The organism is Micromonospora vulcania (assembly GCF_042658605.1).
Taxonomy (GTDB): domain Bacteria; phylum Actinomycetota; class Actinomycetes; order Mycobacteriales; family Micromonosporaceae; genus Micromonospora; species Micromonospora vulcania.
Genome location: NZ_JBHSQS010000006.1, coordinates 67,671 through 124,709, shown reverse-complemented (window position 1 = coordinate 124,709; position 57,039 = coordinate 67,671). Strand labels below are relative to the sequence as shown.

The 57,039-nt window shown below is 71.4% G+C and carries 49 protein-coding genes (1 of these 49 cut by a window edge); 40 read left to right on the top strand and 9 right to left on the bottom strand.

What is annotated here, in order from left to right; translation table 11 throughout:
• From rhaS to ACFQGL_RS11755, 8 genes are all read left to right on the top strand, one after another.
• Positions 1 to 280, top strand: partial view of a rhamnose ABC transporter substrate-binding protein gene (gene rhaS, locus ACFQGL_RS11790; RefSeq protein ID WP_377509893.1) — the final stretch only. Its footprint begins 806 nt before the window's first position; only the last 280 of its 1,086 coding nucleotides appear in the window; its start codon lies beyond the left edge, outside the window; its stop codon occupies positions 278 to 280.
• Positions 281 to 344: 64 nt separating this feature from the next.
• Positions 345 to 698, top strand: a complete 354-nt coding sequence (locus ACFQGL_RS11785) for an L-rhamnose mutarotase (protein WP_377509890.1) — start codon at positions 345 to 347, stop codon at positions 696 to 698.
• The gene (rhaI, locus tag ACFQGL_RS11780) at positions 695 to 1,876 is read left to right on the top strand and encodes an L-rhamnose isomerase (protein WP_377509888.1); all 1,182 of its coding nucleotides are present in this window, start codon (positions 695 to 697) and stop codon (positions 1,874 to 1,876) included. Before ACFQGL_RS11785 ends, rhaI begins: the two co-directional genes overlap by 4 nt.
• Positions 1,877 to 1,914: 38 nt before the next feature.
• Positions 1,915 to 3,948, top strand: coding sequence for a bifunctional aldolase/short-chain dehydrogenase (locus ACFQGL_RS11775; RefSeq protein WP_377510648.1), 2,034 nt, complete (start codon positions 1,915 to 1,917; stop codon positions 3,946 to 3,948).
• A gap of 30 nt (positions 3,949 to 3,978) precedes the next feature.
• Complete coding sequence (locus ACFQGL_RS11770) at positions 3,979 to 5,418, top strand: rhamnulokinase (RefSeq protein ID WP_377509885.1); 1,440 nt, start codon at positions 3,979 to 3,981, stop codon at positions 5,416 to 5,418.
• A 2-nt stretch (positions 5,419 to 5,420) separates the two neighbouring features.
• A complete protein-coding gene (locus ACFQGL_RS11765; RefSeq protein ID WP_377509882.1) occupies positions 5,421 to 6,203 on the top strand; it encodes a (Fe-S)-binding protein in 783 nt (260 codons plus the stop codon).
• A complete protein-coding gene (locus ACFQGL_RS11760) occupies positions 6,200 to 7,654 on the top strand; it encodes a LutB/LldF family L-lactate oxidation iron-sulfur protein (RefSeq protein ID WP_377509879.1) in 1,455 nt (484 codons plus the stop codon). The genes ACFQGL_RS11765 and ACFQGL_RS11760 overlap by 4 nt, the downstream gene beginning before the upstream one ends.
• Positions 7,651 to 8,253 carry a LutC/YkgG family protein gene (locus ACFQGL_RS11755; RefSeq protein ID WP_377509877.1) on the top strand — a complete coding sequence of 201 codons (603 nt, stop codon included), beginning with the start codon at positions 7,651 to 7,653 and terminating at the stop codon, positions 8,251 to 8,253. Before ACFQGL_RS11760 ends, ACFQGL_RS11755 begins: the two co-directional genes overlap by 4 nt.
• Before the next feature lie 53 nt (positions 8,254 to 8,306).
• On the opposite strand, the gene ACFQGL_RS11750 is transcribed toward ACFQGL_RS11755, so the two are convergent.
• Together ACFQGL_RS11750 and ACFQGL_RS11745 are read right to left on the bottom strand one after the other, a co-directional pair.
• On the bottom strand, positions 8,307 to 10,823 hold the full coding sequence (locus tag ACFQGL_RS11750; protein ID WP_377509875.1) for a pectate lyase family protein: 2,517 nt from the start codon (positions 10,821 to 10,823) through the stop codon (positions 8,307 to 8,309).
• A gap of 22 nt (positions 10,824 to 10,845) precedes the next feature.
• The gene (locus ACFQGL_RS11745; RefSeq protein WP_377509872.1) at positions 10,846 to 12,462 is read right to left on the bottom strand and encodes a pectate lyase family protein; all 1,617 of its coding nucleotides are present in this window, start codon (positions 12,460 to 12,462) and stop codon (positions 10,846 to 10,848) included.
• Positions 12,463 to 13,500: 1,038 nt separating this feature from the next.
• Between ACFQGL_RS11745 and ACFQGL_RS11740 the strand changes: the two genes are divergently transcribed.
• Positions 13,501 to 14,523, top strand: a complete 1,023-nt coding sequence (locus ACFQGL_RS11740; protein ID WP_377509869.1) for a pectate lyase family protein — start codon at positions 13,501 to 13,503, stop codon at positions 14,521 to 14,523.
• A gap of 132 nt (positions 14,524 to 14,655) precedes the next feature.
• Complete coding sequence (locus ACFQGL_RS11735) at positions 14,656 to 15,417, top strand: ABC transporter permease (protein ID WP_377509866.1); 762 nt, start codon at positions 14,656 to 14,658, stop codon at positions 15,415 to 15,417.
• Positions 15,418 to 15,877: 460 nt separating this feature from the next.
• Here ACFQGL_RS11735 and ACFQGL_RS11730 read toward each other — a convergent pair whose 3' ends face one another.
• Positions 15,878 to 16,477, bottom strand: coding sequence for a DUF4291 domain-containing protein (locus ACFQGL_RS11730; protein WP_377509863.1), 600 nt, complete (start codon positions 16,475 to 16,477; stop codon positions 15,878 to 15,880).
• Between the two features lie 512 nt (positions 16,478 to 16,989).
• Here ACFQGL_RS11730 and ACFQGL_RS11725 point away from each other — a divergent pair.
• The 4 genes from ACFQGL_RS11725 (at position 16,990) to ACFQGL_RS11710 (ending at position 20,338) form a co-directional block, all read left to right on the top strand.
• Positions 16,990 to 17,397 carry a VOC family protein gene (locus ACFQGL_RS11725; RefSeq protein WP_377509860.1) on the top strand — a complete coding sequence of 136 codons (408 nt, stop codon included), beginning with the start codon at positions 16,990 to 16,992 and terminating at the stop codon, positions 17,395 to 17,397.
• A gap of 94 nt (positions 17,398 to 17,491) precedes the next feature.
• Positions 17,492 to 18,025, top strand: a complete 534-nt coding sequence (locus tag ACFQGL_RS11720) for a DUF302 domain-containing protein (protein ID WP_377509857.1) — start codon at positions 17,492 to 17,494, stop codon at positions 18,023 to 18,025.
• A gap of 51 nt (positions 18,026 to 18,076) precedes the next feature.
• A complete protein-coding gene (locus tag ACFQGL_RS11715; protein WP_377509854.1) occupies positions 18,077 to 19,276 on the top strand; it encodes a low temperature requirement protein A in 1,200 nt (399 codons plus the stop codon).
• A 159-nt stretch (positions 19,277 to 19,435) separates the two neighbouring features.
• A complete protein-coding gene (locus ACFQGL_RS11710) occupies positions 19,436 to 20,338 on the top strand; it encodes an acetyltransferase (RefSeq protein WP_377509851.1) in 903 nt (300 codons plus the stop codon).
• Between the two features lie 140 nt (positions 20,339 to 20,478).
• Here ACFQGL_RS11710 and ACFQGL_RS11705 read toward each other — a convergent pair whose 3' ends face one another.
• Positions 20,479 to 21,582 carry an aldo/keto reductase gene (locus ACFQGL_RS11705; protein ID WP_377509848.1) on the bottom strand — a complete coding sequence of 368 codons (1,104 nt, stop codon included), beginning with the start codon at positions 21,580 to 21,582 and terminating at the stop codon, positions 20,479 to 20,481.
• Positions 21,583 to 21,752: 170 nt separating this feature from the next.
• On the opposite strand from ACFQGL_RS11705, the gene ACFQGL_RS11700 reads away from it, so the two are divergent.
• The 14 genes from ACFQGL_RS11700 to ACFQGL_RS11635 all read left to right on the top strand — a co-directional run bounded on the left by ACFQGL_RS11700 (position 21,753) and on the right by ACFQGL_RS11635 (position 36,887).
• The gene (locus tag ACFQGL_RS11700; RefSeq protein WP_377509845.1) at positions 21,753 to 22,373 is read left to right on the top strand and encodes a TetR/AcrR family transcriptional regulator; all 621 of its coding nucleotides are present in this window, start codon (positions 21,753 to 21,755) and stop codon (positions 22,371 to 22,373) included.
• A gap of 91 nt (positions 22,374 to 22,464) precedes the next feature.
• Positions 22,465 to 23,205, top strand: coding sequence for an alpha/beta fold hydrolase (locus ACFQGL_RS11695; protein ID WP_377509842.1), 741 nt, complete (start codon positions 22,465 to 22,467; stop codon positions 23,203 to 23,205).
• Between the two features lie 54 nt (positions 23,206 to 23,259).
• On the top strand, positions 23,260 to 23,496 hold the full coding sequence (locus ACFQGL_RS11690; protein WP_377509839.1) for an ATP-binding cassette domain-containing protein: 237 nt from the start codon (positions 23,260 to 23,262) through the stop codon (positions 23,494 to 23,496).
• Between the two features lie 77 nt (positions 23,497 to 23,573).
• Positions 23,574 to 24,662 carry a LacI family DNA-binding transcriptional regulator gene (locus ACFQGL_RS11685; protein WP_377509836.1) on the top strand — a complete coding sequence of 363 codons (1,089 nt, stop codon included), beginning with the start codon at positions 23,574 to 23,576 and terminating at the stop codon, positions 24,660 to 24,662.
• The gene (locus tag ACFQGL_RS11680) at positions 24,659 to 25,594 is read left to right on the top strand and encodes a carbohydrate ABC transporter permease (protein WP_377509833.1); all 936 of its coding nucleotides are present in this window, start codon (positions 24,659 to 24,661) and stop codon (positions 25,592 to 25,594) included. Before ACFQGL_RS11685 ends, ACFQGL_RS11680 begins: the two co-directional genes overlap by 4 nt.
• 1 nt (position 25,595) lies before the next feature.
• On the top strand, positions 25,596 to 26,435 hold the full coding sequence (locus tag ACFQGL_RS11675) for a carbohydrate ABC transporter permease (protein WP_377509830.1): 840 nt from the start codon (positions 25,596 to 25,598) through the stop codon (positions 26,433 to 26,435).
• Positions 26,436 to 26,472: 37 nt separating this feature from the next.
• A complete protein-coding gene (locus tag ACFQGL_RS11670) occupies positions 26,473 to 27,765 on the top strand; it encodes an ABC transporter substrate-binding protein (protein ID WP_377509827.1) in 1,293 nt (430 codons plus the stop codon).
• 3 nt (positions 27,766 to 27,768) lie between these two features.
• Entirely contained in the window at positions 27,769 to 28,917 is a 1,149-nt protein-coding gene (locus ACFQGL_RS11665) for an ADP-ribosylglycohydrolase family protein (RefSeq protein WP_377509824.1), read from the top strand.
• Positions 28,914 to 30,266, top strand: coding sequence for an ADP-ribosylglycohydrolase family protein (locus ACFQGL_RS11660; protein ID WP_377509821.1), 1,353 nt, complete (start codon positions 28,914 to 28,916; stop codon positions 30,264 to 30,266). Before ACFQGL_RS11665 ends, ACFQGL_RS11660 begins: the two co-directional genes overlap by 4 nt.
• A 31-nt stretch (positions 30,267 to 30,297) precedes the next feature.
• Positions 30,298 to 31,236: a ribokinase gene (locus ACFQGL_RS11655; RefSeq protein WP_377509818.1), complete on the top strand. Its 939-nt coding sequence runs from the start codon at positions 30,298 to 30,300 to the stop codon at positions 31,234 to 31,236.
• Positions 31,233 to 33,191, top strand: coding sequence for an SUMF1/EgtB/PvdO family nonheme iron enzyme (locus ACFQGL_RS11650; protein WP_377509815.1), 1,959 nt, complete (start codon positions 31,233 to 31,235; stop codon positions 33,189 to 33,191). The genes ACFQGL_RS11655 and ACFQGL_RS11650 overlap by 4 nt, the downstream gene beginning before the upstream one ends.
• Positions 33,188 to 34,375 carry a CaiB/BaiF CoA transferase family protein gene (locus ACFQGL_RS11645; protein ID WP_377509812.1) on the top strand — a complete coding sequence of 396 codons (1,188 nt, stop codon included), beginning with the start codon at positions 33,188 to 33,190 and terminating at the stop codon, positions 34,373 to 34,375. The genes ACFQGL_RS11650 and ACFQGL_RS11645 overlap by 4 nt, the downstream gene beginning before the upstream one ends.
• On the top strand, positions 34,375 to 35,196 hold the full coding sequence (locus ACFQGL_RS11640; protein ID WP_377509810.1) for an HpcH/HpaI aldolase/citrate lyase family protein: 822 nt from the start codon (positions 34,375 to 34,377) through the stop codon (positions 35,194 to 35,196). The genes ACFQGL_RS11645 and ACFQGL_RS11640 overlap by 1 nt, the downstream gene beginning before the upstream one ends.
• A gap of 143 nt (positions 35,197 to 35,339) precedes the next feature.
• Positions 35,340 to 36,887, top strand: coding sequence for a cell wall anchor protein (locus tag ACFQGL_RS11635; RefSeq protein ID WP_377509807.1), 1,548 nt, complete (start codon positions 35,340 to 35,342; stop codon positions 36,885 to 36,887).
• A gap of 10 nt (positions 36,888 to 36,897) precedes the next feature.
• On the opposite strand, the gene ACFQGL_RS11630 is transcribed toward ACFQGL_RS11635, so the two are convergent.
• The 4 genes from ACFQGL_RS11630 to ACFQGL_RS11615 form a co-directional block, all read right to left on the bottom strand.
• On the bottom strand, positions 36,898 to 37,545 hold the full coding sequence (locus ACFQGL_RS11630; protein ID WP_377509804.1) for a DUF305 domain-containing protein: 648 nt from the start codon (positions 37,543 to 37,545) through the stop codon (positions 36,898 to 36,900).
• Positions 37,546 to 37,616: 71 nt separating this feature from the next.
• The gene (locus ACFQGL_RS11625) at positions 37,617 to 38,510 is read right to left on the bottom strand and encodes a DUF1996 domain-containing protein (protein ID WP_377509800.1); all 894 of its coding nucleotides are present in this window, start codon (positions 38,508 to 38,510) and stop codon (positions 37,617 to 37,619) included.
• 262 nt (positions 38,511 to 38,772) lie between these two features.
• The gene (locus ACFQGL_RS11620; protein WP_377509797.1) at positions 38,773 to 40,656 is read right to left on the bottom strand and encodes a Xaa-Pro dipeptidyl-peptidase; all 1,884 of its coding nucleotides are present in this window, start codon (positions 40,654 to 40,656) and stop codon (positions 38,773 to 38,775) included.
• A 154-nt stretch (positions 40,657 to 40,810) separates the two neighbouring features.
• On the bottom strand, positions 40,811 to 41,347 hold the full coding sequence (locus ACFQGL_RS11615) for a cupin domain-containing protein (protein WP_377509794.1): 537 nt from the start codon (positions 41,345 to 41,347) through the stop codon (positions 40,811 to 40,813).
• Positions 41,348 to 41,537: 190 nt separating this feature from the next.
• Here ACFQGL_RS11615 and ACFQGL_RS11610 point away from each other — a divergent pair, with 190 nt between their 5' ends.
• The 12 genes from ACFQGL_RS11610 (at position 41,538) to ACFQGL_RS11555 (ending at position 56,158) form a co-directional block, all read left to right on the top strand.
• A complete protein-coding gene (locus tag ACFQGL_RS11610; protein ID WP_377509791.1) occupies positions 41,538 to 43,142 on the top strand; it encodes an ABC transporter substrate-binding protein in 1,605 nt (534 codons plus the stop codon).
• Positions 43,143 to 43,152: 10 nt separating this feature from the next.
• Positions 43,153 to 44,238 (top strand): ABC transporter permease, encoded by a 1,086-nt coding sequence (locus ACFQGL_RS11605; RefSeq protein ID WP_377509787.1) that lies wholly within the window; start codon positions 43,153 to 43,155, stop codon positions 44,236 to 44,238.
• Positions 44,235 to 45,152, top strand: coding sequence for an ABC transporter permease (locus tag ACFQGL_RS11600; protein WP_377509784.1), 918 nt, complete (start codon positions 44,235 to 44,237; stop codon positions 45,150 to 45,152). The genes ACFQGL_RS11605 and ACFQGL_RS11600 overlap by 4 nt, the downstream gene beginning before the upstream one ends.
• Before the next feature lies 1 nt (position 45,153).
• Positions 45,154 to 46,131 (top strand): ABC transporter ATP-binding protein, encoded by a 978-nt coding sequence (locus tag ACFQGL_RS11595; RefSeq protein WP_377509781.1) that lies wholly within the window; start codon positions 45,154 to 45,156, stop codon positions 46,129 to 46,131.
• On the top strand, positions 46,128 to 47,108 hold the full coding sequence (locus ACFQGL_RS11590) for an ABC transporter ATP-binding protein (RefSeq protein WP_377509778.1): 981 nt from the start codon (positions 46,128 to 46,130) through the stop codon (positions 47,106 to 47,108). Before ACFQGL_RS11595 ends, ACFQGL_RS11590 begins: the two co-directional genes overlap by 4 nt.
• 10 nt (positions 47,109 to 47,118) lie before the next feature.
• Positions 47,119 to 48,357, top strand: coding sequence for an amidohydrolase family protein (locus ACFQGL_RS11585; RefSeq protein ID WP_377509775.1), 1,239 nt, complete (start codon positions 47,119 to 47,121; stop codon positions 48,355 to 48,357).
• Positions 48,354 to 50,000: a DUF885 domain-containing protein gene (locus ACFQGL_RS11580; RefSeq protein WP_377509772.1), complete on the top strand. Its 1,647-nt coding sequence runs from the start codon at positions 48,354 to 48,356 to the stop codon at positions 49,998 to 50,000. Before ACFQGL_RS11585 ends, ACFQGL_RS11580 begins: the two co-directional genes overlap by 4 nt.
• A 31-nt stretch (positions 50,001 to 50,031) precedes the next feature.
• Positions 50,032 to 50,406 carry a nuclear transport factor 2 family protein gene (locus ACFQGL_RS11575; protein ID WP_377509769.1) on the top strand — a complete coding sequence of 125 codons (375 nt, stop codon included), beginning with the start codon at positions 50,032 to 50,034 and terminating at the stop codon, positions 50,404 to 50,406.
• On the top strand, positions 50,403 to 50,729 hold the full coding sequence (locus ACFQGL_RS11570) for a TIGR04076 family protein (RefSeq protein ID WP_377509766.1): 327 nt from the start codon (positions 50,403 to 50,405) through the stop codon (positions 50,727 to 50,729). The genes ACFQGL_RS11575 and ACFQGL_RS11570 overlap by 4 nt, the downstream gene beginning before the upstream one ends.
• Entirely contained in the window at positions 50,726 to 51,733 is a 1,008-nt protein-coding gene (locus ACFQGL_RS11565; RefSeq protein ID WP_377509763.1) for an LLM class flavin-dependent oxidoreductase, read from the top strand. Before ACFQGL_RS11570 ends, ACFQGL_RS11565 begins: the two co-directional genes overlap by 4 nt.
• A 255-nt stretch (positions 51,734 to 51,988) precedes the next feature.
• Positions 51,989 to 55,354 carry a S8 family peptidase gene (locus ACFQGL_RS11560; RefSeq protein WP_377509760.1) on the top strand — a complete coding sequence of 1,122 codons (3,366 nt, stop codon included), beginning with the start codon at positions 51,989 to 51,991 and terminating at the stop codon, positions 55,352 to 55,354.
• A 135-nt stretch (positions 55,355 to 55,489) separates the two neighbouring features.
• The gene (locus tag ACFQGL_RS11555) at positions 55,490 to 56,158 is read left to right on the top strand and encodes a DUF998 domain-containing protein (protein WP_377509757.1); all 669 of its coding nucleotides are present in this window, start codon (positions 55,490 to 55,492) and stop codon (positions 56,156 to 56,158) included.
• A gap of 70 nt (positions 56,159 to 56,228) precedes the next feature.
• On the opposite strand, the gene ACFQGL_RS11550 is transcribed toward ACFQGL_RS11555, so the two are convergent.
• Positions 56,229 to 56,774, bottom strand: coding sequence for a DUF2231 domain-containing protein (locus ACFQGL_RS11550; protein ID WP_377509754.1), 546 nt, complete (start codon positions 56,772 to 56,774; stop codon positions 56,229 to 56,231).
• Positions 56,775 to 57,039: the final 265 nt, after the last annotated feature.

The window sequence follows — 57,039 nt, the reverse complement described above, 5'->3', positions numbered from 1 at the left end:
GGGCAAGGTCAAGCTGACCGGTCTGGGCACCCCCAACCAGATGCGCCAGTACGTCAAGGACGGCACCGTCGACGCGTTCGCCCTGTGGAGCCCCGCCGACCTCGGCTACCTCGCCGCGTACGCCGGTGCGGCACTGGCGTCCGGCCAGATCACCGGCGCCGAGGGTGACAAGTTCAAGGCCGGCAAGCTCGGCGAGTTCACCGTCGGCAAGGACGGGGTGGTCGTCCTCGGCCCGCCCACCGTCTTCGACAAGAACAACATCGACCAGTTCCAGTTCTGACCGCCTCCCCGGTCGGTGCGGCGCACGCCGCGCCGCACCGATCGGGGGAGCCGACGGGAGATCCATGCCCCGCGTCTGCTTCACCCTCCAGGTCGATCCCGAGCGCCTGGACGAGTACCGGGCCCGCCACGCCAAGGTCTGGCCGGAGATGCTCGCCGCCCTGGCCGAGAGCGGCTGGCACGACTACTCGCTCTTCCTGCGCGAGGACGGCCTGCTCGTGGGATATCTGGTCACCGACGACTTCGCGGCGGCACAGGCCGCCATGCAGACCCGTGACGTCAACGCCCGCTGGCAGGCGGAGATGGCGTCCTACTTCGTCGACCTCGACCAGGGCGCCGCCGACCGTGCCATGCGGCCGCTGGACGAGGTCTTCAACCTTGAGGCGCAACTCGCCGCAGAGACGGGAGAACCATCATGACGCAGCCCGACGCGCAGACCCTCGAACGGGTCAAGCAGGCCCTGCGCGCCCAGCGCATCGAGACCCCGTCCTGGGCGTACGCCAACTCCGGCACCCGGTTCAAGGTCTTCGCCCAGGAGGGCGTGCCGCGCAACCCGTACGAGAAGATCGCCGACGCGGCGGTGGTGCACCGGTACACCGGGATCGCGCCGACGGTGGCCCTGCACATCCCGTGGGACCGCGTCGACGACTACGCCGACCTGGCCGCGTACGCGGTGGACCACGGTGTCGGCCTGGGCGCCATCAACGCCAACGTCTTCCAGGACAACGACTACAAGCTGGGTAGCGTCACCAACCCGGATCCGGGGGTACGCCGCAAGGCGATCGACCACCTGCTCGAGTGCGTGGACATCATGGACCGCACCGGCTCACGTGACCTCAAGCTGTGGTTCTCCGACGGCACCAACTACCCCGGCCAGGACGACATCCGCGCCCGGCAGGACCGGCTCGCCACGGCGCTGCGCGAGACGTACGACCGGCTCGGCGACGACCAGCGGCTGCTGCTGGAGTACAAGCTGTTCGAGCCGGCGTTCTACACCACCGACGTGCCGGACTGGGGCACCGCGTACGCGCACTGCCTGGAGCTGGGCCCGAAGGCGCAGGTGGTGATCGACACCGGGCACCACGCGCCGGGCACCAACATCGAGTTCATCGTGGCGTTCCTGCTGCGTGCCGGGAAGCTCGGGGCGTTCGACTTCAACTCCCGCTTCTACGCCGACGACGACCTGATGGTCGGCTCCGCGGACCCGTTCCAGCTCTTCCGGATCATGTACGAGATCGTTCGTGGCGACGCCCTCGCGCCGGAGGCCGGCATCGCCTTCATGCTCGACCAGTGCCACAACATCGAGGCGAAGATCCCGGCCATCATCCGCTCGGTGCTCAACGTGCAGGAGGCGACGGCCAAGGCGCTGCTCGTCGACGCCGACGCGCTCGCCGCCGCACAGCGGGCCGGTGACGTGCTCGCCGCCAACGCGGTGCTGATGGACGCGTACAACACCGACGTCCGGCCGCTGCTCGCCGAGCTGCGCGCGGACCTGGGCCTGGATCCGGACCCGATGGCCGCGTACGCCCGCTCCGGCTACTTCGACACGATCCGCGCCGAACGCGCCGGCGGCCAGCAGGCCGGCTGGGGCGCCTGACCACCACTGAAGAAACGCAGACTGGGGACGTGAGGACGATGCAATCCGAGGTTCAGGCGCTGATCGCGCGGAGCAACCGGCTCGGTGCCGACCCGACCACGACGAACTACGCCGGGGGCAACACCTCCGCCAAGGGCGAGGGCACCGACCCGGTCACCGGCGGTCCGGTCGAGCTGCTGTGGGTCAAGGGCTCCGGCGGTGACCTCGGCACCCTCACCCCGTCCGGTCTGGCCGCGCTGAGGCTGGACCGGCTCCGTGCCCTCGTCGAGGTCTACCCGGGTATCGAGCGCGAGGACGAGATGGTCGGCGCGTTCGACTACTGCCTGCACGGCCGGGGCGGGGCGGCGCCGTCCATCGACACCGCGATGCACGGCCTGGTCGACGCGGCGCACGTCGACCACCTGCACCCCGATGCCGGCATCGCGATCGCGGCGGCCTCGGACGGGCCCGAGCTGACCAAGGAGATCTTCGGCGACCGGGTGCTGTGGGTCCCGTGGCGGCGGCCCGGCTTCCAGCTCGGTCTCGACATCGCCGCGGTGGCTCGGGCCAATCCACAGGCCATCGGTGTGATCCTCGGCGGGCACGGCATCACCGCGTGGGGCGCGACCAGCGACGAGTGTGAACGCAACTCGCTGGAGATCATCCGTGGCGCCCAGGCGTACCTCGACGAGCGCGGTCGGGCCGAACCGCTCGGCCCGGTGATCGGCGGCTACGAGCCGCTGCCCGTGGACGAGCGTCGGCTCCGGGCGGCGGCGCTGTTCCCGGTGCTGCGTGGTCTCGCGTCCACCGACCGGCCGCAGGTCGGCCACTTCACCGACAGCGACGTGGTGCTCGACTTCGTCGCGCGGGAGCGGCACCCCGCGCTCGCGGCCCTCGGCACCTCCTGCCCGGACCACTTCCTGCGCACCAAGGTCCGCCCGATGGTGCTCGACCTGCCGCCGACCGCGCCGATCGAGGACGTGCTCGCCCGCCTCACCGAGCTGCACGCCGCGTACCGTGACGACTACCGCGCCTACTACGAGCGGCACGCCGGCCCGGACAGCCCGCCGATGCGCGGTGCCGATCCGGCCGTCGTCCTGGTGCCGGGTGTGGGCATGTTCAGCTTCGGGGCCAACAAGCAGACCGCCCGGGTCGCCGGTGAGTTCTACGTCAACGCCATCAACGTCATGCGTGGCGCCGAGTCGGTGTCGACGTACGCGCCGATCGACGAGGCCGAGAAGTTCCGGATCGAGTACTGGGCCCTGGAGGAGGCGAAGCTCCAGCGGATGCCGAAGCCCAAGGCCCTCGCCACGCGGATCGCGTTCGTCACCGGTGGTGGCTCCGGCATCGGTCGGGCCATCGCGCACCGGCTCGCCGCCGAGGGCGCGTGTGTCGTGGTCGCCGACCGCGACGCGCAGGCCGCCGCCGCCGTCGCCACGGAGATCGGCAGCACCGACGTGGCGGTCGCCGTCGCCGCCGACGTCAGTGACGGCGAGGCCGTGGCCAGCGCGCTGCGCGACGCGGTGCTCGCCTTCGGCGGGGTGGACCTGGTCGTCAACAACGCCGGGCTGTCGCTGTCCAAGTCGCTGCTGGAGACCACCGAGGCGGACTGGGACGTTCAGCACGACGTGATGGCCAAGGGTTCCTTCCTGGTCTCCCGGGAGGCCGCCCGGGTGCTGCTGGCGCAGGGGATGGGCGGTGATCTCGTCTACATCTCCAGCAAGAACTCCCTGTTCGCCGGCCCCAACAACGTGGCCTACGGTGCGGCCAAGGCCGACCAGGCGCACCAGGTCCGGCTCCTCGCCGCCGAACTCGGCGGGCACGGCATCCGGGTCAACGGCGTCAACCCGGACGGGGTGGTCCGCGGCTCCGGCATCTTCGCCGGCGGGTGGGGCGCCAAGCGGGCCGCCGTGTACGGCGTGCCGGAGGAGAAGCTCGGTGAGTTCTACGCCCAGCGCACGCTGCTCAAGCGCGAGGTGCTGCCCGAGCACGTCGCCAACGCGGTCTTCGTGCTCACCGGCGGCGAACTCTCGCACACGACCGGGTTGCACATCCCGGTGGACGCGGGAGTTGCCGCGGCCTTCCTCCGCTGAGTACGGTCCACCGGACATGAGGACGATGTGGTGAGCGCGGCCGTGCATCTCGCCGCCGTGGATCTGGGCGCGTCCAGTGGCCGGGTCATGACGGCCCGCGTCGAGCCCGGCCGGCTGGAGCTGGACGAGGCGCACCGGTTCCGCAACGAACCGGTGCGCGTGGCCGGCACCCTGCACTGGGACGTCCTGGCGCTCTATCGGGGCGTCCTCGACGGCCTGCGCGCCGCCGGCCCGGTGGCCAGCATCGGCATCGACACCTGGGCCGTCGACTATGGGCTGCTGGACGCGTCGGGCGCGCTGCTCGGCAACCCCGTGCACTACCGCGACGGGCGCACCGACGGTGTCGGCGACCGGGTGGCCAAGCAGCTCGGCGCGGAGCGGCTCTACACCACGACGGGCTTGCAGCACCTGCCGTTCAACACCCTCTACCAGCTCGTCGCCGCGACCGGTACGCCGCAACTGGACGTCGCCCACCGGCTGCTGCTGATCCCGGACCTCATCGCGTACTGGCTCACCGGGGAGGTCGGCGCCGAGGTCACCAACGCCTCCACCACCCAGCTGTACGACCTGCGCCGCCGCGCCTGGGCCACGGACCTGATGCGCGACGCGGGAATCCGCAGCGAGTTGTTCCCGCCGCTGCGCGAGGCGGGCACCCTGATCGGCCCGGTCCGGCCCGAGCTGGGGCTGCCCGGCGAGCCGGCCGTGGTGGCCGTGGGGTCACACGACACCGCCTCGGCCGTGGTGGGGGTGCCGGCGACGGGTGCGCACTTCGCGTACATCTCCTGCGGCACCTGGTCGCTGGTCGGGGTCGAGCTGGACGCGCCGGTGCTCAGCGAGCAGAGTCGGCGGGCCAACTTCACCAACGAGTCCGGTGTCGACGGCACGATCCGCTACCTGCGCAATGTGATGGGTCTGTGGCTGTTACAGGAGTCGCTGCGTACCTGGGGCACCACCGACCTGCCCGCCCTGCTCGGGCAGGCGGCCCGGGAACCGGCCTTCCGCTCGGTCGTGGACCCGGACGACCCGGCGTTCCTGCCACCCGGGGACATGCCCGCACGGATCGCCGACGCGTGCGGTCGTACCGGCGAGCCGGTGCCGATGACGCCGGCCGCCACGGTCCGCTGCATCCTGGACAGCCTCGCGCTGGCGCACCGGCGTGCCGTGGCCCAGGCGCAACTGCTCTCCGGCCGGCACGTCGACGCCGTGCACGTGGTCGGCGGCGGCGCGCGCAACGAGCTGCTGTGCCAGCTCACCGCGGACGCCTGCGGCCTACCGGTGCTCGCCGGGCCGGTCGAGGCCACGGCGTTGGGTAACGTCCTGGTGCAGGCGCGCGCCCTCGGCGTTCTCGGTGGCGACCTGGCCGCGCTGCGGGCCGAGTTGCGCCAGTCCCAGCAGATCGTGCGTTACGAGCCACGCGGTGCCGAGACCGCGTGGCGGGCGGCTGCCCGCCGCCTCGGTTGGGAGGACTGAGTATGCGAATAGCCCTGTTCGTCACGTGTCTGGCCGACACCATGTTCCCGGATGCGGCCAGAGCGACGGTGCGGCTGCTGGAACGCCTCGGGCACGAGGTCGTCTTCCCGCAGGACCAGACCTGCTGCGGGCAGATGCACATCAACACCGGCTATCCGGACGACGCGCTGCGGCTCGTACGCCGGCACGTACGAACGTTCGCGCCGTACGACGTGGTGGTCGCCCCGTCCGGCTCGTGCGTCGGTTCGGTGCGGCACCAGCACGCGATGGTGGCCCGCCGGGCCGGCGACGAGCGGTTGGCCAGCCAGGCCGAGGAGGTCGCCGGCCGCACGTACGAGTTGTCCGAGCTGCTCGTCGACGTGCTCGGGGTGACCGACGTGGGGGCGTACTACCCGCACCGGGTGACGTACCACCCGACCTGCCACTCGCTGCGGATGATCCGGGTGGGGGACAAGCCGCTGCGGCTGCTGCGCGAGGTCCGTGGGCTCGACCTGGTGGAGCTGCCGCAGGCCGAGCAGTGCTGCGGCTTCGGTGGCACCTTCGCCGTGAAGAACGCGGACACCTCCACGGCCATGCTGGCCGACAAGATGCGCAACGTGTTGGCCACCGGGGCCGACGTCTGTGCCGCCGGGGACGCCTCCTGCCTGATGCACATCGGCGGTGGCCTGTCCCGCCTCCGGACCGGCGTACGGACCGTGCACCTCGCGGAGATCCTGGCCAGCACCGAGACCACCGGCACCCCGGCTGAGCAGGTGCGGGCGGACGTCGGCAGGGTGACGGCATGACCCGTACCTTCCTCGGCATGCCGGCCACCGCGCCGCGCGGCGTCGGGCACCTGCGCGGCGACGAGTCCTTCCCGGTCGCGGCCCGGCGCAGCCTCGCGGACGCCCAACTGCGACGCAACCTCGGCCACGCCACGGCCACCATCCGGGCCAAGTCGGCGGCGGTGATCGACGAGGTCCCCGACTGGCAGGAGCTGCGCGAGGCCGGCCGGGCCGTCAAGACCGACGCGATGGCCCGCCTGCCGGAGCTGCTGGAGCAGCTGGAGGCGGCGGTCACCGCGGCCGGTGGCACCGTGCACTGGGCCGCCGACGCCGTCGAGGCCAACCGGATCGTCACCGACCTGGTCAAGGCCACCGGCAGCGACCGGGTCATGAAGGTCAAGTCGATGGCCACCCAGGAGATCGGCCTCAACGAGGCACTGGAGGCGGCCGGTATCGAGCCGGTGGAGACCGACCTCGCCGAGCTGATCGTCCAGCTCGGGCAGGACCGGCCCAGCCACATCCTGGTCCCCGCGATCCACCGCAACCGCGCGGAGATCCGCGAGATCTTCCTGCGTGAGATGCCCGGCGTCGACCCGGCGTTGACCGACGAACCCGCGATCCTGGCGGCGGCGGCCCGGCGGCACCTGCGTCGCACGTTCCTGAACACCCGGGTCGCCGTCTCCGGGGCGAACTTCGCCGTTGCCGAGACCGGCACCCTCGCGGTGGTCGAGTCCGAGGGCAACGGCCGGATGTGCCTCACCCTGCCGGAGACCCTGATCACCGTGATGGGCATCGAGAAGGTCGTGCCCACCTGGGCGGACCTCGAGGTGTTCCTGCAACTGCTGCCCCGGGCCTCCACCGGGGAACGGATGAATCCGTACACCTCGATGTGGACCGGGGTCACGCCCGGCGACGGGCCGCAGGACTTCCACCTCGTGCTGCTGGACAACGGCCGCAGCGCGGTGCTCGCCGACGAGGTCGGTCGTCAGGCGCTGCACTGCATCCGCTGCTCGGCGTGCCTCAACGTCTGCCCCGTCTACGAACGCGCGGGCGGGCACGCGTACGGCTCGGTCTACCCCGGGCCCATCGGGGCCGTGCTCTCGCCGCAGCTCACCGGCGTGGAGGACAACGCCTCCCTGCCGTACGCCTCGACGCTCTGCGGCGCGTGCTTCGACGCCTGCCCCGTAAAGATCGACATCCCGTCGATCCTGGTGCATCTCCGTGCCCAGCACGTCACGGAGTACCGGAGCGAGCACCGCCTGCCCAGCGCCGAGGCGGTCACGATGGCGGCTGCCGCGTACACGATGGACCACCCGAAGCTGTACGAGGCCGCGCAGCGCGCCGCGCGGCTCTCCCGGTTCGCCGGCCGGCGTGGTGGCGGCCTGCCGCCGCCGCTGTCCGGCTGGACCATCGGGCGCGACCTGCCACAGCCGCCGCCGCAGACCTTCCGCGAATGGTGGGCGAGCCGATGACCTCCCGTGAGCTGATCCTCGGCCGGATCCGCGCCGCTCTCGGTCCCACGCCGAGCGCCCCTGGCGACGTGCCGAGGGACTACCGGCCGGCCGGCGGCGCCGTGGACCTCGACGTCCTGGTGCACCGGCTTACCGACTACCGGGCCACGGTGCACCGGTGCGCCGACGGCGAGGTGGCGCAGGTCGTCGACGCGATCCTCGGTGGGCGACGCGTCGTGGTCCCACCCGGGCTGCCCCGGCACTGGCTGCCCGACGGCGTCGACGTGGTGACCGACGACAACCTGACGCGGGAGCAGATCGCCGCGACCGGCGGGGTGGTCACCGCGGCGGCGGTGGCTGTCGCCGAGACCGGGACCGTCGTCCTGGACGCGAGCCCGGACCAGGGCCGGCGGATCATCACCCTACTGCCCGACGTACACGTCTGCGTGCTGCGGACCGACCAGGTCGTCGCGGGTGTCCCGGACGCGCTCGCGCGCCTGGACCCGTCCCGCCCGCTCACCTGGATCAGCGGGCCGTCGGCCACCAGCGACATCGAACTCAACCGGGTCGAGGGCGTGCACGGCCCCCGGAACCTGCACGTGGTGCTCGTCCCCGCCTGACCGTCGAACCGGGCGGGGCGGTGGTCCGGCGACCACCGCCCCGCCCGGCTCGGTCAGACGGTGATGCGTCCGGCGCCGGCACCGGCGGTGACGGTCGCCTTCACGCCGCTCGCGGCGTCGAGTTGGTAGGAGTACGGGATGGCCGCGACGTCGCCCGCGCTCTCCGGCGCACCGGAGTTGACGAAGAGGTTGTTGCGCTGGACGAGGTCGCCCGGGCCGGATTCGGCGTAGCCGACGGCGGTGGGTCGGGTCACGTTCTCGAAGGAGTTCCCCTCGACGAGCACCCCGGCGCCCATGGTGGACGCGACGCCGTAATCCGCGCCGTAGTAGTAGTTGTTGAACACGTGCACCGGGTCACCGAACCGGACCCGGGGGTGCCGCTCCTTGCTGCCGTCGAACCAGTTGTGGTGGTACGTCACCCGCAGGTGCCCGATGTCGGCGGTGAAGCCGTCGTCGTGGCCGAGCAGCATGCTCTTGGTGTGGTTGGTGACCCGGTTCCAGGAGACGGTGACGAAGTCGGACTCGCGCTTGATGTCCAGCGCGCCGTCGTAGCCGCCGTCGAAGGTGTTGTGGTCGATCCAGACGTTACGGGAATTCTGCACGTTGACCGCGTCGTCGTCCCAACCCCGGAAGGTGAGGTTGCGGATGATGACGTTGGTGGCACTGCTGACGTTCAGGCCGTTGTCCAGCGTGGCGTTACCGACGCCGAGCACGGTCTTGTTGGAGCGGACGTCGTTCATCTTGTCCGGCATGGTGAGTGCGCCCTGCACCCGGATGATCAGCGGTGAGGACGACTCCAGGGCGTCGGCGAGCGCCGCGCCGTCGGAGACGGTGACCGTCTGGCCGCCCGCGCCGCCGGTGGTGCCGCCGTTCTGGGTGGCCCAGCCGATCAGGCCGGTCTGCGGCGGGTTCGGTGGCGGAGTGGTGGTCGGGGGAGGGGTCGTGGTGGGGGGAGGGTTGGTCGGCCCGCCGGGCAGGCCGACCTTGCCGACCCCGGCCTGCGCGGTCACCACGGCCTTGATCTCGCAGGCGGTGGTGATGGTGTACGAGTACGGCGGGTTCGTGACGCTGCCGCCGGTCTCACCCGCACCCGAGTTGATCAGGCAGTTGTTCCGGGCGACGAGCCGGCCGGGGCCGGAGGACGCCTCACCCAGGTGGTACGGGTCGTCGACGTTCTCGAAGTAGTTGCCCTCGACGATCACACCGGAGTCCTCGGTGGCGGCGACGCCGTAATTGCTGGTGTTCAGGTAGTAGTTGCTGTAGACGTGCACCTGGTCGCCGAAGCGCACCCGGGGGTTGCGCTGGCGGGTCTCGTCGAAGAAGTTGTGGTGGTAGGAGACCTTCAGTCGCCCGGTGTCCTGCGCGGCGTTGCCGTCGTCGTGACCGAGCAGCATGTTCTTGTCGGTGCCGTCGGCGTGGTTGTAGGAGACGGTCACGTACGACGAGCCGCGCTTGATGTCCAGGCCGCCGTCCGTGCCGGTGGTCCAGGTGTTGTGGTCGATCCAGACGTGGTGGGAGAACATCTGCACGTTCATCGCGTCGTCCGCCCAGTTGCGGAAGTTGAGGTTGCGCACGATGACGTTGTGCACGGCGTTCGCCGGTGGGCTGGTGACCGCGTTGTCGATCGGCAGGCCGATGTTGAGGCCGCCGCCGGTGAAGCCCGAGTTGGCGCCGAGGCCGACGATCGTCTTGTCCGAGGTGACCTCGTGCATCGGGCCGGGCAGGGCGATCAGCCCGCTGACCTGGATGATCTTCGGACCGGTCGAGGCGGCCTCGGCGATGAACTGCGCGGCGGTGGTCACCGTGACGGTCGGTCCGCCAGCCCCGCCGGTGGTGCCGTTCTGACCCCAGGCGTCGACCGAGGCCCAGCCGTCGGCCACGTTCGGGCCCGGGTTGCCGGGCGGGTCCGTCGGGTCGGTCGGGTCCGGGTCGGGGGTGGTGCTGGTGACCTGGACGTTGTCGAAGTTGGCGCTGGCGTTGAAGGTGGCCACGCCGATCCGGCCGCTGGCGAACTGGCTGTCCGTGGCCTCGGTCAGCAGCGTGCCGTTGACGTAGCCCTTGAGGGAACTGCCCGCGACGTCGATCCGCAGGGTGTACGCGGTGCCGACGGTCACCGTGGTGGTGGCGCTGTCCAGCGTGGTGCTGGAGCCGCCGGTCAGCCGCTTGAGTTCGACGGTGTTGTTGCTGCGTAGCGCCAGGTAGTAGTAGCTGGTGCTGCTCTGCGCCCGGGCCAGCAGCGCGACGAAGCGGTTGGAGCCGTTGAACGCGGTCGGCTTGACGGTGGCCTGGACCGAGTAGTCGGTCCAGCTCGCCGTACCGGCCAGCGAGCGGGCGTCGCTGCTGGTCCCGGACTGCCGGTAGACCCGGGAGCCGTCGGTGGCGACCGACCAGCTGCCGCCCGAGGCGGTCCAACCGGTGGCGTTGCCGTCCTCGAAGTCGTCGGTGAACAGGGTGTCGGCGTACGCGCCGGTGGCGCCCATCCCGAGGGCGAGCGCGAGCGCGGCGAGCGCGGCCCCGATCGCGATCAGGAGACCTCGGCGATGCCTTCGCCAGGTGTCGGTGGTGTGCACGGATCCTCCTTGGTGGTGGTGGCTAGTAGCCGAGCTTTCCGGTGCCGGCGCCGGCCGTGACGACGGACTTGATGGCGCTCGGATCGGTGACGGTGTACGGGTAGTAGCTGCTGGGCTCCTGCACCGAGCCACCCGCGTCACCCGGCTCGCTGGTGCCGGCGAGCACGTTGTTCCGGGCGATCAGTCGGCCCTTGGACCCGGCGTAGCTGATCGACCAGGGCACCTCGACGTCCTCGAAGTAGTTGCCCTCGACCACGCAACCGGAGTTGAGCTGACAGGCGACCCCGACGTCGGTGTTGTAGACGAAGTAGTTGTTGAAGACGTGCACCGGCTCGCCGAAGCGGACCCGCGGATTGCGCTGCGGCGTCCGGTCGAACCAGTTGTGGTGGTACGTCACCTTCAGATAGTTGGTGTCCTGAGCGGCGTTGCTGTCGTCGTGCCCGAGCAGCATGTTCTTGGTGTGGTGATGGGTGTGGTTCCAGGAGACCGTGACGTAGCTGGCGCCGCGCTTGATGTCGATCAGCCCGTCGTAGCCGTACGCCAGGTCGTTGTGGTCGATCCAGATGTGGTGCGAGAACATCTGCACGTTGATCGCGTCGTCCACGGTGTTGCGGAAGTTCAGGTTGCGGACGATCACGTTGTGCACCGCGTTGGCCGGTGGGCTGGTCGCGGTGCTCACCGGCAGGCCGATGTTGAGGCCACCGCCGGTGATGCCCGAGCTGGCGCCCACGCCGACGATCGTCTTGTCCGAGGTCACGTCGTGCATCGGGCCGGGAAGTGCGATCACTCCGCTGACCCGGATGTTCAGCGCCCCGGTGGTGCCGATCGCGGCGAGGAACTCGGCCGAGGTGTCGACGGTGACGGTCGGGCCGCCCGCGCCGCCGGTGGTGCCGTTCTGGCCGAGCGCGTTCACCGAGGCGAAGCCGATCGGCGGTGCCCCCGGGTCGAGCGGCGGCTCGGCGGGTGGCAGCGTCGGCTCGCCCGGCGGCTCCCCGGGCGCCCCGGTCTCGGTGTCCACCCGGACGTCGTCGAACGAGGCGCTGGCGTACGACGTGGCGAGGCCGACCCGACCGGCGGTGAACGCGGTGTCGGTCGCCTCGACCAGCAGCGCGCCGTTGACGTAGCCGCGCAGCGCCGAGCCGACGGCCTCCAGACGCAGGGTGGCCCAGCTGCCGGTGGTGACGCCGCTGGCGGCGGAGTCGAGCGTCAGCGGTTCGCCCCCGGCCCGCTTGAGCAGCTGTACGCCACCGCTCGCGGTGACCGCCAGCGCGTAGTAACTGCTGCTGTTCTGCGCTCGGGCGATCACCCCGACGTGCCGGTTGGTGCCGCCGAACCCGGTCGGCTTGACCCGCGCCTGAACGCCGTAGTCCGTCCAACCCGGCGCCGAGGTCAGCGCCCGGGCGTCGCTGCTGGTGCCGGACTGACGAAAGACCAGCGAACCGTCGGTCACCACCGACCAACTGCCTCCGGAACGCGACCAGCCGGTCGAGTTTCCGTCCGAGAAGTCGTCGCTGAGCAGTGTGTCGGCGAAGGCGGGCGGGGTGGCGATGAGCACCGCCGCGGCGGCGAATGCGCCGGCGGTCAGCGCCACGGCGATCCGTCGTGGCCCGGGCTGGCCCCGGGTGTGCGTTGAATCCATTCTGGACCTCCTTGAGGGGTGGTGGTTGACGCGAGCCGCTGGGGGCTGTTCCGCGCTCCCGCCCGGGGGTTGCCGGGCGTGGACGGGCGCGAAAGGGCAGGGAGCGGGGCGGGTGGGTGCGGGCCGGGGGCGTCCCCATTCGCGGCCCATGGGTGATGCTGGTCAGTCGCCGGGCGACGACACCGCGATCGTGTCGATCCTGTTCATTCGCTCGGCGTCTACCGGACTTGTTGCCATTCCCGGAACGCCGTAACGAATTCGAAATACGCCATACCTCGACGGTAGGTATATGCACTGGTGAGAGTCAATGCGTTACGTGTGCAGTTATGTTGCAGGCAATTTAGGCAATGCGTATTGCTCGGCCGTGGATGGCCGAGTCGGCGAGCATTCAGTCCGATTCCTACCCTGCGGTCGTGCTCGTTTTTTGCAGCCACTTCCTCTCTCGTTCGCGGTGGGCGTCGCCCGGTCGGCGGCTCCCGCAGGGCTTCGTGGTGGCAAGGTCACCGACGCTGCGGTCGACCGCGGTGGCTCCCGGCGTCACCGGGCCGAGCCGTCGGCCGACCGGCACGACGAGATCGCCGTCCCGGAGCGGGCCGGCCACCGGTCGGCCGGGTCTTGATGACATTGATAACCACCTCGCGGACCTGCAAAGGTTTGCAGCGAAGAAAGCACGGAAGCGGGATCAGCGTCAATGCCCGCTGAAGAATGTGCGGCTTTTATCCGGGTTGATGGCTAAGGGTGAGACGGCACCCGATCGCAGCGGTCCCGAGATCATCGACGTTGACCATGATCAATGCAACAACCGTTTGCAGCAAACGGTGCTGCGTTGATTGACATGGATGAATTCGGGTGCTTAGCATGATGTCGGAAAGCGCTTTCCGACATCGCACCCCACCACCACGGATCGCCGGCCGGTCCGGTGCTGGCCCGTGCCCTCGGTGCGCCTCCTCCGGTGCCACCGACCCGGTCCGGGCCCGTCGGCAGCGGCCCGGCGGACCCCGCCCGGTCCGCGATCCGCCCCGCGAAAGGCAGCAGCAGATGCACTACACCCGATCCCGCCGTACCCGGCCGCGCTGGTGGTCACTCGCCGCCGTCGGCCTCGTCACCGCCCTGCTCACCCCACCCGGCCCGGCCGAAGCGGCCCCGGACGCCGAACAGGTGGACAGGGCCCCCGCCGCCGTCGCCGGTCCCGCCGACGGCTTCGCCAGCGTCGCCGCGCTCGGTCAGAACGGTACGACCGGTGGGGCTGGCGGACCGGTGGTCACCGCGACCAAAGCGGCGGACTTTCTCGACTACATCGACACCATCGGCCCGATGGTCATTCAGGTCAGTGGCGTGATCCAGATCAGCAGCAAGCAGGGAGTACGGCCCAACAAGACCATCATCGGCGTCGGAAACGCCGAGATCACCGGTGGTGGGCTGGACTTCTACCGGTCGTACAACGTGATCGTCCGCAACATCAACTTCACCGAGGCCGAGGACGACGCGGTCAACATCGGGCAGAACTCCCACCACATCTGGATCGACCACAACCGCTTCGCCGGGGCGATCGACGGCTCGGTGGACATCGTGCGGGGCGCCGACTACGTGACGGTCTCCTGGAACCACTTCGACCACTCCGACAAGAGCATGCTGATCGGGCACTCCGACGGAGCCGCGTCCACCGACATCGGGCACCTGAAGGTGAGCATCCACCACAACTTCTTCGACCACAGCCGACAGCGCCATCCTCGGGTCCGGTTCGGCGAGCCGGTGCACGTCTACAACAACTACTTCCTCGGCAATGCCCTGTACGGCGTCGCGTCCACGGAGAACGCCGGGGTCCTGGTCGAGGGCAACTACTTCCGCGACGTCCCGTACCCGCTGCACTCCGCGAGCGGGTACGCCGACAGCGGACCGGGCCGCGCGGTGCAGCGGGGCAACGTCTTCGTCAACTCGGGCCAACCCGAGACCGCCGGCACGGTCGTCGAGCCGCGAACCTACTACCCGTACCAGTTGGACGCGGCGGCGGACGTCCCGTCGTTGGTCACCGCCGGTGCCGGCATCGGCCGGCTGACCTGACGCTGGCCGGGTCGCTGTCCGCCCCGTACCGTCCCGGCTGCCGACTCCGGCGCGAGCCGGGACGGTACGACGGCGAAGTGGCCGCCCGGAGCCGCCCGTGCCACGCCGACGGTCCGCCGGGACACTCTTGCCATGTCCTCGACGATGCTCGTGGTTGGCCCGAAGCTCGGTGTTGCGCTGATCGTCCTGACCCTCGTGGCGGCGGCCGTCGTGACCCTGGGGAAGTTGGGCCACGGTCGGCAGGTCATCGTCGCCGCGGTGCGCGCGGTGATCCAGTTGGGCGCCGTGTCGCTGCTGATCGCGGCCATCGTGGCGTCACTGTGGGCCACAGCCGCGTTCGTGGCACTGATGTGTGTGGTGGCGGCGGGCACCTCCGGCCGGCGCGTCACCGGCGGCACCCGCGGTTGGTGGGCCGGTGCGCCGATCGTCGTGGGCAGCCTGACCGTGGTGGCGGGGCTGCTGCTGGTGGGGCTGGTGCCGCTGCGCGGCATCGCGATCATCCCGGTCGCGGGGATCCTGATCGGCGGGGCGATGACCGCCACCTCACTGGCCGGCCGCCGCGCGCTCGACGAACTGACCACCCGGCGTGGTGAGGTGGAGGCCGGCCTGGCCCTGGGTCTACCGCCCCGGGACGCCGTGCTGCTGGTGTGCCGCTCTGCGGCCGGTAGCGCGTTGGTGCCGGCACTCGACCAGACCCGGACGGTGGGCCTGGTGACCCTCCCCGGCGCGTTCGTCGGGGTGCTGCTCGGCGGAGCGAGCCCGCTCGCCGCCGGGGTGACGCAGCTGGTCGTACTCGTCGGGCTCCTCGCCGTGGAGGCGGTCGCCGTCGTCCTCACCGTCGAGCTGGTCGCCCGCGGACGCCTCCAGGCCCGAGTCCCACGCCGGGCCGGCTGAGTAACCGCCACATCCCGTCGGCCGCGCCGAGATCTTGGACAGTTGCCGTTCTCGTTGAACGGTAACTGTCCAAGATTCACCGTGGTTGCCGTGGTCGGGGCGGCGTTGGGGTCCAGCCTGCGGCGGTGAGGGCTTTGCGGACCGTTTCGGCGACCTCGTCGGGCGGGCGCGGATCAGCCAGGCTGGGAAGCGCAGGACCCGGTCTCCGCTGGTCAGACGTCGTTCTGCCGGCGGCCCATTGCCGGACGTCCATGTGGTGCGCCCCGTCAATTTCCACGTGTACTCGCCACTGTTGCCAGTAGGCGTCCAGCCAATGGTTGCGGCCGGACGCGTCGAGGCGGTGTTCCTGTAGGTCGGGGACGGGCAGGTGGTGCTGGCGACAGAGTCGCAGGAAGTTCCCGTTACCCGACAACGGCAGCTGTCCACGTCTTACAGCACTGCGGGTGGTCGGCCGGGCACCCTAGGTGCTGGCGCCGACAACGGCCGCGAGGTCGTCGGGCAACGGGTACGGCCGTTCCGCCGGCAGGAACTCCGCTGCCGCGGCCTGATCACCGCTGCGCAGCAGGTCCCGGATGGCATGCGCGGTGGGGGTGACGTCCGTGATGTGGACGGTCCAGTCGTCGACGTACCTGTCGACGGCTTCGCCGCTCAGTCCCACCTGGAGCGAGCGGTGGGGCAACGGCCGCAGGTGCAGGGAACGCTCCGGGTCCCACTGCACGCGGACCGGGCTGATCTTCACCTGCTCGCTCCAGGCCTGGCGACTGGCGTGCCGGTCCGCGTCGTAGTGGCTCAGGCAGGATCGCCCGAGGGCCCACTCGAATCCGGCGCGGGTGATCTCGACGGCGAGCACGTGCTCCTGGCCCGGCTTGAAGCCCCACCCGCAGCGGTACATCATCCAGAGGAACGACGGCTTGATCCAGGTCATCCGCTCCCGCTTGAACGGTGCGACGAAGCGGCCACCGGCCAGCGCCGGCAGCGCGATGTGCGGCGGGTACGCCTGGTAGACGGTGATCGTCTCAGCGGTGTAGACACCACGGATCTGCCTGGGAAGAACGTGCACGACGCTGATCGTCGCCCCGCACCGCGTCCGGGCTCCAGCCATTTCCCGATCAGCGGCAGACCGGCCGTCGGCGCGCCAGTCTCTCGCGGGACGTTAAGGCGCGGCGGGCCAGGTCGAACCGACCCGGCCCGCCGCGCGGCGTGATGGGAGCGACGGGGCTACGGGCGAACGCAGCCCGGTTGCGGGGGACGCTCGGGCGCTGTCTGGGCCACTCCGACCGTCCAGCCGTCACGGCGGGGCTCGTACACGCCCGCCGGGATGCGCCGCTTGGACCTAACCACCGTCGTCCTTCCCATCCGCTCGGGGTGGTCCTTCACCCCGACGTCGCCCAGCACATCGCAGTCCGACGTCCGCGGGCAAGGATCTTCACGCGCTCTGCACGGCGGACCCGTCCTATTTCACGGCGCCGATACGGGGCCGGAGCCGTAGGCCGGCGACACGCGTCCACGGCGCTCGACTCGGGGCCCGCTGGTGGGTTGGTATGTAGTGCCGACAACACGAGGAGTGCCCGGATGAACTGGACGTTGGAAGTGGTGATCGTGCCCGTCTCGGACGTGGACCGAGCCAAGGAGTTCTACGCCGACCGGCTCGGCTTCGTCGTGGACCACGACACGGTGATCAGCGATGACGCGCGGCTGGTGCAGCTGACCCCGCCGGGCTCGGGTTGTTCCGTGGTCATCGGCAAGGGCGTGGTGCCCCAGATGCCGCCCGGATCACTCAAGGGACTCCAACTGGTGGTGCCCGATCTGCAGAAGGCCCGCGCCGAGCTGGTGGAGCGGGGCGTCGAGGTCAGCGAGATCCAGGTGCTGGGCACCAACCCCCGGCCGGTACCGGACCCACTGGACAACGTCGGGTTCGTCTTCTTCGCCGACCCGGACGGCAACTCCTGGGCGGTGCAGCAGATCTCCACCCGGCCCTGAGCCCTATCCGTCAATACCGCCAGAAACGCGAAAGAAGGGGATAAAGTCCCGAGACAGGGATGAGGCGGACCGTCGGCGAGGAGGCTCGGGGGCGATGGCAGCGGGTCAGATCGCCGAGCACCGGTACGAGGCCCGGCGGCTCGAAGTCCAGGTCGACCGCCCCTTCGCGGAGTTCCGCCGGCAGTACGAGGAGGCCGTACCGGCGTATGACCGCGATGCCTTCGCGGCGCTGGTGGCCCGCCAGGCACCCTGGTCGGACGTGCTCGACCTGATGCGGCAGCGAGCGCCGCACAGCTTCCTGATCTACTGGAACAGCGGTGACGTCCAGCCGATGATGCGGCTCGCCGGAGACGCGGGGCACTGCGTGGAATACCTGATGGGCAACCACACCATCGCCGAGCGCATGTTCCGACACGACCCGACGATCATGTTGTACGCGCCGCTGCGTACGGCCATCACCAGCGACGACGACGGTACCGGCACCCGCTTCCACATCGAGCAGCCGAGCCACGCCTTCGCCTCCTTCGGCCGCGACGACGTCACCCGGGTGGGTGTCGAGTTGGACCAGGAGGTCGCGGCGCTCCTTGACCACCTCGGCGTGCCCGTGCCGGCGGCCCTGGCCGGCTGAGCTGATCTCCGCCTGGCGACCGAACCGCCGACACCCCCGGGTGGCGCGGACATGTTGACGCGCCCCTGGATGCGCGGGCTCGGAGACAGCACGAGCACGCGCGGGGCGACCGTCCTGGAGCTGCTGTTCGACATCGTCTACGTCTTCGCGCTCGCACGCCTCGCCGGGCGGGTCGCGGACGACCTCACCATCGTCCGGCACACGCTGCTGTCGGAGGCCGGGCAGACGCTGCTGTTCTTCGCGGCGATGTGGATGATCTGGTCGCTCAACGCGCTGATGTCCAGCGCCTACGACCCCCGCCGCACCGATCTCCAGGTCGTCCTGCTGGCGACGATGTTCGGCACGCTGGTGCTGGCGGTGACCCTGCCGGAGGCGTTCGGCCAGCGGGGTGCGATCTTCGCCTGCACGTACGTCGTCATTCAGGTGGGCCGTCCGCTCTATCTGACGATCGCCCTACAGGGCCATCCGATGCGGCCGAACCTGGCCCGGGTGCTGTGCTGGCACACGGTCTCCGGCGTGCTCTGGATCAGCGGCGGCATCAGCGGTGGACTCGGCCGCGGCGTCTTCTGGACGCTCGCCCTCGCCATCGAGATCCTCGGCGCCGCCATCGACTGGCCCGTGCCCCGGCTCGGCGGTAACCAGCGCAGCGGCTGGGTGAAGGTCTCGCAGGGGCACCTCGCCGAGCGGTACAACCAGTTCTTCATGATCGCGCTCGCCGAGGTGGTGCTCGAAGCCGGCGCCGCGATCAGCTACCCGGGGTTCTCGACCGGGCGGACCATCACCCTCGTCTCCGCGTTCCTGGCCGCCGTCGCGTTCTGGCGGATCTACTTCTACCACGTCGGGCCCGGCCGGGCCGCGACCGTCAGCGCGGCCGGGGAGGCGCTGAAACTGTCCCAGTGGTCGAGCTACAGCCTGTTGCTCATCGTCGGGGGCATCATCTGCACCGCCGTCGGTTTCGGCCAGATCATCGAGGACCCGGACCCACCGATCGACTGGGCGCTGGTGGTCATCATCTTCGGCGGTCCAGTGCTGTTCCTGATCGGGCGGACCTTCCTGGAGCAACGCGTCGAGTCCGGGCGGCACTGCCGGGTGCTGATGCTCGGCGTGCCGGTGCTGGCCGTGGCGGCGGCACCCATGGTGCTCTTTCCGCCGGTCGCCTCGGCGGTCAGCGCGGCGGTGATCCTGGCCGTCATCGCCGGGTACGACGGGCTGGTCCACCGGCGTGGGTCGCAGACCAATCCGACGCTGTAGCCGGCACTCTTGCGGGCCGGCGAACGCCTCGCGTAGTTTTGCGGGCACGCCGTCGAGCTGGAAGGAGGTCAGAACAATGTCCGATGTTCTGCGCCCCCTCCGCGCACCGGCGTCCACGCGGATCTGACCCGGGGCGCTCGCTTTCCGGAGGATCACGCCATGACTGATCTGGTCATCCGCCCGCTCGTCGCGGGCGAGGAAAATCTGTTCGACTCCATGCCCGACCCGTTGCCCCAACTGCGCAAGGTCGCGTACGCCGACGGGATCGCCGGCGGTGGCTACCGGCCCGAGCACACCTGGGTCGCCCTGCGGGCCGGTCGAGTGGTCGGCCGGGCGGCCTGGCTCCTCCCGCCGGGCGCCGTCGGCGCGCCGTGGCTGGAACAGTTCGACCTGGACGCCGAGCCCGAGGTGGGTGCCGCGCTGCTGCACGTCGCACACGAGGCTCTCGGCGGCCCGACGTCGTACTTCGCCGCACTGCCGGCACACTGGCGGCGTCGGCCCGAGGTGCTGGCGGTGGTGCGGGCGCCGATGGCGGCAGCTCGGCTCGCCGGGCTGGTGGAGGGCAAGGAGCGGCTCAGATGCTCCTGGACGGGTACGCCGCTGCCGACGACCGCCGGGCGCTACACGTTCCGCACGCCCATCGACGCGGCGGAGATCAACGCCCTGGTCGCCCGGATCGCCGATCCGGAGGTGCTGACCGGTGTGGAGATCGCGCGGGCGGTCGGCGGGGTCGACCTGGCCACCGACCCGCTGGGCTGGCTGGCGGGTCCGGTCGAGAACTGGCGGATCGCGCTGGACGCCGGGGAGCCCGTCGGTCTGGCCGGAACGGCCGGGGACGCCTGCTATCCGCTCCTGGCGTACCTCGGTCTGCTCGACGAGGCCGTGCGAAGCGAGCTGCTGGTCGAGGCGGTTCGGGTGCTGGCCGCCGGCGGCGCCCGCGAGGTGATCGCCGACGTGGACGCCCACCGGGTGGCGGTGCTGGCCGAGCTGGAGCGGACCGGGTTCCGGCAGTTGCGCGCCCGGGTCATCTTCACCCCGCCGGTGCCCGCCGCGACCAGCTGATCGAGCTGGCGAGCGGATTCGCACCACAACGGGGATGTAGTGGCCTCCGGGATCACCCGAGGCCACTACATCCCCGTTCCAGACCGTCACCGTGGTACGCCACGGGCGTTGGTGTGGTCACGCCAAGCGGCGCCGCCTCCTCAGTTGGCGGGCTCGGCGGCGGCGTTGAGGACCGGCGGCGTGTAGCCGGCCGGCTTGTCGCCGATGCCGAGGCCCGGGCTGACCACCCAGGACTGGTACTGCGGGGTGAACATCGCGTACGGCAGCCCGACCTTCGGCGCGCTGGCCTCGTCGAGCCGGCGACGGGCGTCGGCCGGGATCTCGAAGTCGAGCGCGCCGAAGTTGGTGTCGAGTTGCTCGGGGCTGCTCGCCCCGATGACCACCGAACCGACGGCGGGCTGGGTGACCACCCAGTTGATCGCGACCTGCGCCATGCTGCGACCCAGGTCGGCGGCCACGCCCTCGAGTGCCTCGATGACCTGCCAGTCGCTGGGGCTGATCTCCCGCCCTCCGGCGCCCGCGGTGGTCAACCGGCCGGTCCCGCTCATGCCGTCGCCCTCGCGCCGGTACTTGCCGCTGAGCAGGCCGCCGCCGATCGGGCTCCACGCGGTGATGCCCATGCCCAGGGTCTGGGCCATCGAGACGAACTCCGTCTCGATGTCGCGGGCGACAAGGGAGTACGGCAGTTGCACGTTGATCATCGGGGCAAGCCCGTGCGCCTCGGCGTAGCTCTGCGCCCGCGCCGCGTACCAGGCCGGTACGTCCGAGAGGCCGGCGTACCGGATCTTGCCGTCGCGTACCAGGTCGGTCAGGGTGTGCACGACCTCCTCGATCGGGGTGATCCGGTCCCAGGTGTGCAGCAGGTACAGGTCGATGTAGTCGGTGCCGAGCCGGCGCAGCGAGGCCTCCACGGCCCGCATGATGTGCTTGCGGCCGTTGCCGCTGGCGTTCGGGTCGGTCGGGTCGACGGTGTTGGTGGCCTTGCTGGTGAGCACGAGCCGCTCCCGGACGCCGGTCTTGGCGATCAGGCGGCCGATGATCGACTCGCTCTCCCCGGCGGTGTAGAAGTCCGCCGTGTCGATGAAGTTGCCGCCCAGCTCCAGGTAACGGCGGAAGATCGGCTCCGACTCCTCCTCGGTCTTGCCGTACGCGGCGTGGAACCCGCCGGTGCCGAAGTTCATGGTGCCCAGGGCCAGCCGGCTCACTCGCAGACCGGACCGCCCGAGCAGGTAGTACTCGTTCATCGTCGCGCCCTTCCGATCGCTTTCCGGCCCGGGACCGGACCGCGTCGTCGCATACCTTTGCTCGACAAAAATGGACCTGCAAGTCCAAACAGTCGGCTCCCCTTCGGTCTAGCATTGGACTGGCAGGTCCATACGAGGATCGGTGACGCGGGGAACCATCGGGGGGTCTCATGACACGGACGTTGACCCGTAAGGGTGAGGCGACCCGGGCGCGAATCGTCGCCGGGGCGGCCGCCGAGATCCGCGAGCGCGGCGTCGAGGAGGTCCGGCTCGATGACGTGATGGCCGTCACCGGCACCAGCAAGGGTCAGCTCTTCCACTACTTCCCCGACGGGAAGGAGGAGCTGCTGCTCGCGGTGGCCGAGCACGAGGCCGACCAGGTGCTGATCGACCAGGAGCCGATGCTCAGCAACCTGACGTCCTGGCCGGCGTGGCAGGCGTGGCGTGACCGGCTGATCGAGCGCTACCTGGCGCAGGGCGTGAAGTGCCCGCTCAACGGCCTGCTCGGGCAGACCGGCCGCCGGGCGCCGGCCGCGCAGGCGGTGGTGACCGGGCTCATGTGGCGCTGGCAGAGCGCGATCGCCGACGGCGTCCGGCACATGCAGTCGACCGGGGACATCGGTGCCGAGGTGGACGCCGAGCGCGCCGCCGCGGCGCTGCTGGCGGGAATCCAGGGCGGTGTACTGATGCTGCTCTCCACCGGAAAGATCGACCACCTCGAGGCCGCGCTCGACCTCGCCATCGACTCCCTTCGGGCCAGTGCCCGTACCGCCGGACCAGGAAGGGCATGATCCGACGGTACGAACCAGACGGGCTGTACGCTCCGCCGGCACCGCACGGTCGGTCGGTACGGGCTGACCAGGGCGTAGGAAAGGCATGTCGATGAGTCACGACGAGAACCGTCCGCCGCTGGTGCTGCTGCACGGCCTCACCTTCGACCGGCGACAGTGGGATCCGGTACGACGCGAGCTCGCGGCGCTCGAACCGGACCGCCCGGTGCTCGCCCTCGACCTGCCCGGTCACGGTGACGCAGCGCGGCGGACCACCTACCGGATGGCGGAGGTTGCCGAGGTCATCCACGGTCAGGTGACCGAGGCGGGTCTCGTCGAGCCGATCGTGGTGGGACATTCGGTGGGTGCGGTGGTCGCCACGACGTACGCGGCCCGATACCCGGTGCGCGGGGTGGTGAATCTGGACCAGATCCTGCTGCCGGGCCCGTTCGGTGCGGCCGTACGCCAGTCCGAGCCGGCACTGCGCGGCCCGGACTGGCGGCGGGTGTGGGACGGCATGCTGGCCGGGATGGGCATCGAGTCGTTGCCGGCCGGGGCGCGCGAGATCGTGACGACCGCGACCGACCCCCGACCCGACCTGCTGCTGGGTTACTGGGACGAGATCCTGCACGGGTCCGACGAGGGCATCGCCGCCGAGCGGACCCGGGCGCTACGGTCCATCGGCGAGCGCGGGATCCCCTATCGCTGGGTGACCTCGTCCGAGCCACCGGCCCGTTACCTGGCGTGGCTGACGGGCGTGCTGCCGGAGGTCGCGGTGACCGTGCTGCCCGGCAGCCATTTCCCGCACCTGGCGGAGTCGGCGACGATCGCCCGGCTGCTGGCGACCGGCTGAGATCGGAAGCTATCCTTCCGCCCGAGTCGATGGAGATCGGAGCAGGCGTGGCAGGTGACGACGGCATCTCCGGGTGAGAGCCCCGGCCCGGCCGCCGCGCCCGGGCACCGGATCGGCCTGATCGGCGAGAACGGCACCGGCAAGACGACCCTGCTGCGGGTCCTCGCCGGTGTGGACGAACCCGACGCCGGCACCGTCGTCCGCCCACCGGCCCTCGGCTCCGGTCGAGGTGGCCGGGCCGGCAGATCGGTCTCGCCATCGGGCCAACCACCTTTGGAAACGTTTTCGTAACGAGCCCTTGACCTCTCCGGTGTGACCGGAGCAGACTCCCCGGAAACGTTTACAGCTATCGGGTGGAGGTGCGGGACGTGGGTCGTAAACGTTTACAGGAGCCGGCCGAAGGGCGGCCCACGGTGCACACGGTCGCCGCCCGCGCCGGCGTCTCCATCGCGTCCGCCTCCCGGGTGCTCAACGGGATCGGCGGCAGCCCGGAGACGATCCGCAAGGTACGCGCCGCGGCGGCCGAGGTGGGCTACGTGCCGAACGCCATCGCCCGGTCGCTGCAGTCGCAGCGCACCGGCCTGGTCGCGCTCGCCGTAGAGGACATCGGCAACCCGGTCTACGTGGAGATGATGCGGGCCATCGAGGCGGTGGTGGCGTCGTCCGGGCGTCAGCTCGTGGTGCACGCCACCGGAGGGCGGATCGACAACGAGACCGCCCTGCTGCGCCGGCTCGCCAACCGCTACGTGGACGGCATGATCGTCTCGCCGATCCGGGTCACCGACGACCACCTGGCCGCGCTGGTGGACAGCCCGGTGCCGGTGGTGGTCGTCGGTCAGCTCGCCGAGGACGCCGCGGTCGACAACGTGCGTACCGACTCGCGGCACGGTGTGGCGCTGGCCGTGGACCACCTCGTGGCGACCGGCCGCCGCCGGATCGGTTTCGTCAACGGCCCACTCGACACGGTGCCGGGCACCGCCCGCGACGCCGGTTTCCGGGCCGCCCTGGCCCGACACGGCGTCCCGCTCGACGAGGAACTGATCGAGGTCGGCGACTACTTCCAGTACGTCGCCGGCCGAACCGCCACCGAGCGGCTGCTCGCCCGGACCGACCCGGACGCGCTGGTCTGCGCCAACGACCTGATCGCGGTCGGCGCGCTGCACGCCCTGCTGGCCGCCGGTCGGCGGGTGCCGCAGGACGTCGCCGTGGTCGGCATGGACGACACCGAACTGGCCCGAATGATGTTTCCGCAGCTCTCCAGCGTCTCGCTCGGCTCGACCGAGCGTGGTCGCCGGGCCGCCGAACTGCTCCTGCAACGCATTGCCGACCCGACCCTGCCGCCCCGGCGCGAGCAGGTACCACCGAGCCTCGCCATCCGCGCGTCCAGCGGCGCGTCAATTCCCCGGCCGGCCGGTTCACCGACCACCCACCCGTCCAGCGAAGGGGTGACCGCATGACCACGCTGGCCGAGCAACCGGACGTCGAGCAGGCCGAGCCGGCCCGCCGCCCGAACCGGTCCCGCTCCGACCGCACCGCCATCTATCTGCTGCTGCTGCCATCGTTGCTGCCGATCCTGGTGCTGTCGGTGTTCCCACTGCTGCGCGGCATCTATCTCGGCTTCACCGACGCCCGGGCCGGGCGCAACGTCGAGGTCAGCTTCACCGGCCTGGACAACTACCGGGAACTCCTCGGCGACGAGCTCTTCTGGAACTCGTTCAAGATCGGGCTGCTCTGGGCGTTCGGTGTGACCGCGCTGCAGTTCCTGCTCGCCCTCGGGCTGGCGCTGCTGCTCAATCAGCAGCTTCGGTTCCGGGGTATCGCCCGGGTGCTGGCCGTGGTGCCGTGGGCGATGCCGCCCGTCGTGGTGGGCATCCTCTGGAAGCTCGTCTACCACCCGGACGCCGGCCTGATCAACGAGTTCCTGCACCGGATCGGCGCGGACGGGCTGCGGACCAACTGGCTCGGCGACTTCAGCACCGCGCTGCCCGCCGTGATCATCGTCGGGGTCTGGGCCGGCATGCCACAGACCACCGTCGTGCTGCTCGCCGGGCTACAGGGCGTGGGCCGCGAGCTGCACGAGGCGGCCGCCATGGACGGAGCCAGCACCTGGCACCGGTTCCGGCACGTCACGTTGCCCGCGCTGGCACCGGTGATCGTGGCCATCACCTCGCTGGACTTCATCTGGAACTTCAACTCGTTCGGCCTGGTCTACGTGCTGACCGCCGGCGGGCCCGGGGGCAAGACGATGTTGCCGATGCTCTTCGCGTACGAGGAGGCGTTCCGCTACGGCAACTACGGCTACGCCGCCGCGCTGGGCAACGCGATGGTCCTGATCATCATCGTGCTGCTCGCCGTCTATCTCCGCCGTCGGTTGAGGGAGGCGAACTGACATGTTCGGAAAACCGAGCCGCACCGGGCGGACGCTGCAGTACCTGGCGCTCTCCGCCTACCTGATCTTCCTCGGCTTCCCGCTGATCTGGCTGCTGTCGACGGCGTTCAAGCCGCCACGGGAGCTGGTCCGGCTGCACCCGACGCTGATCCCGTCGAACCCGACCGTGCAGAACTTCGTCCAGGCCTTCACCGAGCAGGACCTGGGCCGCGCGGCGCTGAACAGCCTCCAGGTCTCGCTCGCCTCGGCGGTGCTGACCGTGCTGGTCGCCATGCCGGCGTCGTACGCGCTGGCCCGGTTCAAGTCGAAGCTCGGCACCGTGGCGCTGGGCTGGGTGCTGCTCTCCCAGCTCTTCCCGTTCGTACTGCTGATCATCCCGATCTTCCTGGTGCTGCGGCAGGTCGGCCTGGCCAACACGCACGCCGGGCTGGTGCTGATCTACGTGGTCTGGGCGCTGCCGTTCGCGCTCTGGATGCTCCAGGGATTCGTCCGCAACATCCCCCGCGAGCTGGAGGAGGCGGCCTCGGTGGACGGCGCGACGCGGTTGCAGGTCCTGCGTCGGGTGGTCTTCCCGCTGCTCGCACCGGGCCTGGTCGCGACCGCGCTGTTCTCCTTCATCTCGGCCTGGAACGAGTTCTTCTTCGCGCTGGTGCTGATCAAGACCCCGGAACTGGCCACCCTGCCGGTCGCGCTGGCCCGGTTCGTCGGCATCGAGGGCACTGCCCGACTCGGGCCGCTGGCCGCCGGTTCACTGCTGGCCACGCTGCCCAGCCTGATCTTCTTCGCGTTCATGCAACGCCGGCTCTCGTCCGGGTCGATGGCCGGCGCGGTCAAGGGCTGAACCGTCCCCCCCGAACCACCACCAAGGAGGTAACCCCATGCTCCGTACCCGATTTCGTCGGCTCGCCGCGGCCACCGCGGTCGCGGTCGTCGGCCTCGGCGCGCTCACCGCGTGCGGTGGCGGCGACGACGAGGCCACGTCCGGCCCCGTCAAGCTGCGCTTCCTCAGCCTCGCCTGGCAGAAGGAGTCGTTGCAGGTCAACAAGGACCTCGTCGCCAAGTGGAACGCCGAGCACCCGGACATCCAGGTCGAGTACGTCCAGGGTGACTGGAACTCGGTGCACGACCAACTGCTGACCTCCTTCGAGGGCGGCGACGCGGCGGACATCGTGCACTACGAGGCGTCCTCGATCGGCGAGTTCAGCAAGCAGGGCTACCTGGCGGATCTCTCCGGGCTGGTCTCCGACGACCTGAAGGGCCAGATCGACAAGGGCGTCTGGGACACCGCCACCTTCGACGGCAAGGTCACCGGCGTGCCGTTCCTGCTGGAGTCGCAGGTCGTCATCGCCAACAAGAAGCTGCTCGACGCCGCCGGTGTCGCGGTGCCGCCGGCCACCAGTGGCTGGACCTGGGACGAGTTCCAGGCCAACGCGCAGAAGCTCACCAAGCCCGGCCAGTACGGCGCGGCCTGGGCGCTCAAGTCGCCGACCAACCGGGTGCTCAACCTGTCGCTCAACTACGACGGCAAGTTCTTCTACGACGGTGACGGCGGGCGCCCCGAGGTCAAGGTCGGTGACGCGGAGAAGGAGGTGCCGAAGCGGATCCACGACATGCTCTACACGGCGAAGTCGGCCTCTCCGGAGGCGCTCGGCATGAGCGGCGCGGACACCCTGCCCGGCTTCTTCGGCGGCAAGTACGCGCTGCTGCCCGGCTCGGTGTCGTTGCGTCAGCAAATGGTCGAGCAGGCGCCGGCCGGGTTCGAGTGGGTCACCCTGCCGCCGGTCAAGGGACTCTCCGCCAAGCAGGCGGCGAACCCGCAGACGCTGTCCATCTCCGAGGACTCCAAGCACAAGAAGCAGGCCGCGCAGTTCCTCGAGTACTTCCTGAACCCGACCAACATGGCCGCCCTGGCCAAGGGTGACTGGCTGGTCCCGACCGGCAAGCAGGCCAACGAGGAACTGGTCAAGCTCACCGCCGGCAAGCAGGGCTGGGACGTCGCCGCGGCCAGCGCCGCGGACCTGACCGTCGCCCCGTTCCAGCAGGCCGACGGCTACCCGGAGTGGAAGACCAAGTACGCCACTCCGGCTCTCCAGCAGTACTTCGCCAACAAGATCACCCTCGATCAGCTCAGCACGCAGCTGGTCGACGGTGGCAAGCAGGTTCTGAGGTAGGTCATGTCACTCTTGCTCGATTCATCGATCGGTTGCCTGGTCGGCGCCGCGGTCGGAGACGCCCTGGGCGGCGCCACCGAGACGGCACTGCCGGAGGAGATCCGCGTCCGGTTCGGCGGCTGGGTCGAGGGCATCGTGCCCCCGTACCACGCCAACTGGGCCACCGCGCGACCGCTCGCGCCGTACCACAAGGGCGATGGGCACATCACCGACGACACGTTGATGACCCACGCGCTGGTCCGCGCCTACGCGGCCAAACGCGACCACCTCGACGCGTACGACGTGGTGGAGTTGCTGGTCCCCGATCTGATCGAGCGGGTGGTGTACATCCCCGACCTGGAGCGGGACGGGGTGACCTTCCACCGGCTCGCGGCCGCCGAACGGTGGTTGGTCACCCGCCTGCACCACGCCCACGCGGACCCGCGTGAGGCGGGCGTCGGCAACATCGTCAACTGTGGTGCGGCCATGTACATGGCGCCGGTCGGCATCGTCAACGCGGGTGACCCGGCCGGGGCGTACGCCGAGGCCGTGGAGATCGCCGGGGCGCACCAGCACAGCTACGGTCGGGAGGCCGCCGCCGTCTTCGCGGCCGCGGTCGCCGCTGCGGCGTCCCCCGGCGCGGGCGTCGAGGACGTCGTCACCGCGACGCTGGACCTGGCCCGCGACGGCACCCGGGCGGCCATCGACGCGGTGGTGAAGGAGGCCCGGGGCCACCACGACTGGAAGCAGGCGATTCCCGCGCTGCGCGCCGCGGTCGCGCCCTTCGACACGGTGGGGGAGGAGTACCGCAGCCCCGGGCTCGGCGCTCGGCGCCCGAGCCGGCTGCACGCCATCGAGGAGCTGCCGGTGGCTCTCGGCATGCTCGTGGTGGCCGGCGGGGAGTTCCGCCCGGCGGTCCTCGGCTCGGTCAACTACGGCCGGGACGCCGACTCCACCGCCACCATGGCCGCCGCCATCGCGGGAGCGCTCGGCGGCGCCGCGGCGGTGCCCGCGGAGTGGTCCGACGTGGTCGCCACCGCGTCCAAGACCGATCTGGTGGAGCCGGCCCGGGTCCTCGCGGCGGTGGCCGGCGAGGTCTTCGAGCGGGACCAGGCCCGGTTCGCGCGGCGCGCGGAGCGGTTCGCCGGGCTGGCCGTGGAGTCGACCCGATGAGAATCACCTGGGTGCAGCCGGAGGACCTGCTGCCCCACGAGTTGACGGCCAGCCGGGACGAGGGCCGCGACGTCACGGCCCTCGCCCAGCGGTGGGCGGCGGCCGGCGGGGACCTGACCCCGCCGGTCAGCGGGGCGTCGAAGACCCCGGCGTCGCCGGCACTGCGGGCACTCGCGGCGGAGCTGCTGGACGCCGCCGACGCGTTGCCCGCCGTCGCCGCCGACGACGAGACGGACGACCTGGCCGCCCTGCGCGCGCAGTGGCCGGCGACCTGGTCGCTGCCGACCGACGTGGCGTACGACCGGCTGCACGGCGCCTGGCTCGGCCGGGCGGCCGGCTGCCTGCTCGGCAAGCCGGTGGAGAAGATCCCCCGGGAGGGGATCCGGGAGATCCTCACCGCCACCGGGCGTTGGCCGCTGCGCGACTGGTTCACCGCGAAGGGGCTGCCGACCGAGGTCGCCGAACGCTGGCCGTGGAACCGGCGCAGCGCGCCGACCAGCCTCGCCGAGAACATCGACGGCATGCCCGAGGACGACGACCTGAACTACGCGCTGCTGGCCCTGCGGGTGCTGGAGACGCACGGCCGGAGCTTCACCAGCGCTGACGTGGCGCAGGCGTGGCTGGACTGGCTGCCTGCCGGTCGGGTCTTCACCGCCGAACGGGTGGCGTACCGGAACCTGCTGCTCGGGTTCGCGCCGCCGGAGAGCGCCCGCCGGCACAACCCGTTCCGGGAGTGGATCGGCGCGCAGATCCGTACCGACGTGTACGGCTGGGTCAACCCCGGCCGTCCGGACCGGGCCGCCGAGCTGGCCTGGCGGGACGCCGCCGTCAGCCACGTACGCGGCGGCGTGCACGGTGCGCTCTGGGCCGCCGCGCTGGCTGCCGCCGCGCCGGTCGCCACGACGGTGGACGAGGTGCTCGACGCGGCCGAGGCGGTCCTGCCGCAGCGCAGCCGTTTCGCGGCCACGGTCCGTGAGGCGCGCGCCCTCGGCGCGGCGACCGACGACTGGGAACGCGTCGTCGACGAGCTGTACGCCCGGCACGGGCACCTGCACTGGGTGCACGTACGCAACAACGCCGCGCTGGTGGCCGCCGCGCTGGCGTACGGCCGTGGTGACCTGGAGCGGTCCATCACGGCGGTGGTCAGCGGCGGCTGGGACACCGACTCGACCGGTGCGACGGTCGGTGCGGTGACCGGGGCGCTCACCGGAGCGTCCGGGCTGCCGGCGCAGTGGATCGCCCCGCTGCACAACCGGCTGGCCAGCAGCATCGCCGGCTTCGACGGGATCGGCTTCGACGAGCTGGCGAAGCGGACCCAGGCGCTGATCGAGCCCGGGAGCGGGTCGTGATCCGGCGCCGGCGGACGGAAAGGAGCGCGCGATGAGCGCACGCGTGGCGGTGGTGGGCAGCAGCAACCTGGACCTGGTGGTGACGGCCCCGCAGCTGCCCCGCCCCGGCGAGACGGTGCTCGGCGAGAACTTCCGTACCGTGCCCGGCGGCAAGGGCGCCAACCAGGCGGTCGCCGCCGCCCGCGCCGGCGCCGCCTGCGACTTCGTGGGCGCGGTCGGTGACGACGAATTCGGTACGCGGTTGCGTGCGAGCCTCGTCGAGGCCGGAGTGGACGTCCGGGGCCTGCGGACCATCCCCGGGCCCTCCGGCGTCGCGCTGATCGCGGTGGACCGGGACGCGGAGAACTTCATCGTCGTCGCGCCCGGCGCCAACGGCGCGTTGACCCAGCTCGACGCCGACGACCGGGCGACGATCGCCGCCGCCGACGTGCTGCTGCTCCAGTTGGAGGTGCCACTGGAAGTCGTGATCCAGGCGGCCGACTGGGCCCGGGCGGAGGGCACCACCGTGGTGCTCAACGCCGCGCCGGCCGCGGTACTGCCGCCGGTGCTGCTCGACCTCGTGGACGTGCTGGTGGTCAACGAACACGAGGCGGCCGTCGTGGCCGGGATCCGCTCCGACGACCCGCCGGTGCTGCTCGACGCCCTGCTGGAGCTGGTGCCCCGGGTGGTGCTGACCCAGGGCGCGCGCGGCGCCGCGTACGCCGACCGGAGCGGTCTGCGGCTGACGGTCCCGGCGCCGCGCATCGACGCCGTGGACACCACCGCCTCCGGTGACGCGTTCACCGGCGCGCTGGCCGTGGGCTGGGTCGAGCGCGGCGGCGCCACCACCGAAGACACCGTCACCGCGAGCCTGCGCTGGGCGTGTGCCGCCGGCGCGGCCTGCGCCCAGCGGGCCGGTGCGTCAACCGCACTGCCCGAGCGGCCCGCCATCGACGCCCTCTACGACGCGACCTACCGAGGTACCCCGTGAGCTTCAACCCGTACGTCCCGCGCCCGATCGACCGGCCGACCGAGGTGCCCCTCGGCGGGCACGCCGACCTGAGCACCCTGGACGAGGCGAAGATCTTCGCCGCCCCCGACAACCCGGCCGACTGGCCGGCCTGGCGCGAGCAGCTGACCCGCTGGCGGGCCGACGCCCGGGAGCGGATCGGCTACACCGGCACGCACTACGACGAGATCACCGGCGACTGCTTCAGTGTCTGCCTGGCCTGGCTCTGGGACGAGGCGCTCTACGACCACGAGCGCGGCGTCTTCACCGTCGACGAGTTCCTCGACGCGGCCGGGCGGGACTTCGGGGGCTTCGACGGGGTGGTGCTCTGGCACGCGTACCCGGTGATCGGCCTGGACGACCGCAACCAGTTCGACTGGTACCGGGACGTGCCGGAGCTGCCCGAGGTGGTGCGCGCGTTCCAGGAACGGGGGGTGCGCGTCTTCGTCGACTACAACCCGTGGGACACCGGCACCCGGCGGGAGTCGGGCAGTGACGCCGAGGAGGTTGCGGCCCTGGCCGGCAAGCTCGGCGTCGACGGGGTCTTCCTGGACACCCTCAAGGAGGGTGCCGGCGAGTTGCGTGCCGCGCTGGACGCCGTCCGCCCCGGCATGGTCCTGGAAGGCGAGAGCCGTGTGCCGCTGGCTCGGATCGCCGACCACGCCATGTCCTGGGCGCAGTGGTTCGCCGACTCCGAGGTGCCCGGCGTCCTGCGGGCGAAGTGGTTCGAGCGGCGTCACGTGCTGCACCACACCCGCCGCTGGAACCGCAACCACCTGGACGAGTTGCACTCCGCGTGGCTCAACGGCGTCGGCGTGCTGGTCTGGGAGAGCGTCTTCGGCGTCTGGGTCGGTTGGAACGACCGGGACCGGGCGGTGCTGCGGGCGATGCGCCGCGTGCAGGCCAGCCACGCGCCGTGGTTGCGCTCCGAGGACTGGGTGCCGCTCGCCGATCACCCGGGCACCGGCCAGGTGTACGCGTCCCGCTGGACGCACCACGACGAACCACTGTGGACGGTGGTCAACCAGGGCGCGGACCACGACGGGCCGTGGCTGATCACCGAGGACCGGGCCGGCCGACGCTTCGTCGACCTGGTCACCGGCACCGAGCTGACCGTCACCGAGACCGCCGACGGCCGACTCGCGGTGGGCGGCGCGCTGCCGGCCGGCGCGATCGCGGCCGTGGTGCGCACCGACGCGCCCGTGATCCAGCACGAGCAGCCGATCGGTGACCCGTCGTTCCCGGCCCGCGCCGCGGTGCGCGTACGGACGCCGTGGGCGCCCCGGCCGCAGGTGCCCGACGGCATGGTGGCCGTCGAGGCCGGCCGGCGGGAGCTGCTGGTCCGCCACCGGGTACGGGAGACCGGGCTCTACGGCGAGGCACCCTACGTCGAGGAGTGGAAGCCGCTGCCGCCCCGGTTGCACCACATCGGTTCGCTGCGCCGCAGCGTCCGACTCGGGCGGTTCGCCATCGCCACCCACGAGGTCACCCACGGCGAGTACGCCACGTTCCTGAACGCCACCGGCTACCGGCCGGTGCGTCCGGAGCGATTCACCGCCGGCCAGGGGCCGGTCGACGCCCCGGTGATCGGGGTGGAGCTGGCCGACGCCCGGGCGTACGCGGCGTGGGCCGGGCTACGGCTGCCCACCGAGGACGAATGGCAGGTCGCCGCCGAGGCGGGGCTGCTCGTCCGCCGCGAGCCGCTGGTGTGGAACCTGACCGAGAGCGAGCACTCCGACGGGCGTACCCGGTTCGCCATCCTCAAGGGCGGCGCCGGCTACCAGGCCGAGGGCTCCGACTGGTACTTCGACGGTGGTCCGCAGCCGGCGGACATCTCGGTGAAGCTGGTGCTGACCGGCGCCGGGCTCACCCGCTCCGACCAGGTCGGCTTCCGGTGCGCGGCGGACCTGGTTCCCGAGACGGAGGTGACCCGATGACCGCGCCGTTGGACGGGATCAAGGTCGTCGACCTGGCCACCCTCTTCGCCGGACCGCTCGCGGCGGCGTTCCTCGCCGACTTCGGCGCGGATGTGATCAAGGTGGAGCACCCGGCCAAGCCGGACCCGTCGCGGGGGCACGGCCCGGCCAAGGACGGCGTCGGGCTCTGGTGGAAGGTGCTCGGCCGCAACAAGCGGACCGTCACCCTCAACCTCTCCGACCCGGACGGAGCCGCGCTGCTGCGCCGGCTGCTCGCCGACGCCGACGTGCTGGTGGAGAACTTCCGACCGGGCACGCTGGAACGGTGGGGGCTGGGTCCGGCCGAGCTGCACGCGGTCAACCCCCGGTTGGTGATCACCCGGATCAGCGGGTTCGGGCAGGTCGGCCCGTACGCCCGCCGGCCCGGCTTCGGCACCCTCGCCGAGGCGATGAGCGGCTTCGCCGCGGCCACCGGGGAACCGGACGGGCCGCCCACGCTGCCCCCGTTCGGGCTGGCCGACTCGGTGAGCGCGCTCGCCGCCGCGTACGCGGTGATGCTGGCCCTGCGGGCCCGGGACGTCACCGGCACCGGGCAGGTGGTGGACCTCGCCATCATCGAGCCCATCATGGCGATGCTCGGTCCGCAGATCACCTGGTACGACCAGATCGGCTACCTGCAGCCCCGGCTGGGCAACCGGTCCAACAACAACGCGCCGCGCAACACGTACCGGTGCGCGGACGGGCGCTGGGTGGCGGTCTCCACCAGCGCGCAGAGCATCGCCGAGCGGGTGCTGCGGCTGGTCGGTCGACCCGAGCTGATCGACGAGCCGTGGTTCGCCACCGGCAGTGGCCGGGCCGCGCACGCCGACGAGTTGGACGCCGCGGTGAGCGCCTGGGTGGCGCAGCGGGACCGGGACGAGGTGGTGGCCGCGTTCGAGGCCGCCCAGGCGGCGGTCGCGCCGGTCTACGACGTGCGGGACATTCTCGCCGATCCGCAGTACGCGGCGCTGGGCACCGTACGCAGCGTCCCGGACGAGGAGCTGGGCGAGGTACGGATGCAGAACGTGCCGTTCCGACTCACCGACACGCCGGGCGAGATCCGGCACGCGGGGCGGCGGCACGGCCAGGACACCGAGGCGGTGTTCGGCGCGCTGGGTCTGAGCGCCGACGAGCTGGCCGCACTGCGCGAGCGGGGTGTGCTCTGATGCTGCTGAGCTGGCTCTACGTGCCCGGTGACCGCCCGGACCGGTTCGCTAAGGCGGTCGCCTCGGGTGCCGACGCCGTCATCCTCGACCTGGAGGACGCGGTGGTCGCCGGGCGCAAGGCGTACGCCCGCGACGCCGTCGCCGAGTTCCTCGCCGAGGCGCACGCGGTGCCGGTGCAGGTCCGGGTCAACGAGCTGACCGGTCCGGACGTCGATGCCGACCTGGCGGCGGTGTCCGGTCGACCCGGGCTGGCCGGGCTGCGGCTGCCGAAGGTGGAGTCGGCCGCGACGGTGGCGGGGCTCGCGCGCCGGGTCGACGTACCACTGCACCTGCTGATCGAGTCGGCGCTCGGGCTGGAGGCCGCGTACCCGATCGCGTCCGCCCATCCGGCGGTGGCCTCGATCGGGCTCGGCGAGGCCGACCTCCGCTCGGATCTCGGTGTGAGTGACGACGAGGGGCTGCTCTGGGCGCGCGGCCGGGTGGTGGTGGCCGCCCGTGCCGCCGGCCTGGTCCCGCCCGCGATGTCGGTGTACGCCGACGTCACCGACGTGGCTGGTCTGGCCGCCTCCTGCGCGGTGGGTCGGCGGCTCGGCTTCCTTGGCCGTACGGCGATCCACCCGCGCCAACTACCGGTGATCGTCGAGGCGTTCCGGCCGGCCGAGAGGGAGGTGGCCCGTGCCACCGAACTGCTGGCCGCGGTCGCCGAGGCGCATCGACGGGACTCGGGGACCGTCGTGTTGCCGGACGGCCGGTTCGCCGACCGGGCGATGGTCGCCGCCGCCCAGCGCACAGTGGACGTGGCGGCCCGCTACACCACCTGACCGGGGCGCCGAGCGTGTGCCGGCGGGGGTGAACGGGGACAGTGGCGAACCCAGCGGACCGCTACGCTCCACGGGTTCCACGTGCCGACCGCCCTCGGAGGACCCCGGTGTTGTTCAAGCGATCCGCCCGGCGTTGGCTTGCAGTGACAGGCGCCGCAGCGGTGCTCGTCGTCGTCTCGGCGACCCCGGTTCCCGCCGTTCCGGCCAAGGACCTCAAGGTCTACGCCAACAACGCGCTCGTCGCGCCGGGCGGTCCGGCGAACTCGATCAGCCTCTACGGCATCACCGAAGGGCGGGGCGACGACTACACCGTCACGGTGGACCGGAGCAAGGTTTCCGGTATCGCCCAGGTGCGCAACAGCAGTACGGATGTCTGCACCGAGTCGGGCGCGATCCTGACCTGCAAGCACCCGGATGAGCCCGACGATGCCTCCTACCTCAACCTGGTGTCGGTGTCGGTGCAGGCGAAGGACGACGCCAGGCCCGGCCAGGAGGGTGAACTGCTCTTCACCGTCACCGACGATGCCACCTCCAGCTCGACCAGTTTCCGTTCCACGGTCAGCATCGGTGCGGGCGTCGATCTCGTCGCCCAGGAGGCGGTGGATCTGACCGGCGCTCCTGGTGCCACGTTCGAGACCCCGCTCCGGATGGAGAATCGGGGTGCGAAGGCCACCGAGGGTGTGGTGCTCTTCGTCGTCGCGAGCGATGGTCTCGTCCCTACCAAGCGCTATCGGAACTGCGAGTACACCAACGAGGGCTGGTTCGAACTCGCCTTCGCCTGCCACTTCGACGTCACCCTCGACCCGGGTGCCGCTGTGCGGCTGGACTCCGGCTTCGGGTTCAGGGTGCCGGATGACACCTTCGCGCCCAGCGGTCACATCGCCAACGCGAGGTGGCGGACCCCGGCCGACTGGGAGGCCTTCAAGTCCGCGACGAACTCCAACGACGATCGCTGGCAAAAGGGCACCGAAGGTGAGCTGACGCTGGATTCCGTTGCCCTGCGGCGCGTTCCGCAGACCGACCTGACCCCGCGGGACGCCGAAACTCTGGTACGAGTCCAGGTGACCGGCGACCAGGGTGTCGACGTGGCGGCACTCGGGGCGACGGTCACCGGTGAGGTCGGCGCCGTGGTACCGGTGAAGATCGGCTATCTCAACAACGGCCCGGCGGCGATCAACATCGGCGGCACGGGGTACTGGGTCGAGCCGAAGATCACGCTGCCGACCGGCGTCACCGCCCTGAAGGTCCCGGAGTCCTGCTCGATCCGTGCGGGGGCCGGTACGCCCGGCGTCCCGGTCTACGTGTGCTTCTGGCCTGATCGCCTGTCCAAGGGTGACAAGGCGGAGTTCGAGTTCGAGCTGCGCATCGACAAGGCCGACGGTCAACCCGGCGAGGTGAAGGCGGCTATCGAGAACGGGACCAAGGACCTCGACGCGACCAACGACAGCGCGCCGATCGTGGTCACCGTGACCCCTGGTGGCGGCGACGGGTCTCCCGGCGGTGGCGACGGTGACGGCGACGGTGTCGGTGACGGCGACGGCGACGGCGGCCAGGCTGGCGGGGACGACGGCTCGTTGCCGATCACCGGTGCCAGGGCTGGCCTGATCGTCGGCGTGGGGGGCGTACTGCTCGCGCTCGGTGCCGCTGGCTACCTGCTGGCCCGTCGTCGCCGGACCCGGTTCGTCGCCTGATCGACCACCGCTACCGGCGGTGCCCGGCCACCGGGACGGCCGTCGGTGGTTGGTCGATCCGGTCGAGCCGGGCGAGTTCCGCGTTGCCCGTCCGCACCACCGCCGTGGCCAACGCGGTGGTGCGGGGGTGCGCTCCGCCCTTCTGCTCGGCCGTGGCGATCCGGACCGACTGGGTCAGGTTCGCGCGCAGGTGCCCGGCGAGCAGTCGGTGAAACGGCTTCCCGGTGGCCGATCGCAGGGCGCTCAGTTCCTCGGCGGTGACCATGCCCGGCATGTCGTGACCCTCGTGCGGGTTGGTCGCCGGGGCCCCGGACTCGGCGAGCAGCCGACGGGCCCGGTCCAGGTCGGCGCGGTGGGTGGCCTCGAGTTGGGTGGTGAGACGCCGCCAGGCCGGGTCGGTGGTCCGGGCCGGCACCAGATCGAGTACGGGCAGCAGCCGTTCGATCTGCGCAACCGTCAACTGGAGCCACGCGATGTCGGTGGGGCTGAATCCTCCGGCCGTACCCGTGGGGGCCGCCAGGCTCGACGGTCCGGCCGCCGGAGGTCCGGTGGTGAGCGGTGCGGCGGTGCCGGTGGCGTGTGGCGGGTCGGCGGCGCAACCGGCGCCGAGCAGAGCCGCGATGAACACGGTGGACACTGCGATGGCGGACGCGCGCATCCGGCCTCCTCTCCGCCCCGACGGCGGACCCGGCGTGACCGGGCCCGCCTCGGGGGTGCGAACGGGTCGGCTCAGATCGGTCGGCCGTCGGCTCCGCACTTGATGACCGGGCGGATGCAGTCCTGGACCCGGCGAGCCATCTCGGCCACCGGCCAGGCGTTGAAGAAGTCACCGTGCATCGTGTAACCCGGCCCGGAGGCCAGCCGGAACGCCGCCGGATTGCCGTTCACCGGGTACCGCAGCACCTGCCGCAGCTTCGGCACCGGCACCGGGTGGGTGGCCGGGCAGGCCTGGTTCACCGGGTACGCCAGGTGGCTCTTGTGGTCCGGCGAGTCCAGGTCACGGCCGTTCCAGCACTGCGGGAAGTCCAGGTACGACTCCAGCATCGTGCCGGCCGGGCAGGTGACGAAGTCCTTCGACGGCGGTACCTGCCCGGCGTGCAGGCAGGACCAGCGGGCGATGCTGTCGTTCGGGCCGGTGGCCTTGGCGTTGCCGGCGACGAGCCGCAGCCCCAACGGGAACGGCTGGGTGTTGGCGACGACGTCGGCGCGTACGCCCTCGCCCAGGTAGTAGAAGGTGGCGATGGCCGGCTCCACCGGCACGTTGTTGTTGTAGAGCGTCGGCGTCCAGTACGACGACACGTCCACCTGCGGGTTGCAGGTGCTGGTCGAGTTGACCAGGTCGGGGAGCGTGGTGTGGGCGTTCGTCACCCTGCTGCCGAAGAAGCTGTGCATGTGCGAGGCGCCGGGCAGCCCGGGGAAGATGATCGGGTCGTCCGGCAGTCGGTGGCTGTAGGTGCAGTCGGCGGGGAACTCGGCCACCCGGATGACGTTGGCACCCGGGGCGGCGTCGGCCCGGCCGTTGGTGGACACCAGGTAGGTGCCGAGCAGTAGCAGCAGTGCGCCGACCGCCGTGGCGATACGCAGTCGGCGGTGGGTGCCGGAGAGGGGTGCGGCCCTGTCCATCTCGTGACTCCTGTCGGGGGGACGGGTCAGGGACAGCTCCGGCCGCCGCCGAAGACATCGGAGTTTCCCTGGCCAGACTGGTGGTGGTCTGTTGAGCCCAGGTGCGAGAGAGCGCTCTCACATCCCAGCCTCACCCCGATGTCGACGATTGTCAATACGTGCCGCGATTGGCGGAAATGACGACGTTGTCGCGACACATCCAGTGACGCCGGTGGGGCGGCCCGACACGTCGGGCCGCCCCACCGTTTCGCAGGGGATCGACTCAGAACCCGAGGACGGCCCGCCCGCCGACCACCGGCAGCCGCACCTCACTGGCGTTCGGCGCGACCCGCAGTTCGGTGCCGCCCAGCGGCAGCAGGGTGTACTCCTGGTCGCTGGAGAAGACGACCACGCCGATCCGGTGGCCCGCCGGGAAGATGTAGTCCTTCGGCTCCATGGTCCACCGGTAGTCGTACAACTTGCCCTGGCGCACCGACTCGGTCCGGGCCGGGCTCTTGCGGTTCTGCGGGTCCATCCAGCCCCGGGTCACCACGACCGGCGCGGCCGTCGAGCCGGCCGGCCCGTAGTCGACCAGGTACGCGGTGAGGTTCGCGTCCGGCTTGTTGTCGATCGCCATCCGCAACCGCATCTCCGGGCGTCCGGAGATGCGGACGTTCTGGGCCAGTGCGGGGGAGCGGTAGGCGAGTCGGTTCGCGCTCGCCACGTCCGGGTTGGCCACCAGGGTGTCCGGGTGGATGGTCCGACCCTCGTCCACGAAGCGCTGCTCGACCTTGGTCTTCGGCGCCTTGCCCGAGGTGAGCGTGCCCGGGGCGGTCGCGTCGGTCGTGGCGAACGTGAGCCCGACCTCCCGGGCGGCCGGATCGGGCCAGTTGGCGTACGTGGTGTAGGCCCGGTCCTCGCGCTGGAGCACGGCGGTCGGCTCGTCCATGATCCCGTTGCGCACGTTCCACAACCAGAAGTCGAACCAGCGGTTCTCGGTCTGCTTGTAGGTCCAGGTCTGACCGCTGGGCAGGGTCACCGAGGCGCTGCTGCCGGGGCCACCGTGCCCGCCCTGGTGCAGCCAGATCTTGCGCGGTACGTCGCGCTTGGCGAGCTCGTCCCACCAGCCGGCGAAGTGCTCGGTCTTCACGTTCCAGTCGTTCAGGCCGTGCACGACGAAGACGCTCGCCCGTACGTCGCGGGCGTCCAGGTAGTCGCGGTCCTGCCAGAACTTCGAGTAGTCGCCGGTGACCCGGTCCTGTTCCTCGGTGATCTTCGCGAGTTCGTCGGCGCAGGGCCCCTCGGCCCGGGTCTGGCCAGCGGTGTACTGGGCCAGGATGTCCAGGTCCTCGCCCTGGAAGGTGCCGGGTGCGACGACCAGGCCGTTGGCCCGGTAGTAGTCGTACCAGCTGCTGATCGCGGAGACCGGCACGATGGTCTTGAGTCCCTTGACTCCGGTGGTGGCCACCTGGTTGGGCAGCGTGCCGTTGTAGGAGACGCCGGTCATGCCCACCGCGCCGGTGGTCCAGTCGGCGGTCACCGGGGCACCGTTGGCGTCGTACGCCTTGGCCCGGCCGTTGAGCCAGTCGATGACCGCCTTGGTGCCGAGCGTCTCGGCCTGGTCGCCGCTGGTCGGGCAGCCGTCCGAGTCGCCGGTGCCGACACTCTGGCCGAGCACCACCGCGTAGCCGCGGGGCACGTAGTAGTCGTCCAGCGAGCCGGGCAGGTTGGCCTTCGCCTTGGCGAGCTGGGCGCCCTGGTCGGACGCCCGCAGCCCGGAGCGGTTCGTCGAGCCGTTCTGCGGCAGGTCGTCCACCAGCACGCTCGGGTACGGCACGTCGCCCCAGGTGTCCTTGCGGTACGGGCTGTGCTCGAAGATGACCGGCACCTTGAAGCCCTGGGTGGCGGTCTCCCGGGGGCGGCTGATGTCGATGGCGACCCGGTCGCGGTTGCCGTCGTGGTCGGTGTCGACCGGGGTCTGGACGAACACCCGCTCCTCGATCGCGTCGGCGAGCGAGAACACGGGCTGGGTCATGCCGTCACTGACCACGGTGCCGGTCGGTGTGGTCGCCGCGGGCTGGGCCGCCGCTGCCGCCGGTGCGGCGCTCACGGCCAGAGCGCCGGACACGCCGACGCTGAGTAGTGCCAGATAGCGGGGTCGACGCACGCGCGTCTCCCTTCGGTCGGGCTGGTTGCCGGGGGTCGGCCGGGGGATGGATCCCGAAGATCCATTCGTCCACATGCTAGGTCTGTCCGGCACTCCCGTCGATCCCTTCGGGCGGGGATGCGGCCTTCGTCCACAATGGGGCGAGAGCGACGTGTCAGGGGGTCGGCGGCGTCACCGCGATGATCAGGTGGGCAGGCCGGTCGCTGGCGTTGCGGTAGAGGTGCGCCAGGCGCGAGTCGAAGGTGACCGCCTCTCCGGCGGTCAGGGTGTACGACTCGCCACCGATCTCGGCGACGACCTCGCCGGTGACGACGATCGCGCACTCGGTCGACGGGTGGGCCCACGGCTCGGCCGAGCTGGCGTCGCCGGGGGCGAGGTTGGCCTGGAGCACCTCCAGGTCGCCACGGCCGGGGGTGAGTCGCTCGTAGGCGATCTGGCCGGGGGGAGCGGCCAGCCTGGTTCGTGCCCCGGCTCGGCTCACGTGCACCGGCGGGGCCTCGGGCTCGGAGAAGAGCGCCGCGATCGAGGTGTCGAAGACCTGGGCGAGTTTTCGCAGGGTGGCCAGGCTGGGATCGGTCGCGCCGTTCTCGATCTGGCTGAGCAGTGCGGGGGACACGTCGGCTGCTGTGGCGAGCTGGCGCAGCGTGAGGGAGTGCTGCTGGCGCAGGTCGCGGAGCCGGTCACCGAGCATGTGTCCTCGTTCCAAATACAGCGTGGCTGAACTGTGATTGACCAAACTATACAGGCCTGTTTAAGATCACTAAACATCAAGCGGCAATGTTTAGCTCTGGTGAACAAGCCGCGTCGAGGCACGAGTCGCCCCCGGGCGTCGCCCTGCGGATCCCGCGCAGCGGTCCGCGCGATAAGAAGGTAGGAACAGCATGTCGGTGTCCCCCCGCCGGCTCCTCGCCGGAGCGTCCGCTCTGGCGACGCTGGCCGTCCTCTCCGTCAGCGCGTGCAGCGCCGGCGGCAGTGGTGGAAACGCGAACGGTACGGCCAAGACGCTCACCGTGAACACCTCGTTCGTGCTCAAGACTCTCGACCCCGGCCGGGTCTACGAGGCGACCGGCCTGACCGCCGTGCACGCACTCTACGACACCCTGCTCACCTTCAAGGGCTCGGACGTGAGCAAGCCGGTCCCCGCGCTGGCCGAGTCGTACCAGGCGTCGCCGGACGCCAAGACCTTCACCTTCAAGCTCCGCCAGGGCGTGACGTTCGCCGACGGCAGCCCGCTCACCGCCGACGATGTCGTCTTCTCGCTCAACCGGCTGAAGAACATCAAGGGCAGCCCCGCGGTCACGGTCGCCGGCCTGACCGTGGCCAAGACCGACGACAGCACCGTCGTGGTCACCTCGGCCAACCCGGACCCGAACGTCCCGGTGGTGCTGTCGATGCCGTCGACCGCGGTGCTCAACGCGAAGGCGGCCAAGGAGCACGGCGCCCGCGACGGTGCCGACGCCGCGCAGGGCGACACCGCGCAGCAGTACCTGGACACCACCTCGCTCGGCAGCGGCCCGTACGTGCTCAAGTCGTACGACCCGTCGTCGCAGGTGGTGCTGGAGGCCAACCCGAAGTACTGGGGCGCGAAGCCGCAGTTCGCCCGGGTGGTACTGCGCAACATGGACGTGCAGACCCAGAAGCTGACCATGCAGCGCGCCGAGGCCGCCGAGATCTCCCTGGACATCTCCGGAAAGCTCCTCGACGGACTGCCGGGCACCCTGCAGACCTCCGGCGTGCAGGACACGGTGTACTTCCTCTTCCTCAACGCCGATCCGGCCGTCTCGGCGGTCACCGCCAACCCGAAGTTCAACCAGGCGCTCCGGGCGGCCATCGACTACCAGGGCATCGCCGCCCTGTACGGCAAGGGCGCCGCGCCCGGCGCCGGGCTGGTCGCGCCCGCCTTCCCGGGTGCCCTGCCCACCGGCGAGGAGTCCAAGCGGGACGTGGCCAAGGCCAAGACGCTGCTCGCCGACGCCGGCCTGACCAACCCCACGGTGAAATTCAACTACCCCGCCATCACCTACAAGGGCGTGGACCTGGGCACCGTGGCCACCAAGGTGCAGGGCGACGCCGCCGAGGCCGGTATCAAGCTGGAGCTGAACCCGCAGCCGCTGACCACCTTCCTCGACGAGATGCGCGGCGGGAAGTCGCCGCTCGGCTTCACCCCGCAGAGCCTGAACTACCCGGTCGCCGACTCGCTGATCAACAACATCGCGCCCGGACAGGCCACCGCGCTGCGCTCGGGCTGGACCGTCGAGCGGGCCGACCCGGCCGTCGTGGCCGCCGGCAAGAAGGTCACCGCGACCCTCGACCTGGCCGGCCGGGCCACCGCCATGCAGGAGTGGCAGCGCCTGATGAACGCGTCCTCCCCGTACATCGTGCTGGCCAGCAACTCCTCGATCGTGGTGGCGACCAAGGACCTGACCGGTACGGACTACACCGCTGCCGGCTGGCAGGTGGACGTCGCCGCGGTCGGCCGCAAGTAGTCCCGACGACATGACGACAGTGCACAACGGCGAGCCGGGCGCGGTCACCACGACCGCGTCCCGGCCCCGGCGCGGGCATCCGTTGCTGGCCTTCCTGGCCAAGCGGGTGGCGATCACCGCCGGACTGCTGCTGGGCGTCACGGTGGTGACGTTCGGTCTGGTCAACGTCGTTCCCGGTGACCCGGTCACCGCGAACCTCTCCGACCAGGCGCTCAACGACCCCGCCGCGGTGGCCGCGTTCCGCCAGAAGTGGGGCCTGGACCAGCCGCTCTGGGCGCAGTACCTGCACTACCTGAGCAACCTGCTGCACGGCGACCTGGGCCACTCGCAGCAGACCGGCCGGGCGGTCCTGGACGACCTGCTGCACTACGTGCCGGCGACCCTGGAGCTGGCCATTCCGAGCATGGTGCTGGCGCTGCTGATCGGCACCGGCGTCGGCATGCTCGCGGCGGTCCGTAACGGCCGGTTCACCGACCAGGTCGTCCGGGTCGGTGCCCTGCTCGGTCTCTCCACCCCGCCGTTCTGGCTGTCGCTCGTCGTGCTCTACGTCTTCTTCTACCAGCTCGGCCTCGCGCCCAGCGGTGGTCGGCTGTCCACCGACTTCAGTCCACCGCCCACGGTGACCGGCATGTACACCGTGGACGGGGCGCTCGCCGGGCAGTGGGACGTCGCCTGGGACGCCGCCCAGCACCTGTCCCTGCCGGTGCTCGTGCTGACCTCGCTGACCGTGGCGATGCTGGTCCGGTTCGTCCGGTCCGCCATGCTGGAGGTGCTCCAGCAGGACTACATCCGTGCCGCGTACGCCAAGGGTCTGCCGGCCCGGGTGGTGCTCCGCCGGCACCTGCTGCGGGCCGGCCTGGTCCCGGTGGTCACCGTCTCCGGGCTGGCCTTCGCCTCGCTGCTGTCCGGCACGGTGCTGGTCGAGAGCATCTTCGGCTGGCCCGGCGTCGGCCAGTACGCCTACCGCAGCGCCACGGCGCTGGACCTGCCCGCGATCCTCGGCGTGAGCCTGTTCGTGGCACTGGTCTACACGCTGGTCAACCTGACCGTCGACCTGCTGTACGGGCTCATCGACCCGAGGATCCGCCTGTCATGACGACACTCGCACCCGGCCCACTGGCCCCGGACCCGAAGGCGGCCGGCGCGCTGGCCCGGCGGCGCTGGCTCGGCCGTCTGCGCGGCGGCCCCACCAGCCGGCCGGTCTGGCGGCAGCCGATCACCGTCGTGGCGCTGACCATCCTCGGCGGGTGGCTGCTGGTGGCGCTGCTCGCCGGGGTCCTCGCACCGTACGACCCGCTGGCGCAGAGCCCGGACGCCTACGCGCCGCCCTCCGGAGCACACTGGTTCGGCACCGACTCGCTCGGCCGGGACATCCTGAGCCGGGTCCTGCACGGCGCCCGGCTGTCCATCCCGCTGGCGCTGGCCATCGTCTCGTTGGCCCTGCTGGTCGGTGGCTTGCTCGGTCTGGTCGCCGGATACGTCGGCCGGTTCGTCGACGAGGCGCTGATGCGCCTGACCGACCTGGTGTTCGCCTTCCCGCAGATCATCCTGGCCATGGCGGTGACCGCCGCGTTCGGCCCGAACACCCGCAACGCCGTGTTGGCGCTGGTCATCGTGTCCTGGCCGGTCTACGCCCGGGTCATCCGCAGCGCCGTGCTGGGCATGCGCGGCGACGACTACCTCAACGCGGCGAGGCTGCTCGGCGTCGGGCCGATCCGCGCGCTGCGCCGCGACGTCCTGCCCAACAGCGTCGGCCCGGCGATCGTGCTGGCCACCCTGGAGCTCGGCAACGCGGTGCTGCTGCTCGCCGCGCTGTCCTTCCTCGGCCTGGGGCCCCGGCCACCGGCCGCCGAGTGGGGCTCGATGGTCGCCCTCGGCGCCCAGGACCTGTCCATGTGGTGGGTGAGCGTCTTTCCCGGCCTGGCCATCCTCACCGTCGTGATGGCCTTCAACGTGCTCGGCGACGCGCTGCGTGACCGGCTCGACCCCCGCTACGCGAAGGGACGCTGAGGTGGCACCGCTGCTTGACGTCGACTCCCTGGCCGTCACCCTGCCCTCACCCCGAGGCCCGCTGCCGATCCTGCACGACGTGTCGTTGACCGTCGACGAAGGAGAGTTGGTGGGCATCGCGGGGGAGAGCGGCTGCGGCAAGAGCCTCACCGCGCAGACCCTGCTCGGACTGCTGCCGCCGGGCGCGTCGGTGCGCGGCTCGGCCCGGTTCGCCGGCACCGAACTGCTCGGCCTGGACCCTCGGGGCTGGCAGCGGGTCCGCGGGGCGGGCATCGCGATGGTGTTCCAGGACCCGACCGCGGCCCTGCACCCGATGCTCACCGTCGGCCGGCAACTCACCGAGCACATGCGCGTGCACCTGCGTCTGGACCGTCGGGCCGCGACCCGCCGGGCAGTCGAACTGCTCGACCAGGTACGCCTCCCGGATCCGGAGCGGGCCCTGCGGGCGTACCCCCACCAGTTCTCCGGCGGCATGCGCCAGCGGGTCGCCATCGCCATCGCCCTGGCCGCCCGTCCCCGGCTGCTGATCGCCGACGAGCCGACGACCGCGCTGGACGTCACCGTGCAGGCCGGCATCCTCGCCCTGCTGGATCGGCTGCGCGCCGAGACCGGGCTGGCCGTCGCGTTCATCACCCACGATCTCGGCGTGCTCAGCGCACTCACCACCCGGGGCTACGTCTTCTATGCCGGGCGGGTCGTGGAGACCGGTCCGACGGGCGCGCTGCTCACCGAGCCCACCCATCCGTACACGGCGGCGCTGCTCGGTGCCCGCCCGCACGGCACGCAGACCGTCGGCACGCTGCGGCCCATCCCGGGTGCTCCGCCGGCCCCCGGCGAGGCGCCGCCGGGCTGCCCGTTCGAACCCCGCTGCGGGTACGCCGAACCGTCCTGCGCCACGGCCCCGCCGCCGCTCGCCCCCGTCGGCGTCGACCGGTCGGTGGCCTGCGTGGTCCGTCCGCACCTGGAGGTGGCCGTATGAGCACCCGTACCCCGGCGAGCCGGCTGCGGTTCACGGACGTCGAGGTCGAGTACCGGGCCCGGGGGCGTGGGCGGGTCCGCGCCGTCGCCGGGGTCAGCCTGGAGGTGCTGCCCGGCCAGATCGTCGGCCTGGTCGGCGAGTCCGGCTGCGGCAAGTCCTCGCTGGCCCGCGTCGCGGTCGGCCTGAGCACGCCGAGCGCGGGAACCGTCGAGTTCGCCGACCAACCCGTCACCGCACTCGGCTGGAGACGCCGTTCGGGCACCGAGGTCGGCCTGCAGATGGTCTTCCAGAACCCGTACGCCTCGCTGAACCCCCGACGCACCATCGGCTCCCAGCTCCTCGACGGTGTGCCGGCCACGGTCACCGGCGCGGCCCGGCGGGCCCGGGTGCACGAGCTGCTCGACCGGGTGGGCATGCCGGCCAGCACCGCGGACCGCTATCCGCACCAGTTCTCCGGCGGCCAGCGGCAGCGACTCGCCATCGCCCGCGCGCTCGCACCGGAACCCCGCATGATCATCGCCGACGAGCCGGTCACCGCGCTGGACGCCTCGTCCCAGGCCCAGGTGGTCAACCTGCTGGTGGGGCTCGTCCGAGACCTCGACATGGGAATGCTGTTCATCTCGCACGATCTCGCGCTGGTGCACGAGATCGCCGACGTCACCGCCGTGATGTACCTGGGGCGGATCGTCGAGACCGCGCCCACCCGCGAGCTGTGGCGGGCGCCCCGGCACCCGTACACCCGGGCGCTGATCGACGCGGTACCCCAGATCGGCCCCACCCCCGCACTGCCGGCCATCCTCGCCGGGGAGGTGCCCGACCCGGCCAACGCCCCCACCGGATGCCGGTTCCGGCCGCGCTGCCCGCACGCCTTCGACCCGTGCGGCGACCAACCACCCACCGTCGACCTGGGTGGCCGCAGCGCCGCCTGCTGGCTCACCGACCCAGCGGTGGCACCGACCACCGCGCGCACACTCTGAGGACGTCGCCATGCGCACCCGTACCGAACAGGTCCTGGTCAACCTCGCCCTCTACGACGGCGTGGACGACGCCAGCCAGCCGGACCGAGGCATCTGGATCGACGCCGACGGCATGATCCGTGCCGTCGGCCAGGTCGACGACGTGCTCGCCGAGGCCGGCGACGCCCGGGTGGTCGACCTCGGCGGCGACCACGTCATGCCCGGCCTGACCAACATGCACGTCCACCTCTCCCTCGGCCTGCCCGGCCACCTCGCCGACACGGTGCACAGCGCCAACCTCGCCGAGTTGGTGCTGCTGATGGCCGACTCGGCCCGGCGTACCCTGCACTCCGGCGTCACCACCGCCCGGCTGGTCGGCGAGAGCCGGTACGCCGACTTCGCCCTGCGCAAGGGAATCGAGGCCGGCGCGGTCGACGGACCCCGCATCTTCACCGCCGGGCACGCCCTCTGCTGCACCGGCGGACACGGCTGGGAGGCCGACGCCCTCGAAGCCGACGGGGCGGACGGATTCCGCCGGGCCACCCGCGAGCAGCTCCGCGCCGGCGCCGACCTGATCAAGGTCTGCATCTCCGGCGGCATCGCCGGGCAGCACGAGGCGATCGACACCCCGCAGCTGCTCGACGACGAGATGGCCGCGGTCATCGGCGTCGCCCACGACTGGGGACGCAAGGTCACCGCGCACGCCGGCCCGGCCGACTCGGTCCGCCGCGCGGTGGAGCTCGGCCTCGACTGCGTCGAGCACGGCTACGAGCTGACCGACGAGGTCACCCGGCTGATGGCCGACCGGGGTGTCTGGTACGTGCCGACCATCGTGGTGAGCCGCTGCGAACAGTTCTTCCGCGACTCCGGGGTGCCCGGCTGGCTGATGGACCGGGCCCTCGCGGCCGGCCCCCGGCACTGGGAGAGCCTCCAGCACGCCATCCGCAACGGCGTGCCGATCGCCCTGGGCAGTGACATGCCCCCGCACGCCGGGTACGACGAGACCACCGCGACCATCCGCGAACTGGAGTTCATGGTGGACGCCGGGATGCCGGTCGCGGACGCGCTCCGGGCCGCCACCATCCGCCCCGCCCAGTGGTTGGGTCGGGACGGCACGCTCGGCAGCGTCGAGGTCGGTAAGCACGCCGACCTGCTGGTGCTGCGTGACGATCCGACCCGTTCGGTCTCCGCGCTGCGCTCCCTGCACATGGTGATGAAGGGCGGCGTCGTGTATCGCGACGACCACGGCCGTACCCGGGCAGCGAAATGACCAGTGTCACCCGGGTAACCGACGACTACCTCGCCGCGCTCGCCGCGCTGGACCCGCAGGCCGCCGAGGCGTCGGGGCGTACCCCTGAATCGCACGTTCCGGACCTGTCCCCGGACGGTTTCGACGCCCGCGCGGAGCTGGCCCGCCGGACCGCGACGGCCGCCGTCACGGCGACCACGGACGGCCCGGGCGAGCGGGCCCTGGCCGGCGCCCTGCTGGACCGGCTGGCCAGCGAGATCGACCTGTACGACGCGGGCTTCACCACCCGGCTGCTCGCCCCGCTGGCCACTCCGGTGCACCTGGTCCGGCAGATCTTCGACAACCTGCCCCGACAGACCCAGGACGACTGGGAGGTCGTCGCCGCCCACCTGCGCCAGGTGCCCGACGCCCTCGACCGCTACGCCGCGACGCTGCGCCGCTCGGCGCAGCGCGGTCAGCTGGTCGCGCGCCGCCAGGTGCTGGTGGTCGCCGACCAGTGCAGCGCCTGGACCACCGCCGACTTCTACGGTCGACTGGTGGCCGGCTATCCCGGTGGACCGTTCACCGCGCAGCTGGACCTCGGCGCTCGGCTGGCCACGGCCGCCACCGCGGGCTTCGCCGCCTTCCTGCGGACCGAGCTGGCACCCGCCGCGTCCGAGGTCGACGGCGTCGGCGGCGAGCTCTACCGGGTCACCGCCCGCAGTTTCCTCGGCGCGTCGGTCGACCTGGACGAGGTGTACGCCTACGGCTGGGTCGAACTGGACCGCACCGCCGGCGAGCTGCGTACCGCCGCGACTGAGCTGGGCCACCCGGACGTGCCGACGGCACGGGCGGCGCTGGACGCCGACCCGGCCGGTCGGGTGCCGGCCGGACCGGCCCTGGAAGAGTGGCTGCGACAGCGGACCGCGCTGCTGACCGACGCACTCGACGGCACCCACTTCGACATCCCGGCGGCCACCCGGCCGGTGGTCTGCCGGATCAGTCCCGCCGCGTCCGGGGTCATGTACTACACCCCACCCGACCCGGCGCTGACCCGTCCCGGCGGAATCTGGTGGTCGGTGCCACCGGGCGAGTCGACCGTGCCGGTATGGCGGCACGTCGGGACGCTCTGCCACGAGGGGCTTCCGGGCCACCACCTCCAGCACGCCATCACCCTCACCACCGCCGACCTGCACCCGTGGCAGCGCGTGCTCTGCCACGTGCACGGGTACGCCGAAGGCTGGGCGCACTACGCCGAGCGACTCGCCGACGAGATCGGCCTGTACGCCAGCCCAGCCGAACGGCTCGGCATGCTCGACGGCCAGATGTGGCGTGCCGCCCGCGTGGTCATCGACCTCGGCCTGCACCTCGGTCTGCCGATCCCGGCCGGCAACGCGTTCACCGAGCAGCGGCGGCACTGGACACCCGGGCTCGCCGTGGACTTCCTGAGCCGCGTCGCCGGGCTGGACGTCACGACCGCGCGGTTCGAGGTCGACCGCTATCTCGGCTGGCCGGCGCAGGCGCTGGCCTTCAAGGTCGGTGCCCGGCTGTGGCAGCAGACCCGCCGGGAGGCCGAACGGCGTGCGGGTGCCGCGTTCGACCGCAAGCGGTTCCACCACACCGCGTTGGCGCTCGGACCCATGGGGCTGGACCCGCTGCGCGCCCGCCTGGCCGAACTGCCCTGACCACCCCGCACCTCACCGGAAGTGACCGCCGATGACCACTGACGAACTCACCACCCTGATCAGCGACCTGTACCGGTCGTTGGGCGACCGGCCCGCCTTCGACGCGTACCTGCACCCCGACCTGACCATCTGGGAGTCGGACGCCGACGCCCTGCTGTCCGGTCTGGCCGCACTGGACGACCTCCGGGACCGCCGGGCGACCGCTGCATCGGGGCCACCTCCGGTCGCCGTGGCGCCGGAACAGTTCCGCGCCGACGCCTGGGAGGACACCGGCCTGGTGCGCTACGTGCTGCGGGCCCGCTACGGCGGGGACCGGCCGGACGAGTGCTTCCGGGTGACCGACGTCCTGCGCCGCGAGGGGGCCACCTGGCGGATCGTGCACCACCACGCCGAGGCCGTGCGATGAGCGCCGACGAGCCGACCACCGACCTGTACGACCTGCGGGTCGTGGTGGAGCGGATCGAGGGCCGCTCGGTGTGTGGCCTGCGACCGGGCGACCACTTCGACCTCACCGAATCCAACCGGCTCAGCATCCCCGCCGGCCGGCACTTCTGCCTGTACGCCCTCGCCGCCTGCCTGCCACTGCTCCCGGCGAAGCAGCGCGATCTGTCCGATGGGGACTGGCTGGCCCAGGACAGCCACGTCGCCTGCCCCGACCCGGACGAGCGGGTCATCATGCGCATCGAGCGGACGGGTCGCCGGCAGATCGCCACCGGAGAGTTGACGTGAGAGTGGGGCGACGCCACCGCGCGGTCGGCATAGGCCTGCAGTCCGACAAGTCCGCCGACGAGTACGCCGAGCTGGCCGAACTGGTCGAACGGCACGGCTTCGACGTGCTGTCGGTCTTCGGTGACCTGATGTACCAGCCGCCGATCTTCCCCCTGCTGGTGGCGGCGCGGCACACCCGGCGGATCCGCCTCGGCGCGGCCTGCCTCAACCCGTTCACGATGCACCCGGTGGAGGTCGCCGGTCAGGTCGCCGCGCTGGACCTGGCCTCGAACGGTCGCGCCTACCTCGGGCTGGCGCGGGGCACCTGGCTCAGCGAGGTGGGCGTACCGCAGCTCCGACCCATCCGGCGGATCGTCGAGACGGTCGACGTGGTCCGGCTGCTGCTCGCCGGCGACGACGGCGGTTTCCAGGGACGGGAGTTCACCGTGGCGCCGGGCACGTCACTGCGCTACACACCGGCTCGTCCCGACGTACCGGTCCTGGTCGGCACCTGGGGCCGGCAGACCGCACGGGCGGCCGCCGCGTTCGCCAGCGAGGTCAAGGTGGGCGGGTCGGCGAACCCGGCGATGGCCAGGACGATGCGGGCCTGGCTGGACGCGTCGGCGGTCGAGGGACACGGCGCGGAGACCGGTGTGGTGCTGGGAGCGGTCACCGTCGTCGACGAGGACGGCGCGCTGGCCCGCCGGGTGGCCCGCCGGGAGGTCGCCATGTACCTCGCGGTGGTCGCCGCTCACGACCCGACGATCGAGGTGGACCCCGAGCTGCTGGCCCGGATCCAGCGGCACGTCACCCGTCGGGAGGACGATCTCGCCGGTGCGCTGATCGGCGACGACCTGCTCGACCTGTTCGCCTTCTCCGGCACCCCGGAGCACGTCGCGGGGCAGGCCGCCGAGGTGTTCGACGCCGGGGCGAGCCGGGTCGAGTTCGGCACCCCGCACGGGTTGACGCCGCGCCAGGGGATCGACCTGCTCGGCCGGCGGGTGCTTCCACTGCTGCGCGACTGACCGGTGACGAGCCAGAACGCAGGTGCGGGCACGGTGCCGCGGATTGTCGATGAATACGTGATGAATATCTGCCTTGAACACGGCGGTGACGCATTGTGGAATTCGACCTCACGCGAGGTGGCGGGTCCGCAACCGGCGGTTTTGCTGAGATGAAACTGCGTCGTCCGAGGGCTTAATAAATGGTGCGGGCACCCATATGATCTTGCTCATTAGTCGCTCAAGAGGCGCGTTCCCCCATTGAGGACAGGGAGCAAGATGCTCAGGAAAACGCGATGGCTGCTGGCCCTCGCCGTCACGGCAACGGCGTTGACCGCTGCGCCGGGCAGCCCGGCCACGGCCGGCCCCGACGGTGCAACCCTGACTGGCGCACCCGACACCCCCGCCGAGGTGAAGACCCACACCGTCACCCTGCTGACCGGTGACGTGGTGACCGTCCGGAGCACCGGGTCGGGATGCCCGCAGGCCACGGTGCGGCCGGCCGACCCGAGCGCGGTGATCCGACAGACCTGCGGTCCCGACGGTCACCTGCACGTCATCCCGGCCCGCGTCGCGTCCCAGATCGGCCCGGTCCTCGACCCCGACCTCTTCGACGTCACCGCCCTGATCGCGGACGGCTACGACGACGAGAACACCGCCGAGTTGCCGGTCATCGTGCAGCCCGCCACCGAGTCGGCCCGGGTGGCGGCGCTCGCCGACACGTTGGCTCTGCCGAGTATCGACGCGGTGGCCGGCCACGTACCCAAGAAGAGCCCGGCCACCGCGAAGCTGGCGACCAACTCGCTGCTCGCCGGCGCGAAGAAGGTGTGGCTCGACCGCAAGGTCCGTGCGACCGCGCTGACCGGCGGCGACCACGGCACCGGCCACGGCGCGAACCTCGACCGCAACCTCGACCAGATCGCCGCACCCGACGCCTGGAAGGCCGGCTACACCGGTAAGGGCGCCCGGGTCGCGGTGCTCGACACCGGCGCCGACTTCACCCACCCGGACCTGGCCGGCCGGGTGGTCGACCGGGCCGATTTCACCGCCGAGGACGGCGACGCCGTCGACCACAACGGCCACGGTACGCACGTCGCGTCGACCATCGCCGGCACCGGCGCGGCCGCGCACGGCCAGCGTCGCGGCGTGGCACCGGACGCCCAACTGGTGATCGGCAAGGTGCTCGACGACCACGGCTCCGGTGAGGACTCCGGCATCATCGCCGGCATGGAGTGGGCCGCCTCCCGGGCCGACGTTATCAACATGAGCCTCGGCGGTTCCGAAGCGGACGACGGCAACGACCCGCTCTCGCTGGCTGTCGACGGGTTGAGCAAGCAGACCGGCGTGCTCTTCGTGATCGCCGCCGGCAACAGCGGCGCCGCCATCTCCTCGCCCGGCTCGGCCGCCAGCGCGCTGACCGTCGGCGCCGTCGACCGGGACGACAAGCTCGCCGACTTCTCCAGCCGCGGGCCGCTGGTCACCAGCCACGTGGCCAAGCCTGAGGTGGTCGCACCGGGCGTCGACATCGTCGCCGCCAGGGCCGCCGGCACGAACCTGCAGGACCCGATCGACCAGTACTACGAGGCGATCAGCGGCACCTCGATGGCGTCCCCGCACGTGGCCGGCGCCGCCGCCCTGCTCGTCCAGCGGCACCCGGACTGGACCGGGGACCGGATCAAGGCCGCGCTCGTCGGTGCCGCCGACCCCCTGGCCGGCATCGACCCGTACGCCGTCGGCGCCGGTCGGCTCGACGCGGCCCGGGCCCTGTCCGGCCCGGTCAGCAACCAGCCGGTGGTCAACCTCGGCACGTTCGTGTATCCGCAGTCCGGCAGCAGCGTGACGAACCTGAGCTGGACGGGTGGGCCGAGCGCGGCGAGCGTCGTGCTCGACCTCGACGTGACGCTCGTCAACCACGACGGAAAGCCGGTGCCGCGCGGCGCGGCGTCGCTCTCCACGACCCGGCTGACGCTCAAGCGCGGCGCTACCGCCGACGCGACGCTCCGGGTCAACCGGGCGGCGTTGGGCGCCCGTCCGGGCTACTACCTGGCCACCGTCACCGCACGGACCGCCGGCCGCAAGCTTGTCTCAAGCACCCCGGTGAGCTTCCACGTCGAGCCGCGCAGCTTCGATCTGACGATCAAGACGAAGCCGCTGACGAACCTGAAGGAGGGTGCCGAGACCTGGCTCAACGTCCCGGTCACCAACCTCATCGACCCGCTCATCTACATCGACGGGCCGTTCGGTACCCCCGGCGAGACCTTCACCATCCGGGTGCCGGAGGGTCACTACTCGGTCCTCGGTGCGTCGGTGGCGTACTACGTCGACAGCGACGTGTTGGAGACGTCGCTCGTCGGCGAGACCGATCTGCTCGTCAACGGCGACCGCACCATCACCCTCGACCCGGCGCGAGCCCGGCCGGTGACGGCGACGGTCGACGGCGTCGCCACCAAGCCGACCAAGGTCGACTTGACGACCGTCCAGACCGCTCCCAACGGCCTGTCCCGGTTCATGCAGGTCAGCGGGTATGGGTCGGCGACGACGGTCCGCGCCACCGCGCTGCCGAAGCCCAGCATCGGCACGCGACGCGCGTGGGCGGCCGTCAACCTGGACTCGCCGGCCGGCACCGCCAAGCCGTACCGCTACAACCTGGTGCACGAGTACGCCAACGGGGTAACGACCGATCCCGCGTTCCGGGTGACGGCGGCCGAGCAGGCCAAGCTGGCCCGCATCGACGAGCGGTTCCACCAGATGGACTCGCCGGAGATGCTGACCCAGCTGATCCGCACCGGCATCACTCCCGACGGAATTCCGGTGACCCAGACCCACGAGGCGCCGCTGCCTCCGTACCGGACCGACTACGTCGCGCCCGGCATCCGCTGGCTCGACGAGGGTGTCTACGGTGGACTGTCGGCCCAGGAGGCGCCGCGCAGCTACCAGCCGGGCAGCCGGCAGAGCAAGATCTGGGCGCGGCAGCCGCTGCACTCCGGCTGGTACGACGACCCGGCCGGTGCCGGCTTCGTCTGTGCGACCCCGCCGTCGCGGACCCGGGGCAACCTGCACGTGGACCTGGCGTCGCTCGTCGACCAGCACCAGCGGGCCGACTGCCTGCAGGGAAACGCGATCGGGGTGAAGCGCAAGCTGTCGCTCTACCGCAACGGCAAGCTGGTCGAGGAGCGGGACCGCCCGCTCGCCGACTTCACCGTCCCGCAGCAGGCGTCGGACTACCGGCTCACCCTCGACGTCGACACGAGCCTGATCCTGCCGGTGTCGACGCACGTCAACACCTCGTGGACGTTCCGGTCGGCCGGGCCGTCCGGGACCGGGAGTGCCCCGTTGCCGCTGCTCGCGGTCGACTACGCGCTGCCGATGGACACCAACAACCACGCCACCGGGGGCACGGCGGAGTTCGCCGTCCGCCAGGCGCACGGTGTGCCGGCGCAGAAGGTGACCTCGTTCCAGGTCTGGACCTCGACGGACGACGGCGCCACCTGGACGACGGCCCGGGTCACCCGCGGTGGCGACAGCTACCGGACCGAGCTGCCGAAGGCCGCCGCCGGAAAGCCCGTCTCGCTGCGGGTGAAGGCCGACGCCAACGGCGGTAGCGGCATCGACCAGACCATCATCCGGGCGTACGTCGCCGGCTGATCGTCAGCACGCTGGTGTGGCCCGGTCGTGCACCGGGCCACACCGGCGGCCGCGCTGTTTCGCTGGCCGTGTCGATCCGGGCTGGCCTCGTTCGTCGTGACGGTGGAACGTCCCGCCGATTCGAGAGGCCCGCAGATGTCGTCCACGACCACCGTCCCCGAGGGGTCGCTGTCAGCCCACCGCCGCCGAACCCGTCACCTGCTGGTGTGCGGTACGGTCGCCGGTGTTCTCTTTCCCGCCCTGTCGTTCGGGCAGGCCCTCACCCGCCCCGGGTTCGACCTGCGCCGACACGCGCTGAGCTCACTCACCCTCGGCGACCTCGGCTGGCTGCAGTTCGTCGCGTTCGCGGGCACCGGCCTGCTGGCTGTCGCCTTCGCGGTGGGCCTGTGGCGGGCGCTCCGACCCGGTCGGGCCGGCACGGTGGGGCCGCTGCTGGTCGGCGTGTACGGGGTGGCGATGGTCGGTGGCGGGATCTTCACCCCCGACCCCGCGTACGGCTGGCCGCCGGGTGCTCCCGAGGGGGCACCCGAGCACGCCAGCACCGGCACCATCCTGCACACGGTCTGCGGCGCGGGGGCGTTCCTGTCGCTGATCGCGGCCGGCCTGTTGTTCGCCTGGCGGTTCGCCGGCCAGCGGCGACGGGGCTGGGCGGCGTACAGCGCCGTGAGCGGCGTCGTCGCGTTCGTGCTCACCGCCCTGCCGTGGAGCGAGGACAGTGCGAGCATCCGCTTCGCCGTCGGGGCGGTGCTCATCTCGGGTTGGCTCCTCGCCATCTCCTGGCGGGTACGCGACGACGTGGCCTGAGCGCGGCGCGCGCCGCTCACTGCCGGCCGAGCGCAGGGGCCGACACGGGGCGGCTCCGCGCGCGGTCAGGTCACTGGCCCTCCCAGACCGCCTTCGCGCCGGAGTCGCCGGTGCGGATCACGTAGTACACCGCGATGGCAGCGGCCACCAGCGACAGCACCTGCAATGCCAGGGTCAGCGCCCGACCGGTGCCGCCGCCCCCGGTGGCGTTCGCTTCGGTGGCGCTCGTCTCGGTGGCGCTCGGGTCGGTGGCGCTCGGGTCGGCGACTCGCGGCGGCACGAACCAGACCAGGGCCAGCGCCACGATCGCCAACGCGATGGTGGCGTAGAGCGTGTAGTTGCCGAACTGCTGGTGCGCCTCCAGCTTGGGAATGAACTCCGGGGTGACCCGGTTCGCGGATCGCAGCCGGTCGAAGAAGGCGTCACCGGAGAGTTTTGCCAGCAGCGCGGTGACCGGGGCGGCCAGGGCAAGCAGCCCGAGCACCCAGCGGGTGTGCGGACGGATCGGCGCGACGAGCGCGTAGCCGATCGTCAGAAGGGCCAGCAGCGGCACGAACACGACCGCGGCGTGCAGCACGAGGGGATGGGCGGGGATGCCCATGAACTCTTCGAACATCGGCGTCTCCTCCGGTGCGGCGGGCGGACGTCGCCGTCCCGGCGTCGACGCTATCGGTAGAGATCGAGCGTGTCAGCCCCCGCATCGGGCCCGCCGCGTCGACCAACAGCAGGACCGGTGCCGGTGTGGTGCCAAGCGAAGGGCCGCCCGGTGGGGGCCAGGCGGCCCTTCGTTCCCCTGGTGGAGGTTGGTGCCCGTGCCGGGTCGAGGGTGGGGAGACCTGGCGCGGGTGGTGTCAGGGCAGGTAGGAGCCGGTGGGGATGTC

What these genes read in the sequence shown, in the direction of transcription:
- ACFQGL_RS11720 (WP_377509857.1), top strand. Translation starts at nt 17,492, where the DNA reads ATGGCAGCGGGTCAGATCGCCGAGCACCGGTACGAGGCCCGGCGGCTC.
- ACFQGL_RS11560 (WP_377509760.1), top strand. Translation starts at nt 51,989, where the DNA reads ATGCTCAGGAAAACGCGATGGCTGCTGGCCCTCGCCGTCACGGCAACG.
- ACFQGL_RS11570 (WP_377509766.1), top strand. Translation starts at nt 50,403, where the DNA reads ATGAGCGCCGACGAGCCGACCACCGACCTGTACGACCTGCGGGTCGTG.
- ACFQGL_RS11640 (WP_377509810.1), top strand. Translation starts at nt 34,375, where the DNA reads ATGCTGCTGAGCTGGCTCTACGTGCCCGGTGACCGCCCGGACCGGTTC.
- ACFQGL_RS11665 (WP_377509824.1), top strand. Translation starts at nt 27,769, where the DNA reads ATGTCACTCTTGCTCGATTCATCGATCGGTTGCCTGGTCGGCGCCGCG.
- ACFQGL_RS11710 (WP_377509851.1), top strand. Translation starts at nt 19,436, where the DNA reads ATGACTGATCTGGTCATCCGCCCGCTCGTCGCGGGCGAGGAAAATCTG.
- ACFQGL_RS11700 (WP_377509845.1), top strand. Translation starts at nt 21,753, where the DNA reads ATGACACGGACGTTGACCCGTAAGGGTGAGGCGACCCGGGCGCGAATC.
- ACFQGL_RS11575 (WP_377509769.1), top strand. Translation starts at nt 50,032, where the DNA reads ATGACCACTGACGAACTCACCACCCTGATCAGCGACCTGTACCGGTCG.
- ACFQGL_RS11615 (WP_377509794.1), bottom strand. Translation starts at nt 41,347, where the DNA reads ATGCTCGGTGACCGGCTCCGCGACCTGCGCCAGCAGCACTCCCTCACG.
- ACFQGL_RS11670 (WP_377509827.1), top strand. Translation starts at nt 26,473, where the DNA reads ATGCTCCGTACCCGATTTCGTCGGCTCGCCGCGGCCACCGCGGTCGCG.
- ACFQGL_RS11660 (WP_377509821.1), top strand. Translation starts at nt 28,914, where the DNA reads ATGAGAATCACCTGGGTGCAGCCGGAGGACCTGCTGCCCCACGAGTTG.
- ACFQGL_RS11740 (WP_377509869.1), top strand. Translation starts at nt 13,501, where the DNA reads ATGCACTACACCCGATCCCGCCGTACCCGGCCGCGCTGGTGGTCACTC.
- ACFQGL_RS11695 (WP_377509842.1), top strand. Translation starts at nt 22,465, where the DNA reads ATGAGTCACGACGAGAACCGTCCGCCGCTGGTGCTGCTGCACGGCCTC.
- ACFQGL_RS11655 (WP_377509818.1), top strand. Translation starts at nt 30,298, where the DNA reads ATGAGCGCACGCGTGGCGGTGGTGGGCAGCAGCAACCTGGACCTGGTG.
- ACFQGL_RS11775 (WP_377510648.1), top strand. Translation starts at nt 1,915, where the DNA reads ATGCAATCCGAGGTTCAGGCGCTGATCGCGCGGAGCAACCGGCTCGGT.
- ACFQGL_RS11785 (WP_377509890.1), top strand. Translation starts at nt 345, where the DNA reads ATGCCCCGCGTCTGCTTCACCCTCCAGGTCGATCCCGAGCGCCTGGAC.
- ACFQGL_RS11550 (WP_377509754.1), bottom strand. Translation starts at nt 56,774, where the DNA reads ATGTTCGAAGAGTTCATGGGCATCCCCGCCCATCCCCTCGTGCTGCAC.
- ACFQGL_RS11675 (WP_377509830.1), top strand. Translation starts at nt 25,596, where the DNA reads ATGTTCGGAAAACCGAGCCGCACCGGGCGGACGCTGCAGTACCTGGCG.
- ACFQGL_RS11590 (WP_377509778.1), top strand. Translation starts at nt 46,128, where the DNA reads ATGAGCACCCGTACCCCGGCGAGCCGGCTGCGGTTCACGGACGTCGAG.
- ACFQGL_RS11755 (WP_377509877.1), top strand. Translation starts at nt 7,651, where the DNA reads ATGACCTCCCGTGAGCTGATCCTCGGCCGGATCCGCGCCGCTCTCGGT.
- ACFQGL_RS11735 (WP_377509866.1), top strand. Translation starts at nt 14,656, where the DNA reads ATGTCCTCGACGATGCTCGTGGTTGGCCCGAAGCTCGGTGTTGCGCTG.
- rhaI (WP_377509888.1), top strand. Translation starts at nt 695, where the DNA reads ATGACGCAGCCCGACGCGCAGACCCTCGAACGGGTCAAGCAGGCCCTG.
- ACFQGL_RS11705 (WP_377509848.1), bottom strand. Translation starts at nt 21,582, where the DNA reads ATGAACGAGTACTACCTGCTCGGGCGGTCCGGTCTGCGAGTGAGCCGG.
- ACFQGL_RS11745 (WP_377509872.1), bottom strand. Translation starts at nt 12,462, where the DNA reads ATGGATTCAACGCACACCCGGGGCCAGCCCGGGCCACGACGGATCGCC.
- ACFQGL_RS11600 (WP_377509784.1), top strand. Translation starts at nt 44,235, where the DNA reads ATGACGACACTCGCACCCGGCCCACTGGCCCCGGACCCGAAGGCGGCC.
- ACFQGL_RS11605 (WP_377509787.1), top strand. Translation starts at nt 43,153, where the DNA reads ATGACGACAGTGCACAACGGCGAGCCGGGCGCGGTCACCACGACCGCG.
- ACFQGL_RS11585 (WP_377509775.1), top strand. Translation starts at nt 47,119, where the DNA reads ATGCGCACCCGTACCGAACAGGTCCTGGTCAACCTCGCCCTCTACGAC.
- ACFQGL_RS11680 (WP_377509833.1), top strand. Translation starts at nt 24,659, where the DNA reads ATGACCACGCTGGCCGAGCAACCGGACGTCGAGCAGGCCGAGCCGGCC.
- ACFQGL_RS11630 (WP_377509804.1), bottom strand. Translation starts at nt 37,545, where the DNA reads ATGCGCGCGTCCGCCATCGCAGTGTCCACCGTGTTCATCGCGGCTCTG.
- ACFQGL_RS11555 (WP_377509757.1), top strand. Translation starts at nt 55,490, where the DNA reads ATGTCGTCCACGACCACCGTCCCCGAGGGGTCGCTGTCAGCCCACCGC.
- ACFQGL_RS11760 (WP_377509879.1), top strand. Translation starts at nt 6,200, where the DNA reads ATGACCCGTACCTTCCTCGGCATGCCGGCCACCGCGCCGCGCGGCGTC.
- ACFQGL_RS11610 (WP_377509791.1), top strand. Translation starts at nt 41,538, where the DNA reads ATGTCGGTGTCCCCCCGCCGGCTCCTCGCCGGAGCGTCCGCTCTGGCG.
- ACFQGL_RS11725 (WP_377509860.1), top strand. Translation starts at nt 16,990, where the DNA reads ATGAACTGGACGTTGGAAGTGGTGATCGTGCCCGTCTCGGACGTGGAC.
- ACFQGL_RS11765 (WP_377509882.1), top strand. Translation starts at nt 5,421, where the DNA reads ATGCGAATAGCCCTGTTCGTCACGTGTCTGGCCGACACCATGTTCCCG.
- ACFQGL_RS11715 (WP_377509854.1), top strand. Translation starts at nt 18,077, where the DNA reads ATGTTGACGCGCCCCTGGATGCGCGGGCTCGGAGACAGCACGAGCACG.
- ACFQGL_RS11645 (WP_377509812.1), top strand. Translation starts at nt 33,188, where the DNA reads ATGACCGCGCCGTTGGACGGGATCAAGGTCGTCGACCTGGCCACCCTC.
- ACFQGL_RS11625 (WP_377509800.1), bottom strand. Translation starts at nt 38,510, where the DNA reads ATGGACAGGGCCGCACCCCTCTCCGGCACCCACCGCCGACTGCGTATC.
- ACFQGL_RS11580 (WP_377509772.1), top strand. Translation starts at nt 48,354, where the DNA reads ATGACCAGTGTCACCCGGGTAACCGACGACTACCTCGCCGCGCTCGCC.